Origin of the sequence: Pseudomonas sp. (assembly GCF_050739655.1) — a bacterium.
Lineage (GTDB): Bacteria > Pseudomonadota > Gammaproteobacteria > Pseudomonadales > Pseudomonadaceae > Aquipseudomonas.
On record NZ_JBOIBY010000547.1, the window covers coordinates 1 to 46,417 of the forward strand.

Consider the following 46,417-nt stretch of genomic DNA (forward strand, 5'->3'; position numbering starts at 1 on the left):
TGTGGGAGCGGGCTTGCTCGCGAATGCGGTGTGTCAGTCAGCGTAAATGTCGACTGATCTACCGCATTCGCGAGCAAGCCCGCTCCCACATTTTTTACTGCATTTCAAGCCTGGGACTTATCAGTCCACTTTCTCGAACTTCAAATCCCAAACCCCATGCCCGAGTCGCTCGCCGCGACGTTCGAACTTGGTGATCGGCCGCTCGGCCGGGCGCGGGACGCATTTGCCATCTTCCGCCAGGTTGCGGTAGCCAGGGGCGACGTTCATTACTTCCAGCATGTACTCGGCATACGGTTCCCAGTCGGTGGCCATGTGCAGGATGCCGCCCACTTTGAGCTTGCTGCGCACCAGTTCCGCGAAGGAAGCCTGGACGATGCGGCGCTTGTGGTGGCGGCTCTTGTGCCATGGGTCGGGGAAGAACAGCATCAGGCGGTCGAGGCTGTTGTCGGCGATGCAGCGGTTGAGCACTTCGATCGCGTCGCAGTCGTAGACCCGCAGGTTGGTCAGGCCCTGAGTCAGCACGCCGTTAAGCAGCGCGCCGACACCCGGACGGTGTACTTCAACCCCGATAAAATCCTGCTCCGGCGAAGCCGCGGCCATTTCCAGCAGGGAATGGCCCATGCCGAAGCCAATCTCCAGGGAGCGTGGTGCCGAGCGGCCAAACACCTGGTCGTAATCCACCGGCGCGTCTGCCAGCGGCAGGACGAACAGCGGCGTGCCCTGCTCCAGGCCCTTTTGCTGGCCCTCGGTCATGCGACCGGCGCGCATCACAAAACTCTTGATGCGGCGGTGCTTGGACTCGTCGCCTTCTTCCAGGGTGTTCGGCGTTTCGTTTGATTCAGTCATCAATGGCTCTTACTTGATCAGACCATCCAGCGGCGAGGAGGCGCTGGCGTAAAGTTTTTTCGGCATGCGCCCGGCGAGGTACGCCAGGCGGCCGGCGACGATTGCGTGTTGCATGGCTTCGGCCATCATGATCGGCTGCTGGGCATGGGCGATGGCCGAGTTCATCAGCACCGCATCGCAACCCAGTTCCATGGCGATGGTGGCGTCGGAGGCAGTGCCCACGCCCGCATCCACCAGCACCGGGATCTTGGCTTCTTCAAGGATGATCTGCAGGTTGTACGGATTGCAGATACCCAGGCCGGAACCGATCAGACCGGCCAGCGGCATCACCGCGATGCAGCCGATTTCGGCCAGTTGGCGGGCGATGATCGGGTCGTCGCTGGTGTAGACCATCACGTCGAAGCCTTCCTTGACCAGGGTCTCGGCGGCCTTGAGGGTTTCGATCACGTTGGGGAACAGGGTTTTCTGGTCGGCCAGCACTTCCAGCTTCACCAGGTTGTGGCCGTCGAGCAGCTCACGGGCCAGGCGGCAGGTGCGCACGGCTTCGATGGCGTCGTAGCAACCGGCGGTGTTCGGCAGGAAGGTGTAGCGATCCGGCGACAGCACTTCGAGCAGGTTCGGCTCGCCCTCGATCTGGCCGAGGTTGGTGCGGCGCACGGCGAAAGTAACGATCTCGGCGCCCGAGGCTTCGATGGCCAGGCGGGTTTCTTCCATGTCGCGGTACTTGCCGGTGCCGACCAGCAGACGCGACTGGAAGGTACGACCGGCCAGGACGAAAGGCTTGTCGCTACGAACGATGCTCATGGGAAATCCTCGAGTTGGGGTGAGGTTCTGCAGAATGCGGGTTGGCGCCCTGGAGCGCCGGACGGCTAGCCGCCGCCGATGGCGTGGACCACTTCGACCTGGTCACCCTCGGTGAGCGCGGTCTCGACGTGCTGGCTACGCGGGACGATATCCTGGTTGAGCTCCACTGCGACGCGGCGTCCGGTCAAGTCCAGACGGGTCAGCAGGGCCGCAACGGTTTCACCGTCGGGCAGTTCAAAGGGTTCGCCGTTCAACTGAATGCGCATGCCACGGGCCGCCATCGTTTTTAGGGGCCAGCATTCTAGCGTGATTGGCGTTGCTGGCCCAAGCCCCTTGGTCAGGCAGCCTGTAGACGCCACGCCGCCAAACCGAGGAAGAACCAGCCCAGCAGGAACGCCAGGCCACCAAACGGGGTGATGATGCCGAGCTTGCTGATGCCGGTCATGGTCAGCACATACAGGCTGCCGGAGAACAGCAGGATGCCCACGGCAAAGGACACCCCCGCCCACGTCACCAGCCTGCCCGGAATGTGCGCCGCCAACAGTGCCACGCCGAACAGCGCCAGGGTGTGCACCAACTGGTAGGTCACGCCGGTGTGGAAAATCGCCAGGTACTCGGCGCTCAGGCGGTTTTTCAGGCCGTGGGCGGCAAACGCGCCCAGGGCGACGCCGGTGAAACCGAAAAAGGCAGCCAGCATCAGAAAGCCACGCAACATGAGGAACTCCAGTCAGACTGAGGGGGCAGGGTCTGTATAATGGCCCGCTCAACGGGTTCGGCCAAGCCATCTCTATGCTGCGTCTCCTCTTCAAGCGTTTTCTCAAAGCCCTCAAGTGGTTTGCCACCGGCAGCGTGCTGCTGGTGCTGCTGTTCCGTTTCGTGCCACCACCGGGCACTGCGCTGATGGTTGAGCGCAAGGTCGAGTCCTGGGTCGACGGCGAGCCGATTGACGTACAGCGCACGTGGGTGCCGTGGGATCAGATCTCCGACGAACTGAAAGTGGCGGTGATGGCCGGCGAAGACCAGCGCTTCCCGCAACATTGGGGTTTTGATTTCGGCGCGATCCAGGCGGCATTGCAGCATAACGAGCGTGGCGGTTCGATTCGTGGCGCCAGCACCTTGAGCCAGCAGGTATCGAAGAACCTGTTTTTATGGACCGGCCGCAGCTATTTCCGCAAGGGCCTGGAAGCCTGGTTTACCGGGCTGATCGAGATTCTCTGGCCCAAGCAGCGAATTCTTGAGGTGTACCTCAACAGCGTGGAGTGGGATGAAGGCGTGTTCGGCGCCGAAGCGGCGGCGCGGCATCACTTTGGGGTGAGCGCCAAGGCGCTGACCCGCCAGCAGGCCAGCTACCTGGCGGCGGTGTTGCCTAACCCGCGGGTGTGGAGTGCCAGCCATCCAACGTCGTATGTCGCGCGACGGGCGGCGTGGATTCGGCAGCAGATGAGTCAGTTGGGTGGCGACAGCTATTTGAATGAGCTGAACAACTCGCGCAAGGCGCCTTGGGCTGACTGACACCCCACAAAACAAATGTGGGAGCGGGCTTGCTCGCGAAAGCGGTGTGCCAGTCAATACCTTAGGTGACTGATCCACCGCTTTCGCGAGCAAGCCCGCTCCCACATTTCGATCGCGCTGTCCTAGCTACCTGTGTCAGGCGGCGATCGACAGTTTCAGCTTGTTCATCGCACTCTTCTCGAGCTGACGAATCCGCTCGGCCGACACGTTGTACTTCTGCGCCAGGTCGTGCAGCGTGGCTTTTTCTTCTGCCAGCCAGCGCTGATAGAGGATGTCACGACTGCGATCGTCCAGCACTTCCAGCGCTTCGTGCAGGTTGTGGTTGGAGTTGTCGCTCCAGTCGGCATCTTCCAGTTGACGGGCTGGGTCGTACCGGTGGTCTTCCAGATAGTTGGCCGGCGATTGGAAAGCGCTGTCGTCGTCGGCTTCGGCAGCCGGGTCGAAAGCCATGTCATGGCCCGTCAGGCGACTTTCCATCTCGCGCACTTCCCGAGGCTCTACACCCAGGCTTTCCGCCACACGATGGACTTCCTCGTTGTTCAGCCAGGCCAGACGTTTTTTCTGGCTACGCAGGTTGAAGAACAGCTTGCGCTGGGCCTTGGTGGTCGCGACTTTCACAATGCGCCAGTTGCGCAGGATGAACTCGTGAATTTCAGCCTTGATCCAGTGCACGGCAAAGGACACCAGGCGCACGCCCATTTCAGGGTTGAAGCGTTTCACCGCCTTCATCAGGCCGACGTTACCTTCCTGGATCAGGTCAGCCTGAGCCAGACCGTAGCCGGAATAGCTACGGGCTATATGAACGACAAAACGCAGGTGGGCGAGCACCATCTGCCGAGCCGCCTCAAGATCCTGCTCATAATAGAGACTCTCGGCCAGTTCACGCTCCTGCTCCGGCGTCAGCAATGGAATGCTGTTCACCGTGTGCACATAGGCCTCCAGGTTCGCACCCGGGACCAGAGCATATGCAGGCTGCAAAGAATTGGTCATACGAAAAAACCTCCGACTTACATAACTCGTGCAGTTCAGCACTGCGAAAATTGACCGGAAACCGCAAAACAAGTTCCCATAAACACTGAAAGGTCAATACGAGCAAAATGATATTACTTGGGCGCCAGCTCCCTCAAATGGCGAGCGACTGCAATCCATGCACCGATATACCCCAACAGCACCGCGCCTAGCAAGAGAGACAGACCGTCGGCGACTGGCACTCCAGCCAGCGCAAAGTCGCTGCCGTACAAGCCGGCCAGCCCAACCACTGCGTCGTTCAACCAATCAAGGCCGAACGCCAGCACACCCCAGGATAGAATCCCCGCACCGAAGCCATAAAGCGCGCCCATATATAGAAAAGGCCTGCGTACATAGCTGTCAGTGCCGCCGACCAGTTTAATCACTTCTATCTCTGTGCGGCGGTTTTCAATATGAAGACGAATGGTATTACCTATCACCAAAAGTAATGCAGAAACCAGAAGCACAGTCAGACCGAAGACAAAACGGTCGCCCAGCTTGAGGATGGCTGCCAGACGCTCGACCCAGACTAGATCAAGCTGCGCCTGTTGTACCTTCGGAAGCTCGGATAGTTTTTGTCTTAATGCTTCAAGTGCGGGCTTATCGACTTCGTTCGGTGTCACCAGGACCACGCCGGGCAGCGGGTTTTCCGGCAACTCCTTCAGCGCCTCGCCCAGACCGGACTGCTGCTGGAATTCTTCGAGCGCCTGATCCCGCCCTACGAACTCGGCATCCGCCACACCTGGCATGCCCTTGATCTGTTCGCGCAGCGACTCACCTTCAGCCGGGGTGGATTCAAGTTGCAGGTACAGGGAAATCTGCGCCGCGCGCTGCCAGGAACCACCCAGACGCTCGACGTTACTTAGCAAAAGTGACAGCCCCATGGGCAGACTCAGCGCAACCGCCATCACCATGCAGGTGAAAAAGCTGCCGATGGGTTGTTTGCCCAGGCGTCGCAGGCTGTCCATCAGACTGGCGCGATGGCTTTCGATCCAGGCGCGCAGCAGCGTAGCGAAGTCCGGGCCGTCATCGTCGTCGTGTTTTTTCTTGGTAGGTTGCGGATCGGCGGCTTTTGGAGCCACGCGCTCGGAAACCTTCGGACTGCGTGTCGCACTCATTCGGCAGCCTCCCCGTCGCCGATCAATCGGCCGCGTTGCAAGGTCAACATGCGGTGGCGCATGCGAGCAATCAGAGCCAGGTCGTGACTGGCGATCAGCACGCTGGTGCCCAGACGATTGATGTCTTCAAATACACCCATGATTTCCGCCGCCAGACGCGGATCGAGGTTACCCGTCGGCTCATCCGCCAACAGCAAGGCCGGGCGGTGGACGATGGCGCGGGCGATGCCGACCCGCTGCTGCTGACCGGTGGACAGGTCGCCAGGGTACAAAGCGGACTTGTCCGAGAGCGCCACGCGCTCCAGCGCCGAATCTACACGCTTGGCGATTTCGGCTTTGGACAGACCCAGAATCTGCAACGGCAGTGCGATGTTGTTGAACACAGTGCGATCGAACAGCAACTGGTGGTTCTGGAACACCACGCCGATCTGACGGCGCAGGAATGGAATCTGTGCGTTGCTGATGGTGCTCAGGTCTTGTCCGGCCAGCAGCAGCTTGCCGCTTGTAGGGCGCTCCATGGCCAGCAGCAACCGCAACAAGGTGCTTTTACCGGCACCGGAATGGCCGGTAACAAACAAAAACTCGCCCCGACGGACTCGAAAGCTCAGCTCATGCAAGCCGACGTGACCGTTCGGATAGCGCTTACCGACCTGTTCGAAACGAATCATGAACGCTCCCGCTCGGCAAACAGTGCCTGGACAAAGGGTTCAGCTTCAAATGTGCGCAAATCGTCGATGCCCTCACCGACGCCGATGTAGCGAATCGGCAAGCCAAACTGCTTGGCCAGGGCAAAAATCACCCCGCCCTTGGCGGTGCCGTCCAGCTTGGTCAGCGCCAGGCCGGTCAGTTCGACGGTCTGGTTGAATTGCTTGGCCTGGTTGATGGCGTTCTGACCCGTGCCAGCGTCAAGCACCAGCAACACTTCGTGGGGGGCATCGGCGTCGAGCTTGCCGATCACCCGGCGAACCTTTTTCAGTTCTTCCATCAGATTGTCTTTGGTGTGCAGTCGACCGGCGGTGTCGGCGATCAGCACATCGATGCCACGGGCCTTGGCAGCCTGTACGGCGTCGAAGATCACCGAAGCCGAGTCAGCACCGGTGTGCTGGGCGATGACCGGGATTTTGTTGCGCTCACCCCAAACCTGCAATTGCTCGACCGCGGCAGCGCGGAAGGTGTCGCCGGCAGCGAGCATGACTTTCTTGCCCTCCAGTTGCAGCTTCTTCGCCAGCTTGCCGATGGTGGTGGTTTTGCCGGCGCCGTTGACGCCGACCACCAGAATCACGAACGGTTTGTTCTGCGAGGCGATCTTCAGCGGCTGTTCGACCGGCTTGAGCATCGCAGCCAGTTCGCCCTGCAAGGATTTGTAGAGTGCATCGGAATCGGCCAGTTCTTTGCGCGCGACCTTCTGGGTCAGGCGCTGGATGATCACCGAAGTGGCCTCTACACCAACGTCGGCGGTCAGCAGACGGGTTTCAAGATCATCGAACAGATCGTCATCAATGGCTTTCTTGCCCAGGAACAGGCTGGCCATGCCTTCGCCGATACTGGCGCTGGTCTTGGAGAGGCCTTGCTTGAGGCGAGCGAAGAAACCGGTTTTGGCTTCTTCGGTGCGTACCGGCTCGACCGGGGTTTCGACCGGTGCGGCGACAACGGGGGTGATTACAGGTGCAGGTGCAGGTGCAGGCTCGGGCATCTGAACTACCGGCGCTACCGGCGCAACGAATGCCGGAACCACTGACTCGGGAGCGGCCTGAACAACAGGCTCTACGACAGGTTCTATAACCGGAACCTGAACCGGCTCAGGCGCCAACGCAGTCGGAGCAGGAATCGGCGGCGTCACATGCGGCGCCAGCTCATCTTCGACCAGCGCCACCGGCTCTTCCGCCACCGGCAAGGTCAGCCAAGGCTCGGCGACCGGGGTCAGCGGCAGCTCGGCTGCGATTTCGGTTTGCGACTCGACAACCGGTTGCAGCACCGGCTCGGCGATTGGCAACACGACCGGTGCGAGCTCTGCATCTATAACCGGCGCAGGTGATGGCTCAGGAATTGGCTGTGGCTGTTCGACGACGGGTTCCTGCGGCTTTTGGCGCAGCCATCCGAACAGGCTTTTTTTCTCGCCAGCCGCAGCTGGGGTCTTCTTGTCGTCGTTGGAACCAAACATGGAGGACGGCTATCTCACGGTAGCGACGCGCCAACGGGCGCCCCGGTAAATAAAAATTCGATGCAGAACAGACTGCGTTTGACCCAGCTTGTTCACGCGCAACATTTTGTCGAGGTGCTCATCGGCGCCTCAAGGAATCGATTTCTCATTGGACTAAAGCAGCAAAATCGGCGAAAAAGCAGAAATCAGGTGATAAATATCCACCTTTCGTCGCAAACCCTTTCAACCTGATCAAGCATAAAGGCCTGATAGGCGTGGCCGCCGCTAAAACGGATCAGTATCCTAGCACCCTCTCGCCCGCCGACGCTAAGACCAAGCGGGCAGCCCAACAGGTTTAAACACGAATGAATGCTCTAGCCCGCCGTGCCGCAGGCCTGCTGCTCAGCACAGTTTGTCTGCCCCTTTCGGCCCTGGCTGCCGACCCGCAACCGACCCACGAATTCACCCTCGACAACGGCTTGAAGGTCGTCGTGCGCGAAGACCATCGTGCGCCGGTGGTGGTCTCGCAGGTCTGGTACAAGGTTGGTTCCAGCTACGAAACACCTGGCCAGACCGGCCTTTCCCACGCCCTGGAGCACATGATGTTCAAGGGCAGCGAGAAAGTCGGCCCTGGTGAAGCGTCGTTGATCCTGCGCGACCTTGGCGCCGAAGAAAACGCCTTCACCAGCGACGACTTCACTGCGTACTACCAGGTCCTGGCCCGCGACCGCCTGGGCGTGGCCTTCGAACTGGAAGCCGACCGCATGGCGAGCCTGCGCCTGCCGCCCGACGAGTTCGCCCGCGAGATCGAAGTCATCAAGGAAGAGCGACGTCTGCGCACCGACGACAAACCGATGTCCAAGGCCTACGAGCGCTTCAAGGCCATGGCCTACCCGGCCAGCGGCTATCACACGCCAACCATCGGCTGGATGGCTGACCTGGATCGCATGAAGGTCGAGGAGCTGCGTCACTGGTACGAATCCTGGTACGTGCCGAACAATGCCACGCTGGTGGTGGTCGGCGACGTGACGCCGGATGAAGTCAAAACCCTGGCCCAACGCTACTTCGGCCCGATCGCCAAGCGAGCTGTGCCATCGGCAAAGATCCCGCTTGAATTGGCCGAACCCGGCGAACGCCAGATCACCCTGCACGTGAAGACTCAGTTGCCCAGCCTGATGCTGGCGTTCAACGTGCCGAGCATCGCTACTGCCGAAGACAAACGTTCGGTGAATGCCTTGCGCCTGATTTCGGCCCTGCTCGACGGCGGGTACAGCGCACGTATTCCGACACAACTGGAGCGTGGTGAAGAACTGGTGTCCGGCGGCTCTTCAAGCTACGACGCTTATACCCGTGGTGACAGCCTGTTCACCCTGTCGGCAACGCCCAACAGCCAGAAGAAAAAAACCATGGCCCAGGCCGAAGCCGGCTTGTGGAAGCTGCTCGAACAGTTGAAAACCACCGCGCCGACCACTGAAGAACTGGAACGTGTGCGAGCGCAGGTCATCGCCGGCCTCGTTTATGAGCGCGACTCGATCACCAGCCAGGCCACCGCCATCGGCCAGCTGGAAACCGTCGGCCTGTCCTGGAAGCTGATGGACACCGAACTTACCGATCTGGAAAGCGTGACACCGCAAGACATCCAGAAAGCCGCCAAGCTGTATTTCACCCGCGAGCGTCTCAGCATCGCCCATGTACTGCCGGAGGAGACGACTCATGAGTGAGCGTAAAACACCGCGCCTGGCTCTGCTGGGCCTGATCGCTGTCGCCCTGATCGGGTCCGCTGCGTTCTATTTTTCGAAAACCGAAAACTCCAATGCCAGCGAAGCGCTCGACAAAGCCAAGGCCAGCCAGAAGTTGCAATCGCTGACCGAGCTTAACGGCAAGGCTCCAAGCCACCGCAAACTCGACGTGCAAACCTGGAACACCGCCGAAGGCGCCAAGGTGCTGTTCGTCGAGGCCCGCGAACTGCCCATGTTTGACATGCGCCTGATTTTTGCCGCGGGCAGCAGCCAGGACGGCGATGCGCCTGGCCTGGCACTGTTGACCAACGCGATGCTCAACGAAGGCGTGGCTGGCAAAGACGTCAGCGCCATTGCCCAGGGCTTCGAGGGACTGGGTGCCGACTTCGGCAACGGTGCCTATAAAGACATGGCGGTTGCATCGCTGCGCAGCCTCAGCGCCGCGGACAAGCGTGAGCCGGCATTGAAGCTGTTCTCTGAAGTCGTCGGTAAACCGACCTTCCCCGCCGATTCGTTTACCCGCATCAAAAACCAGATGCTCGCCGGCTTCGAGTACCAGAAACAGAACCCCGGCAAACTGGCCAGCCTTGAGCTGATGAACCGCTTGTATGGCGATCATCCGTACGCACACCCCAGTGATGGCACGGCGAAAACCGTTCCGGCTGTCACCTTGGCACAGCTGCGCGCATTCCACGAAAAAGCCTATGCGGCGGGCAACGTGGTGATTGCACTGGTGGGCGACTTGTCCCGCGCCGAAGCCGAGGCTATTGCGGCGCAGGTGTCCGCGGCCCTGCCCAAAGGCCCGGCGCTGCCGAAGATCAGCCAACCAGCTGAGCCCAAGGCCAGCATCGGCCACATCGAGTTCCCGTCCAAGCAGACCAACCTGATGCTCGCGCAACTGGGCATCGACCGCGATGATCCGGATTACGCCGCACTGTCCATGGGCAACCAGATCCTCGGCGGTGGCGGTTTCGGCACTCGACTGATGAGCGAAGTACGCGAGAAACGCGGCCTGGCTTATGGCGTTTATTCGGGCTTCACCCCGATGCAGGCGCGCGGCCCGTTCATGATCAACCTGCAAACCCGCGCCGAAATGAGCGAGGGCACGCTGAAACTGGTGCAGGACGTGCTGGCGGACTACCTTAAGACCGGCCCGACCGAAAAAGAACTCGACGACGCCAAGCGTGAACTGGCCGGCAGCTTCCCGCTGTCCACCGCCAGCAACGCCGATATCGTCGGTCAACTGGGCGCCATTGGTTTCTACGACCTGCCACTCAGTCATCTGGAAGACTTCATGCAACAGTCCCAGAATCTGACCGTCGAGCAGGTCAAAGCGGCCATGAACAAACATCTGAGCACGGACAAAATGGTCATCGTCAGCGCTGGCCCGACCGTGCCGCAAAAGCCGTTACCGGCCCCTACTGATAAACCTGCCGAGCAACCGCTCGGGGTTCCGGAGCATTAATGGCTACTTCACGCCCTAAAAAACCTGTCCACAACGTGCATAACGGTGTGAACCAACTGCGCATCATCGGCGGCGAATGGCGCAGCCGTAAGTTGAGCTTCCCTGACGCCCCGGGCCTGCGCCCGACACCGGACCGCGTGCGCGAAACACTGTTCAACTGGCTCGCCCCTTATGTTCCAGGCGCCAAGGTATTGGACCCCTTCGCAGGCAGCGGCGCGTTGTTCCTCGAAGCCTTGTCCCGTGGCGCCGCCATGGGCCAGGCACTGGACGCCAGCAGCCTCGCCGTCTCGAGCCTCAAGGAACACCTGGGCACGCTGCGCTGCACCACCGGCCACGTCCAGACTGCCGACGCCCTGCGCTATCTGGAAACCCAGACCGCAACGGCATACGACCTGGTGTTCCTCGACCCGCCGTTCAACCAGAACCTGTTGCCCGCCGTTTGCGCCTTGCTCGAAGAACGTCAATGGCTGGCCGAAGATGCCTGGGTGTACACCGAGAGCGAAAGCGCACCCTCGACACTCGGCTTGCCGGGCAACTGGCGCCTGCACCGGGAGCAAAAATCCGGGCGGGTCTATTATTCGTTATGGCAACGTATGGCAGAGATCGCCGGTTAATCGACCGGCCTGTACAAGGCGCGCGCCTGCGCAGGCGTGCGTCGTTGCATCGAGAACTATCGTGTCCCATCCGCCAGTACGCTTCACCCCTGCCTTAGGCCTCGGCAACCCGCACTTGCAAACCTTGTGGGGGCCGCTATGGCGCAAAACCACGCACATCGAACGCGAACGTGAGCGCCTGTGGCTCGAGGATGGTGACTTCCTCGACCTCGACTGGCACGGCCCGCACAGTGCCGACGCGCCTCTGGTGTTGGTGCTGCACGGCCTGACCGGTTCATCCAACTCGCCTTATGTAGCCGGAATGCAAAAAGCGCTGGGCGACCAGGGTTGGGCCAGCGTCGCGCTGAACTGGCGCGGCTGTTCGGGCGAACCCAATCTGCTGCCACGCAGCTACCATTCCGGCGCCAGTGAAGACCTGGCCGAAGCCATCAAGCACCTGCGGGCCAAGCGCCCACTCGCGCCGTTATATGCGGTGGGCTATTCGCTGGGCGGCAATGTCCTGCTTAAGCATTTGGGCGAAACCGGCATCGACAGCGGGGTACTTGGCGCCGTGGCGGTATCGGTGCCGTTTCGGTTGGATCAGTGCGCCGACCGTATCGGCCAGGGTTTTTCCAAGGTCTACCAGGCCCATTTCATGCGCGAGATGCTCGCCTACATCAAGAACAAGCAGCGCCAGTTCCAACAGGATGGTCGCGAGGAAGGGCTGGCCGCATTGGCGGCACTTGGCTCGCTGGAAAACATGCGCACGTTCTGGGATTTCGATGGGCGAGTGACCGCACCCTTGAATGGTTTCATTGATGCGCACGACTACTACCGCCGGGCATCGAGTCGCTACTTCCTCGGCGAGATCCGTACGCCAACCCTGATCATTCACGCAGCCGATGACCCCTTCGTGTTTCCCCACAGCCTGCCACTGGCGCAAGAGTTGTCGGGCTGCACGCAATTTGAATTGCAGACCAAGGGCGGACACGTCGGGTTCGTCGACGGCACATTCCGGCAACCGGGGTATTACCTGGAACGTCGCATCCCGCAGTGGCTGTCCACCGTGGGTCGCGAGTAGACCGTGGGCAACGATCAGGGCGAGTCCATCCACTTCTGGCAAACCGCGCCGCTGGCCGGGGTCGAGCTGTTGTCCGCGCGTTATATCAATCACCGCTTCGCCCCCCATGTGCATGACGGCTATGTGATCGGCATGATCATGGCGGGTGCCCAGCGCTATCGATATCGCGGCGCCGAACACCTGGCAGGCAGTGGCACGCTGGTGTTGATCAACCCTGACGAACTGCACACAGGCCACAAGGGGACGGAGGACGGCTGGCTGTACCGGGCGTTTTATCCGGACAGCGGGCAGATCCTGTCACTGCTGGCCGAACTTGAACTGCCCACCCACAACCCGCCGGCATTCGGTGCCACGCTGTATCGTGACCCTGATCTGGTGAGCGGTTTCTGCCAATTGCATCGTCTACTGGAAAGTCCGTCCACCGCCCTGCAACAGCAGACGGCCTGGCGGGAGCTGACGCTGTCGTTGCTGCAGCGTCATGCGGCGGTTGGCGAAGCCAGCAAACCAGGCAAGGAACACCGGGCAGTGACGCGTGCCAAGGAACTGTTGCACTCACAACTGGCGGCACCGCCCTCGCTGGAAGAACTGGCGGCGGCCGTCAACCTCTCACCCTTCCACTTCGCCCGCGTATTTCGCCGCGCCACCGGCATGCCGCCGCACACCTGGCTGATGCAACAGCGCATCGCCCGGGCGAGGACCTTGTTGCAAGGAGGGTGTTTACCGCTGGAAGTGGCGACACAGCTGGGGTTTGCCGACCAGAGTCATCTGAGTCGGCAGTTCAAGCAGGTGTATGGCGTTGGGCCGAGCGCCTATCGCAGCGCCCGCCTTTAGAAGCGAAAAGATCGCAGCCTGCGGCAGCTCCTACAGGGAAACGCATTCCCATGTGTAGGAGTTGCCGCAGGCTGCGATCTTTTGATCTTGAATCCTTATTCGCCCGTAGCAATCCCGCGCGCCGGATCGTTGATCCACTCACTCCAAGATCCCGCATACAACGAGGCCAACGGATAACCCGCCAGGCACAGTGCAAACAGGTTATGGCAAGCCGTCACGCCGGAACCGCAATAGGCCACGAGATCGTTCGGCGAGCGATTACCAAGCTTCGCGGCAAATCGCTGCTTGAGCTGATCGGCCGGAAGGAAACGCCCATCGCTGCCCAGATTGTCGGTAAATGCCGCACATTGCGCGCCGGGAATGTGCCCGGCAACCGGATCGATCGGCTCCACTTCGCCTTTGAAGCGCGGCAACGCTCGAGCATCGAGCAAGGTCAGCTCTGGTTGAGCGAGGCGCTTTTGCAGTTGTTCGGCACTGAGCAGCAACGCAGCATCAGGAGTGCCATTGAACGTGCCACGGACGATCGACGGCGCATCCAGACTCAACGGCAAACCCGCTGCATGCCAGGCCTTGAGCCCACCATCGAGAATGAACACACCATCACGCTTGCCCAGCCAGGCCAGCAACCACCATGCCCGCGCTGCATAGGCACCCGGGCCGTCGTCATACAAAACCACTTCGCTGTCGGCGTTGATGCCCCAGGCTTGCAGACGCTCGATCAACTCGGCCGGTTCAGGCAATGGATGACGGCCGGTCATACCCTTGACCACTTTCCCGCTCAGATCACGTTCGAGATCGGCAAAGCTCGATCCGGCGATATGCCCTTGGGCGTAGCTGCGCTGACCGTAATCCGGGTCTTCAAGGGCAAAACGACAATCCAGAATCACCAGCCCCGGCTGATCCTTTTTCAGGTCCAGTGCTTGTGGGCTAATCAGTTGCGCAATGGGCATAACGGGCTCCTGTGGTGGTAATGCCATTCACTCAAACCTGTAAACGCCGCGACCATTCAGGATGCTCGCGTCATCGTTAACGTTTTTCGCGAGCAAGCTCGCTCCTACATCAGACTTCTTCCAGCGCCTGGGCCAGCGGCACGTAAAACTCTTTGAACAACGCGCTCACAGCATCGCGGGACTGATCCGTGACGAATCCCGCCTCCAGCACCAGCACTTGATACACCCCGCGCTTTATCGCTTGCTCGCTGAGATGGCTGGAATTTTCCCGCGTGGTGCACAGAAAACGCACCCAGGACGTGAGAATGATCCAGGCGTTGAGCGTCAGGGATTCGATCTGCACCCCATCCATTTTGAGGATACCGGCAGCAACGAAGCCTTCGTAGATCGCCGCGCCCTGGATCAGGCAGCGCTGGGAAAAGCGTCGATAGCGGTCGGCCAGATCCTGGTCGCTGTCGAGCAAATGCTCGAGGTCGCGATGCAAGAACCGGTAGCGCCACATCGCCGAAAGCAGTTCCTTCAAATAGAAGCGCTTGTCTTCCACCGTGGCGGCGCGGCCTTGGGGCGGACGCAGGAAGCTGTCCACCAGGCTTTCGTACTCACTGAAGAGCACGGCGATAATCGCCTGCTTGTTGGGGAAGTGGTAGTACAGATTGCCCGGAGAAATCTCCATGTGAGCTGCGATGTGGTTGGTACTGATGCTGCGCTCGCCCTGTTGATTGAACAGCTCCAGGCTGTTCTGCACGATACGCTCGCTGGTTTTGATCCGTGGGGCCATGGCTTGAGCTTAAATTCAGAGTGCGTTGACGGGCATCTTACGACCTATCCGCAAGTGGATGGAACATCGCAGCGCCGAGGAAGGCATTTGACATTTTAGAGCATAGACTCTAGAAAGAGCCTAATTACAAAAAATCCGGAGCCGACCATGACTGCTGATATTTCCTACCTGCAAAACCTCCAGCAGCCTCTGGACGAGCTTAACGCCCTGTTCGAAGCCCAACGCGCGGCCTATGCGGCCAATCCGATGCCACCCGCGGCTCAGCGCCAGCAATGGCTCAAAGCTCTACGCGACCTGTTGAACAACGAACGCCAGGCCTTGATCGATGCGATCAGCCAGGATTTCAGCCATCGCAGCGCCGATGAAACCCTGCTCGCGGAACTGATGCCCAGCCTGCACGGCATCCACTACGCCAGCCAGCATCTGAAAAGCTGGATGCGCCCGTCGCGTCGCAAGGTCGGCGTCGCTTTCCAGCCGGCTTCGGCCAAGGTGGTTTATCAGCCGCTGGGCGTGGTCGGGGTGATCGTGCCGTGGAACTACCCGCTTTACCTGGCTATCGGGCCTTTGGTCGGCGCGTTGTCGGCGGGCAATCGGGTGATGCTCAAACTCAGTGAATCGACCCCCGCCACCGGTTTGCTGATGAAGGAACTGCTGGGTCGAATCTTTCCCGAAGACCTGGTTTGCGTCGTGCTGGGCGAAGCCGATATCGGCGTGGCGTTTTCGCGACTGCGTTTCGACCACTTGCTGTTCACCGGCGCCACCAGTATCGGCAAGCACGTGATGCGCGCAGCGGCGGAGAACCTGACTCCGGTAACCCTGGAGCTGGGCGGCAAATCCCCGGCCATCGTTTCCCGTGACGTGCCGCTCAAGGACGCCGCCGAGCGCATCGCTTTCGGCAAAACTCTCAATGCCGGGCAGACCTGTGTGGCCCCGGACTATGTACTGGTACCAGAGGATCGTGTCGGCGGCTTCGTCGAAGCGTATCGATCGGTCGTTCGCGGTTTTTATCCGACACTCGCTGACAACCCGGACTACACCGCCATCATCAACGACCGACAACTGGCGCGCCTTAACGGCTATGTCAGCGATGCCACCAGCAAGGGCGCGCTGTTGATTCCGCTGTTCGAGCAGGGCCAGGGACGACGCATGGGGCATAGCCTGCTGCTCAACGTCAGCGATGATATGACGGTGATGCAGGACGAAATCTTCGGCCCGTTGCTGCCGATCGTGCCGTACAAGGACCTCGATCAGGCGTTTGCCTACATCAACCAACGCCCTCGCCCACTGGCGCTGTATTACTTCGGCTACGACAAGCGCGAGCAGAACCGCGTATTGCACGAAACCCATTCGGGCGGCGTGTGCCTGAACGACACCCTGCTGCACGTTGCCCAGGACGATATGCCGTTCGGCGGCATCGGTGCTTCGGGCATGGGTCATTACCACGGCCATGAAGGCTTCCTTACTTTCAGCAAGGCCAAGGGTGTGCTGATCAAACAGCGCTTCAACGCAGCGAAGCTGATCTATCCGCCGTATGGAAAATCCATCCAGAAACTGATCCAGAAGCTGTTTATCCGCTAATGACTGCCACCTTCGGGTAATAACAATAATGACCCCAAGCCTGTCCGATACACCCGCGCTGTCACGGCGCGGCTTGCTGAAGTTCAGCCTCGGCGCCAGCGCCTTTCTCGCCACGGCCGGGTTGGGCGCCAGCCTCAGTGGTTGCTCATCAAGCATTGCCGCCAGCGGTTTCGCTGTCCTGCGCAGTGGCGATTTATTGTTTTTGCGGGCGCTGGTGCCGGTGCTGCTCGACGGGGCCGTGGCCGTGGAACGTATGCCCGAGGCCGTTGAAGGCACGCTCAAAAGCCTCGACTACAACCTCGATCACCTGTCGCCGGAGATGCTCAAGCTCACCCGGCAATTGTTCGATGTGCTGGGCATAGCCGTCACCCGAGGGCCGCTGACCGGCATCTGGGGCAGTTGGGAAAACGCCAGCGCCGACAATATCCGGCATTTCCTCGATCGCTGGGAAAACAGCTCGTTGAGCCTGCTGCGTATGGGCCACAGTTCATTGGTGCAATTGGTGATGATGGCCTGGTATGGGCGCAAGGAATCGTGGGCCCATTGCGGCTATCCCGGGCCGCCTACTGTTTGATACCGAGTCGCCCCATTCGCGGGCAAGTCGAATCGTCGCACCGCACGCTCCCACAGGATTTGAGTCGTCCATAAAGGGTGGGTGCCCCCCGAAACCTGTGGGAGCGTGGCTTGCCCGCGAAGGCGTCAGCCGCCTCACCACAAAATCCGACAACAAGAAGAGAACCCAACAATGCCCGTACCCGATCCGTTCCGCGAAGGCATGGCCCGTGGCTGGAAAACCTGGAACGGCTCGCAACTGAGCCAGGACCTGACCCTTGAAGCGGACGTGGCGATCATCGGCAGCGGCGCTGGCGGCGGGACCACCGCCGAAATCCTCAGCGCCTCTGGCTACAAAGTGCTGCTGATCGAAGAAGGCCCACTCAAGACCAGCAGCGACTTCAAACTGCTCGAAGATCAGGCCTATGCCAGTCTCTACCAGGAAGGCATCGGGCGCATGAGCAAGGACGGGGCGATCACCATCCTCCAGGGTCGCGCGGTGGGCGGCACCACGCTGATCAACTGGACCTCCAGTTTCCGCACCCCACAGCCAACGCTCGAACACTGGGCCAAAGAACACAACGTAAAAGGCCACTCACCAGCAGAAATGGCGCCTTGGTTCGAAAAAATGGAACAGCGCCTGGGCGTCGCGCCATGGATGGTCCCACCCAATGCCAACAACGATGTGATCCGCAAGGGTTGCGAAAAGCTTGGCTACAGCTGGCATGTCATCCCGCGCAATGTGCGCGGTTGCTGGAACCTTGGTTATTGCGGCATGGGCTGCCCGACCAACGCCAAGCAATCGATGATGGTCACGACCATTCCGGCAACCCTGGAAAAAGGCGGCGAACTGCTGTACCTGGCACGCGCCGAAAAACTCATGATCAGCGGCGACAAGGTCACGGGCCTGCAATGCGTTGCGATGGATGAGCGTTGCGTCGAGCCCAGCGGTCGCAAGATTACAGTCAAGGCACGGCATTACGTGCTCGCCGGCGGTGGCATCAATACGCCCGCGCTGCTGATGCGCTCAGAGGCACCCGATCCGCACCAGCGGTTGGGCAAGCGCACGTTCCTGCATCCAGTGAACATGTCCGCCGCGCTGTTCGACGAGGTGGTCAACCCGTTCTATGGCGCGCCGCAGTCAATCTACTCCGACCACTTCCAGTGGCAGGACGGCGCCACGGGCAAGATGTCCTTCAAGCTGGAGGTTCCACCGCTGCACCCGGCGCTGGCGACCACGCTGCTCGGCAGTTTCGGTCAGGAAAATGCGCAACACATGGCGAACCTGCCGCACACCCACGCGATGTTGGCGTTGCTGCGCGACGGTTTTCACCCGGACAGCCAGGGCGGCAGCGTCGAATTGCGTAGTGACGGCTCGCCTGTGCTCGATTATCAGGTTTCACCCTACGCCTGGGATGGATTGCGCCGGGCCTTCCACACCATGGCCGAGATCCAGTTTGCCGGCGGCGCCACGGCGGTGATGCCAATGCACGCCGACGCGCGCTACGTAAAAACCCTCGCCGAGGCACGCACGCTGATCGACAGCCTTAGCTTGGAGTTGTACCGCACACGGCTGGGCAGCGCCCATGTGATGGGCGGTTGTGCCATGGGTGAAGACCCGAAAAACGCTGTGGCCGACAGCCTTGGTCGGCATCATCAACTGGCCAATCTATCGATTCATGATGGCTCGCTGTTCCCCACCAGCATTGGCGCAAACCCGCAATTGTCGGTCTACGGCCTGACGGCACAACTGGCGACTTCACTGGGTGAACGTTTGAAAAATCCATGAAAAAGGCGAATATTCCCATCGTCTATAGTGCTTTCTTACCCAAAAGGCGACTTGGCCGACCGGGAAGGCTGCGATACCATCCGACTCCCCAACGCACTCCCGCCAGGACGACGCGATGAACCGAGTGTTGTACCCAGGTACCTTCGACCCTATTACCAAGGGCCATGGCGATCTGGTCGAGCGCGCCTCGCGCCTGTTCGATCACGTGATCATTGCTGTCGCCGCCAGCCCGAAGAAAAACCCGTTGTTTCCCCTGGAACAGCGTGTGGAGCTGGCACGCGAGGTCACCAAACATTTGCCGAACGTTGAAGTCGTCGGCTTCTCGAGTCTGTTGGCGCATTTCGCCAAAGAGCAGAACGCCAATGTGTTCCTGCGTGGTTTGCGCGCCGTGTCGGACTTCGAATACGAATTCCAGCTGGCCAACATGAACCGTCAGCTGGCTCCGGATGTGGAAAGCCTGTTTCTTACTCCGTCCGAGCGTTATTCGTTTATTTCCTCGACGCTGGTCCGTGAAATTGCTGCCCTGGGCGGCGATATCACCAAGTTCGTACACCCTGTGGTGGCGGACGCCCTGACCGAACGCTTCAAAAAGTAGGAGCAAGTTTGCTCGCGAAAGTCGCTAACAACGACGCGAAAGACCCGATGTACAGCGGTGTCAGATGGTTTTTCGCGAGCAAGCTCGCTCCTACAGCGCCAATGCGGCACAATTACGCGCATTGATTTATTGCGCCCGGGCCTGCCGCCCCGGCTGGAGTTAGCATGTCCCTGATCATCACCGACGATTGCATCAACTGCGACGTCTGCGAACCCGAGTGCCCAAACGCCGCCATTTCCCAAGGCGAAGAGATCTACGTGATCGACCCGAACCTGTGCACCCAGTGCGTCGGCCACTACGACGAACCGCAGTGCCAACAGGTCTGCCCGGTGGATTGCATTCCGCTGGACGAAGCCCATCCAGAGACTCCGGATGAGTTGATGGAGAAGTACCGCAAGATTACCGGTAAGGCTTGAAACCCCGAAAAGATCGCAGCCTTCGGCAGCTCCTACAGGATGTACGCATTCCAAGGTAGGAGCTGCCGAAGGCTGCGATCTTTTGAACTTGCCCTTCACTCAGTCTTCTCAAATCCCTCCCCGACACACCCCGGACACCTCACAAACGCCGCTCTCGCCGGTTCCACGACCAGTGCCTGCCCCGCATCGCCCTCTCCGCCACCCAATACGGTAAATGGCACGGTCCTTCGGCATGACAGCCAGAATACTGACTAAAGACCGTAGGCGTTTCAGCTCTGGCAGCGTGGGCAAAAGACGCTGGCGCGTTGCCCGAGTTTGACTTCCCGCAGTTGCGTGCCACAGACCTTGCAGTGTTCAGCGCCGCGGCCGTAAACGAACAATTCCTGTTGGAAATACCCCGGCTGACCGTCACCCCCGATAAAGTCCCGCAGCGTGGTACCGCCACGCTCGATGGCGGCGGCGAGGATGCGTTTGATCTCGATGGCCAGCTTCAGGTAACGCGCCCGGGAAATGCCTTTGGCTTCGCGACGCGGGTCGATGCCCGCGGCGAACAGCGCTTCGGTCGCGTAGATATTCCCCACGCCGACCACCACCGCGTTGTCCATGATGAACGGTTTGACCGCCATCGAACGGCCACGGGACAGCTGGAACAGACGCTCGCCGTCGAACAGGTCAGTCAACGGCTCCGGTCCCAGGCGAATCAGCAACTCGTGGTTGAGCGGGTCAAGGCTCCAGAGCATGGCGCCAAACCGCCGTGGATCGGTGTAACGCAGGGCCAGACCCGATTCCAGCTCGATATCGACGTGCTCATGCTTGGCTGCCGGCAGACCCACTTCCACCAGACGCAGATTCCCCGACATTCCCAAGTGGCTGATCAGCGTGCCGACCTCGGCATTGATCAACAGGTACTTGGCGCGCCGTTCCACCAGCACAATGCGCTGGCCGGACAAGCGCACGTCCAGATCCTCCGGGATCGGCCAGCGCAGACGCCGATCACGCACGATCACACGGCTGACGCGCTGACCTTCCAGGTGCGGCGCAATTCCACGGCGTGTGGTTTCGACTTCTGGCAGTTCAGGCATGGCAACTCTCTAAATCAGGGGGCTCTGTAGGAGCGAGCTCGCGAAAAACCTGCAGGTGCCGCGATCATTCTGGATGCTCGCGCCATCGTTAACGTTTTTCGCGAGCAAGCTCGCTCCTACACCTACAACAGTCTTCATTCGCTCAAGTAAGCAGCATTGCAGCAATCAGCGGTGAGTGCCAAGGTCGCGAATCGTCTGCTTCAGGGTTTCGAAGTCGTAGTCCGAGAGGCCGACGTAATCGAGCACCAGATGCCCGATGCTGTTCCATTCGTGATCCTCGGCCTGGTTGCCCAGCACCCGATAGGACGCACAAATGTGCTCGGCCATCTTCAGTATGGCCAACAGGTTCTTCAACGAACTGTTGCGCGACGAATCATCGCTGAAGATGGCCAGGGCATTGTGGTGATTGGCGATCGCGGCGCTCACGTGGTCCGGCAGGCGCCAGGACTTGGCCGTGTAGTAACCCACCACGGCGTGGTTGGTGTTGAACGCCTGGTTCTCGGTATCCACCACGCGGCAATCAGGGCCGGCGTTGGCGTAGGCCTGTTCCAGCACCGCCATGTAGTCGGGAAAACGCTGGAGCATCAGCGGTACACCACAGTCGTGGAACAGCCCCAGGGCATAGGCTTCATCGCAAGCCTGGGAGCCAATGCGCTTGGCCAGGGTCAGGCAGGTCATCGCCACGTCCTGGGCGGTGTCCCAGAAACGGTTCAGGGTGACGATGGTTTCGTCGTTCATTTCGCCCTTGATCGACTGCGCGTTGATCAGGTTGATGATCGAACGACTGCCCAGCAGATTCACCGCACGCTGGATCGAGGCGATCTTGTTGGTCAGGCCGTAATACGGTGAGTTGACGATTTTCAACAATGAGCCAGACAGGCCGGGGTCCTGGGAAATCAGCTTCGCGATCACATCCAGATCCGGGTCGGGCATGTACTGCTCCATCTGCAGATCCACCATGATCTGCGGCTGGGCCGGCACACTGATGCCTTGCAGGGACTGTTGGATCTGTTCGGAAGTCAGCTCTTGGGACATAAGTACACACTCTGGGCCAGCCGCAGATTCTAGCTTCTAAAGATTGGATCCGACACCATGGCCGGCCCATCGGCGCAAGTTTCATCCAATGACGGACCTGATCACCGCATGTCCATCCGTCACGCCGTGGCCTTGCGCAACACGTTATACTCCCGCTCTTTTTTCCGGAGCGACGTCATGTCCCTGCCTAGCCTGCGCCTCAAAGCCAACGCCGACCGTCGTCTGCGCAACGGTCATTTGTGGGTCTACAGCAACGAAATCGATGTAGCCGCTACTCCTTTGCACGGTTTCAAGGCCGGCGACCAGGCGATCCTCGAAGCCGCCGGCGGCAAGCCGTTGGGCATCGTTGCAATGAGCCCTAACAACCTGATTTGCGCCCGTGTACTGTCGCGCGACATCAAGTTGCCTCTCGATAAATCCCTGCTGGTGCATCGCCTGAACGTGGCCCTTTCGCTGCGTGATCGTCTGTTCGACAAGCCGTTCTATCGCCTGGTCTACGGCGATTCCGATCTGCTGCCTGGCCTGGTGGTGGATCGTTTCGGCGACATTCTGGTGGTACAGATCGCTTCGGCGACCATGGAAGCCCATAAAGACGACGTGATCGCGGCGTTGACCCAAGTGCTCAAGCCAAGCGGCATTCTGTTCAAGAACGATTCCGCTGCCCGTGACGCCGAAGGCCTCAACCGTTATGTCGAAACCGTGTTCGGCCTGGTACCGGAGTGGGTCGCGCTGGAAGAGAACGGCGTGAAATTCGAAGCACCGGTCATTCAAGGGCAGAAAACCGGTTGGTTCTACGACCACCGCATGAACCGCGCACGCCTGGCGCCTTATGCCAAGGGCAAGCGCGTGCTGGACCTGTACAGCTACATCGGTGGCTGGGGCGTGCAGGCTGCCGCTTTCGGCGCCAGTGAAGTGTTCTGTGTCGACGCTTCGGCCTTCGCCCTCGACGGTGTCGAGCGCAATGCCGCACTGAACGGTTTCGCCGAAAAAATGACCTGCATCGAAGGCGACGTATTCGAAGCCCTGAAAGAACTTAAAGCCAGCGAAGAACGTTTCGACGTGATCGTGGCCGACCCGCCTGCTTTCATCAAACGCAAGAAAGACATGAAGAACGGCGAAGGCGCCTACCGCCGCCTGAACGAGCAAGCCATGCGCCTGCTCACCAAGGACGGCATCCTGGTCAGCGCTTCGTGCTCGATGCACCTGCCGGAAGACGACTTGCAGAACATCCTGCTGACCAGCGCCCGTCACCTGGATCGCAACATCCAGATGCTCGAACGCGGCGGCCAAGGCCCGGATCACCCGGTACACCCGGCAATCGCCGAGACCCGCTACATCAAGAGCATTACCTGCCGGTTGCTGCCAAACAGCTAAAACCGCCCCCCCCCTGTAGGAGCGAGCTTGCTCGCGAAGAACGAACAGACACCGCGGAAATCCAGACACACCGCGTTATCGTTGACGTTTTTCGCGAGCAAGCTCGCTCCTACAGAGGTATTTACACATCCAGACCCACTGTCATCACGACGATCTTCCCCCCTGCGTCTAACGTTTTCTCTTCCCATCATCGAAGAGGACAACGGAATGTCCATCCCACCACACGCTGAAAATTTGCGAACTGGCCACTGCTCTGAATCCGGTCGCATCTATCTTCTGACCGCAGTCACCCAAAAACGTCGACCAATCTTCAAAGATTGGCGCATTGGTCGTTTGGTAGTGCACGAGTTTAGAAGAGCCCAGGAAGCAGGTGACGCCACCTCAATTGCTTGGGTGATCATGCCTGACCACTTTCACTGGCTCGTTGAACTGCATAACGGCGGTTTGCCTAAACTGATGCGAGTCACCAAATCCCGCTGCGCTCGACTCATCAATCAATCCCGAGGTGTTTCAGCCGCTGTATGGCAAAAGGGCTACTTCGACCGGGCTCTTCGCCGAGACGACGATCTGAAATCCATGGCTCGATACATCGTTGCCAACCCGCTGCGAGCCGGTCTCGTATCCAGAGCTGGGGACTACCCTCTGTGGGACGCCATATGGCTCTGATGCACAATCCCCTGTAGGAGCGAGCTTGCTCGCGAAGAACGCACAGACACCGCGGATATCCAGACACACCGAGTTATCGTTGACGTTTTTCGCGAGCAAGCTCGCTCCTACAACAATCTCAGAAGGGTCCCACGCCCGGCCACATTGACTTACACCCTCGTCAGTTCAATCCTCGTCCACCCCTCTCGGACCGAGCGCGTTGATTGATGTCCCACGCCAAAAACGCCAACGAAAAGCCGCTGATCGTCCTGTTGCTGCTGACCATGACGCTGCTGAGTGTTTTCCCACTGGATGTGGTTCTCCCTTCTTTTCCCGAGCTATCGATCCATTTTCGGACCTCGCCCACTGACGTTGCCCTGTCTGTCAGCCTGTTCGCCGTCAGCCTCGCACTCTCCATCATGCTGGTTGGGCCGCTGTCGGACATGTGGGGCCGCAAGAGGCTGTTGCTGGGAGGTATCGCCGTGGCGGCCATTGGCGCGGTTGGCTGCGCCGTGTCCCGCGAATACAGCTGGTTTCTTGTTTTTCGGGTGGTCCAGGCGATCGGTTGCGGTTCCTTTTCGCTATCGCAGGCGCTGATCCAGGACCTGTTCGTGGGCCATGAAAGGCAGCAACTCAGGATCTGGATGGTGACGGCCAGTGGCGTTTTCATTTCAATTTCGCCCCTGCTGGGGACCTGGCTGCAATTGCAGCTTGGCTGGCAGGGCAGCTTTTATGTGTTTGTCGCGCTGGCCGCTTTCGTCTGGTTGAGCGCCTGCTGGCTGCTGAAGGAGACTTCATCGGTCCGTGCGGCATCCCGTGGGGGATTTTTCCGTGCTTATTGGCATGTCTGCTCGGATGCACGCTTCATGGCTTACTGGCTGATTTCGGCCCTGGCCTTTGCCTGCCATTTTTCGTTCATCGTCACCTCACCCATTATTTTCATGGAGCATCTGGGTCTTTCGCCCTATGAATTTGCCTGGACGTTGTTGCTCTACGGCGTTGCCTATGTCGGCGGCGGCACGGTCGCCAACGTCTTGCATCGACGCCTGCAAGACCAAACCCAGATCGTTCTAGGCCTGACGCTGATCGCTGTTTCGGGTGTGGTCATGCTGTGGCTGACTCGCCACTTCGGCGTCTCTGCCGCTTCGGTGCTGATATCGATGCTGATCTGCACGATCGGGACCACCATTACCCGGCCGGTCGTCAACTCCAGGGCCATGGGTATCCACCCGGCCTATGCCGGAACCTCGACCTCGGTCGGCGGTGTGCTGATGTTCCTCAGTGGTGGCGTGATCAGCACGGTGATCAATCGTGTGCCCGGGGACCTGACCACAACCCTGGCCTTTTGCTTTTTGATATTGAGCTTCGCGGGCCTTGGCCTGAATGCATTGATCATCCAGCGCAATAAACAGGCGGTCGATATCGGCTGATACCTGCCAGTCGTCATCCCACAGATACCGTCAACGCTGGATCAACGCTTCCCGGCATTCCCTCCAGCCGCCAGCCGTGTAGAATCGCGACATTCATCGCCAGTCATCCCCGGCGGGTTTATGAGCTCAAGCTGAAGCGCGCGGCGATCCCGCAAAGTTATCGGCAACTTCCGGACACACGGCCATTTCCGAGTACTCCAGACGTCACTAGAAGCTCACTTCCCTTTTGATACCTGATTAGCCGCCCGGAGTGCTTCATGCCTGATTACCGCTCGAAAACATCCACCCACGGCCGCAATATGGCCGGTGCCCGCGCTCTGTGGCGCGCCACGGGGATGAAAGATGACGACTTCAAAAAGCCGATCATCGCCATTGCCAACTCCTTCACCCAGTTCGTACCGGGCCACGTCCACCTCAAGGACCTGGGCCAACTGGTCGCTCGCGAAATCGAACGTAATGGCGGTGTGGCAAAAGAATTCAACACCATCGCTGTCGATGACGGCATCGCCATGGGCCACGACGGCATGCTCTATTCGCTGCCGAGCCGCGAGATCATCGCCGACTCCGTCGAGTACATGGTTAACGCCCACTGCGCCGACGCCATCGTCTGCATCTCCAACTGCGACAAGATCACCCCTGGCATGCTGATGGCGTCCCTGCGCCTGAACATCCCGGTGATCTTCGTCTCCGGCGGCCCGATGGAAGCCGGCAAGACCAAACTCGCCTCCCACGGCCTCGACCTGGTCGACGCCATGGTGATCGCCGCCGACTCCAGCGCTTCTGACGAGAAGGTTGCTGAGTACGAGCGCAGCGCGTGCCCAACCTGCGGGTCGTGCTCTGGCATGTTCACCGCCAACTCGATGAACTGCCTGGTCGAAGCGCTGGGTCTGGCATTGCCGGGCAACGGTTCGACCCTGGCCACCCACAGCGACCGCGAGCAGTTGTTCCTGCAGGCCGGCCGCACCATCGTCGAGCTGTGCAAGCGCTACTACGGCGAGAACGACGAGTCTGTGCTGCCGCGCAACATCGCTAACTTCCAGGCGTTCGAAAACGCCATGATGCTCGACATCGCCATGGGCGGTTCGACCAACACCATCTTGCACCTGTTGGCCGCCGCCCAGGAAGCCGAGATCGATTTCGACCTGCGCGACATCGATCGTCTGTCGCGCACCGTGCCGCAACTGTGCAAGGTCGCGCCGAACATCCAGAAGTACCACATGGAAGACGTGCACCGTGCAGGCGGGATCTTCAGCATCCTTGGCTCACTGGCTCGTGGCGGTCTGCTGCACACCCAGCTGCCGACCGTGCACAGCCGCAGCATGGAAGAAGCCATTGCCAAGTGGGACATCACCCAGACCAACGACGAAGCGGTTCACCACTTCTTCAAGGCAGGCCCGGCAGGCATCCCGACGCAAACCGCGTTCAGCCAGTCGACCCGTTGGGAAACCCTGGACGACGACCGTGAAAACGGCTGCATCCGCAGCTTCGAGCACGCCTACTCGAAAGAAGGCGGCCTGGCCGTGCTGTACGGCAACATCGCCCTGGACGGCTGCGTGGTGAAAACCGCTGGTGTCGACGAGTCGATCCACGTGTTCGAAGGCAACGCCAAGATTTTCGAAAGCCAGGACAGCGCCGTGCGCGGCATCCTCGCCGACGAAGTGAAGGAAGGCGATATCGTCATCATTCGCTACGAAGGCCCGAAAGGCGGCCCAGGCATGCAGGAAATGCTGTACCCGACGTCCTACCTGAAATCCAAAGGCCTGGGCAAAGCCTGTGCCCTGCTCACCGACGGCCGTTTCTCCGGCGGTACTTCGGGCCTGTCCATCGGTCACGCTTCGCCTGAAGCCGCTGCCGGCGGTGCAATCGGTCTGGTGCAGGACGGCGACAAGGTGCTGATCGACATTCCGAACCGCTCGATCAACCTGTTGATCAGCGACGAAGAACTGGCCGCACGCCGGGTCGAGCAGGACAAGAAAGGATGGAAGCCGGTTGAAGTGCGTCCACGCAAAGTGACCACTGCGCTGAAGGCTTACGCCCTGCTGGCGACCAGCGCCGACAAGGGTGCTGTGCGTAACAAGGCGATGCTTGACGGGCTGTAAGCGTCAGCTGCGCCAATGAAAATGCCCCGCCACGTGCGGGGTATTTTTTTGCGCCAAATGTGCGAATGTTGCCGTGTCATTTGAGATTGATGCTGGATGTAATGGCCTATTCGCGGGCAAGCCCGCTCCCACAGGGATCCAAGTGTTCATACAATTTGTGTGACTTGCCAAGAACTCTGTAGGAGCGAGCTTGCTCGCGAAGAAGGACCAGACACCGCGGGGTATCAGGTAGCCAGCGTTATCGTTGACGACCATCGCGAGCAGGCTCGCTCCCACAGGGGACGGGGGCGTTCACAGAATCTGAATGTGCGCACACCCTGTGTGGGAGCGAGCCTGCTCGCGATCGCAGCGACGCGGTCTTACTGAATCTCTTCAGGCTTGACGATCACCCAATTCTTGTCCGCCGTCACAGTCAGCCCTTCCTTGGCTTGGGCCGCAGCATTCTTGGCCATCATGCCGTTGATCTGGGTCATGTACTTGTCCTTGCGGTTGACCCACAAATGGACGCCGCCCTTGGCCACATCGACACCGTGGAACAGCATGTAGCCGTCGCTGCTTGGGGTATCGCCGCCGACCAGTACAGGTTTCTTCCATTCATCGATATAGGTCAGGATCGCCGCGTGCTTGCCGGCCATCCAGGTCGCCGGGGTCCACAGGTAGGGGGTCAGTTCGAGACCGAGGTTGGCCTTCTCGTCATACTTGCCGGCGGTGATCTGCTTGCGTGCGGTGGTCAGCTCGCCAGTCTTCGGATCCTTGAGTAGCATCGACACACCGATCACATTCTGCGGTTTGACGTTGTAGCCGTACTTCGGATCAGCCGCGACCATGCGCACTAGTTCTTCGGAGGCAGCGGTCATCACGTAAACCTCGATGCCGTTCTCCATCAGCTTGTTGTAGAGCTCCTGCTGACCGGTGAAGATTTTCGGCGGGTTGACGTCGAGTTTCTTGACCACATCACCTTCGTAGTAAGTCGCCGGCACCGGTTTGCCGGAGGCCATCAGCTCGTCGACATAGCCCTTGAGCTCCTTGAGCGTGAAGCCGGAAAACACCTGGGCGACCCATGGATAGCAAACCATGTCGTCGACTTCACAGAGGCGATAGTAGTAGCTGAACAGGCTTTCCTTGTGGTCGGCGGTGTCCTTGAACGGCATCAGTTTCAGGGAGGGATCGAGCTTGTCGCGGGTGATCAGGCCCTTGTTCTCCATGAATGGCAGCAACGACTCTTCGAGGTCATATCGGTAACTGGTGTTGTCCATGTCGAACACCGCGTAGTTACCTTTGTTGGCGTTGGCCGCGATCATCGCGTCCAGCGCCTTGGCCTGATCAACCGGCCAATGTTTCAGGTCCGTGGCGAACACCTGGCTGGCGAGCCCCAGGCAAATGGCTGCAGCCAAAAATTTCGGTGCGAATCTCATTGGCGTTTCTCCCTGAGTTAAAGAGATCGACGCTAACAAATATGTATGACAGTCCTCGTCTGTCAGCGACCACCAGCGCATCTTTCACGCCAGATGCATTCCCGAGAGCGACGCAGGCTTATTCCAAAAGCGACAGTTCCAAGATGTTTTTGGTATTAATTCATTATTTTTCAAGCTGTTAGGCTTGCCGGTTCGCAGCTGCCCCGGAAGGCAGTTGGCACATGTCTAATGGGAGTTCCAATGAATCTGCCGCTGATTCTCAATCTGCTGGTGTTCCTCGCCCTGCTTCTGGGCCTGGCACAAACCCGCCACACCAACTGGAGCCTGGCGAAAAAGGTCCTGCTCGCGTTGGTGTTGGGCGTGGCGTTCGGTGTGGCGCTGCACACTGTCTACGGAGCCGGCAACCCGGTCCTGAAAGCTTCGATCGGGTGGTTCGATCTGGTGGGCAACGGTTACGTGCAGTTGCTGCAAATGATCGTCATCCCGCTGGTGTTCGCCTCGATCCTCAGTGCCGTGGCCCGTCTGCATAATGCGTCGTCACTGGGCAAAATCAGCTTCCTGACCATCGGCACCCTGCTGTTCACCACCGCCATCGCGGCGTTGATCGGCATTGGCCTGACCAACCTGTTCGGCCTGACCGCCGAAGGCCTGGTGGCCGGCACCCAGGAAATGGCCCGCCTGCAAACCATCCAGACCGACTATGCGGGCAAGGTCGCCGACCTGAATGTGCCGCAACTGCTGCTGTCGTTCATCCCGCAAAACCCGTTCGCCGACTTGGCGCGGGCCAAGCCGACGTCGATCATCAGCGTGGTGATCTTCGCCGCTTTCCTCGGCGTCGCGGCACTGCAATTGCTCAAGGATGACGTGGAAAAAGGTCAGAAAGTGATCAATGCCATCGACACCCTGCAAGCCTGGGTGATGCGTCTGGTGCGCCTGGTGATGAAGTTGACCCCTTACGGTGTACTGGCGCTGATGACCAAAGTGGTTGCCGGCTCCAACCTGCAAGACATCATCAAGCTCGGCAGTTTCGTGGTGGTGTCCTACATCGGCCTGGGCTTGATGTTTGTGGTGCATGGCGTACTGGTATCGGCTGCCGGGATCAACCCGCTGCGCTTCTTCCGCAAGATCTGGCCGGTGCTGACGTTCGCCTTCACCAGCCGTTCGAGCGCCGCGACCATTCCGTTGAGCATCGAAGCGCAGACCAGCCGCCTCGGCATTCCGCAATCCATCGCCAGTTTCGCCGCATCGTTCGGCGCGACCATTGGCCAGAACGGTTGTGCCGGCCTGTACCCGGCGATGTTGGCGGTGATGGTGGCGCCGACCGTGGGCATCAACCCGCTCGATCCGCTGTGGATCGCGACGCTGGTGGCGATTGTGACCATGAGCTCGGCGGGCGTGGCCGGCGTCGGGGGCGGTGCAACCTTTGCCGCGCTGATCGTGTTGCCGGCGATGGGGTTGCCGGTGTCACTGGTGGCGTTGTTGATTTCGGTTGAGCCGCTGATTGATATGGGCCGTACGGCGTTGAACGTGAGTGGCTCGATGACGGCGGGGGCGGTTGCCAGCCAGGTGATGCAGCAGACGGATAAAGCGTTGCTGGAGGCGGATGAGCATTCGGCGTTGGCTCATGCTTAAGTAGCGTCAGCAAGACCGCTATCGCTGGCAAGCCAGCTCCCACAGGGTTCTTAGGTGTTCACACAATTTGTGTTCCAACCGAAGACTTGTGGGAGCTGGCTTGCCAGCGATGCTTTTAGGCCTTTTCCCAGACTTCGAAGTTGTACGCCGGCTTGTCATCCAGCGCCGGGTTTTCCACATTGGAAACCAGCTTCCATTCCTTCGCATCAAACTCCGGAAACCACGCATCCCCTTCCGGGCTCAGCGCCACGCGGGTCAGGTACAAGCGATCAGCCTGCGCCATCCCCTGCGCATACAACTGCGCCCCGCCAATCAGCATCAGCTCATCGACGCCCTGCTCCTTCGCCCATTCTTCGGCACGAGCCACGGCGGCTTCCAGCGACGGGTAAACCTCGGCACCTTCCAGCACCAGATCTGCCTGACGGCTGACCACGATGTTCAAGCGCCCTGGCAGCGGGCGACCGAGGGAATCCCAGGTCTTGCGACCCATGATGATCGGCTTGCCCAGGGTGGTGGCCTTGAAGTATTTGAAGTCCCCCGGCAGGTGCCAGGGCATGCTGTTGTCGACGCCGATCACACGGTTTTCACCGAGGGCTGCGATCAGGCTGAGGGGGAGTTTTTTAGTCATGCCGGCGAGGATACCAGAGCCTCGCTTTCCCCGATAAGCGCCACAGCGGTTATGCTCACAGCTCAATTAAGCGACGGGATGCCGCGTGACTGAACTGAATAACCTCTGGCTGACAGAAACCATCCGCCTGCGTGAAGACCACGCCGGTCCTCTGGAGGATCTGGAAGCCAATCGACTGGCCCGCAGCGCCGGCGGCGATCTGCCGACACGCATTCAACGCCGCGCCCTTTGGCTGGCCGAGCGCGATGGGTTGAGCGATGCCCTCAAGCACTGGCTGCAAGGTGCGCGGCTGGCGCTGATCGTATTGGCGGTGCTGGCGGTGGTCAGCGGCGCCGGGCTAGCCTTTGCCGCGATGGGCGACGGTTTGCAGCCAGTGAATGTGTTCTGGGCGCTGGGCAGTCTGCTCGGGCTTAATCTGATTTTGCTGCTGAGCTGGGCCTTGGGCCTGGTGTTTGCCGGCGAACACGGTGCCAGCCTCGGGCGCTTGTGGTTGTGGCTGAGCGAAAAATTCGCCCGCGATGCCAAAGCCGCGCAACTGGCACCCGCCCTGCTGTTGCTGCTGCAACGTCGCAAACTCAATCGTTGGGCCATCGGCGTATTGGTCAACAGCCTGTGGTTGCTGGCGATGCTCAGCGCGCTGGTGATTCTGCTGACCCTGATGGCCACCCGACGTTATGGCTTCGTCTGGGAAACCACGATCCTCGGCGCCGATACCTTTATTGCCGTGACCCAAGCCCTCGGCGCGCTGCCGGCCTTGCTCGGCTTCAGCGTGCCCACCGAGGCGATGATCCGCGCCAGCGGCGATGGCGCATTGAACATCGAAAGCGCCCGCCAAGCCTGGGCTGCCTGGCTGGTGGGGGTACTGCTGGTCTACGGCGTGGTCCCGCGATTGTTGCTGGCGCTGTTTTGTCTGTGGCGCTGGAAAACCGGTAAAGCGGCCTTGCAGCTGGATCTGAACCTGCCGGGGTACGCGCAACTGCGCGAGCGGTTGATGCCCACCAGTGAACGCCTGGGCGTCAGCGATGCCGCACCGGCTCAACTGCATCGCGTCGAAAGTGGTGTCAGTGAACAGCTCAGCGAAGGCGCGCTACTGGTGGCCATCGAGCTGGATGACCAGCGCCCATGGCCGCCACAACTGCCGAAAAATGTGAGCAACGCCGGCATCCTCGACAGCCGCGAATCGCGACACAAACTCCTCGAACAACTGAGCCGCTTCCCCCCGGCACGCCTCGCTATTGCCTGCGACCCTCAGCGCTCGCCGGATCGCGGTAGCCTGGCATTGATCGCAGAACTCGCCCGCAGCGCCAGCGCCACCCGCGTGTGGTTGCTGCAAGCACCGCCCGGTGAAGCACTGGACGCCGAGCGCCTCGGTGACTGGCATGGGGCATTGCAACAACTCGAACTGCCATTCGCCGATTGTGCACCGATGAACTGGTTGGAGACGGGTCATGACTGACAGCCGCAAGCCGCCGCTGAAACTCGCCGTGGTCGGCCATACCAACGTTGGCAAGACTTCGTTGCTGCGCACCCTGACCCGCGACGTCGGCTTCGGCGAAGTGTCCCATCGGCCCAGCACTACGCGGCATGTCGAAGGCGCGCGTCTGTCGGTGGACGGCGAGCCGCTGCTCGATCTCTATGACACCCCAGGCCTTGAAGACGCCATCGCCCTGCTCGATTACCTCGAACGCCTGGAGCGTCCCGGTGAACGACTGGACGGCCCCGCTCGACTGGCGCGTTTTCTCGATGGCAGCGAAGCGCGGCAACGTTTCGAACAGGAAGCCAAGGTCCTACGCCAATTGCTGGCATCCGACGCTGGGCTCTATGTGATCGACGCTCGGGAGCCGGTGCTCGCCAAGTATCGCGATGAGCTGGAAGTGTTGGCCAGTTGCGGCAAGCCGCTGCTGCCGGTGCTGAATTTTGTCAGCAGCGCCAACCATCGTGAACCGGCGTGGCGTGAAGCGCTGGCTCGTCTTGGCCTGCATGCCCTGGTGCGTTTCGACAGTGTCGCGCCACCGGAGGATGGCGAACGCCGACTCTATGAAAGCCTCGCTTTGCTGTTGGAAAACGCACGACCACAATTGGAACGCCTGATCGCCGACCTGCAGGCCCAACGCATGGCCCGTGAACAAAGTGCTACTCGGTTGATTGCCGAACTTTTGATCGATTGCGCTGCGTGCCGTCGCAGCGTGGTCAGCGACGCCGAGCAGGAACAGCAAGCCATCAGCGAACTGCGTAAAGCCGTACGCCAGCGTGAACAACGCTGTGTCGAAGCGCTGCTCAAGCTGTATGCCTTCCGTCCTCAGGACGCCGCCGCCAGCGATCTGCCATTGCTTGACGGTCGTTGGGGCGACGACCTGTTCAATCCGGAAACCCTCAAGCAACTGGGCGTGCGGGTTGGCGGCGGGATCGCCGCGGGCGCCGCTGCCGGGGCCGGTGTCGATTTGCTGGTCGGCGGCATTACCCTCGGCGCTGCGGCGTTGGCCGGTGCCATCGCAGGTGGCGCACTGCAAACCGCTCGAAGTTATGGCAGTCGCTTGCTGGGCAAACTCAAGGGCCAGCGTGAGTTGACCGTCGATGACAACGTGCTGCGGCTGTTGGCGCTGCGTCAGCGGCAATTGCTGCAAGCGCTGAACGCCCGTGGTCATGCGGCGATAGATAGCATTCAGGTGGCCACGCCCACGGACAAGACGTGGCGTGAAGGCAAGTTGCCCGAAGCGCTGAACAAGGCGCGGGCGTATCCGCAGTGGTCTTCGCTTAATCCGCATCCGAAGTTGAATCAGGCGGAGCGGCAGGAGCAGATTGAAGCTCTGGCCGGGCAGCTTTAACTCTGGCAATTGAGTTGAGGCCACCGGCCTCATCGCGAGCAGGCTCGCTCCCACAGGGGATTTGCGTCGATCACAGATCCAATGTGGGAGCGAGCCTGCTCGCGATGGAGGCGACTCGGTCCCGATGCATTACGCAGTCAACAGTCGCAACGCCTTGTCCTTCAACACCGCCAAATCAATCACCGGCACATGCATCTCCTTGGCCAGTTCATCCCACTGGCGCATGCGCAAACTCACGGCACACAACGGGTCTTGCTCGAAAGCCTGGGCCTCTTGCTCGGTCATCATCCCGCCCTGATATTCCAGGGTCCGGCGACTGGCCTCACTCAGGCGCTCGTAATATCCCGGCTCCTTGAGCGTCAGGTAGCGCTTGGCTTGAACGTGGCACTCAACCAACCGCGCCATGCGTTCGCTGAAGCCAATACCGCGCAGATAATCGGCGCCCAGCCGTTCATGGCTGACCACACCAAAGCCGCCCATGTTCTCGGCACCCTCGGCGCAGATGTGGCCGATGTCGTGGAAGAACGCCGCGAGCACCACTTCATCATCGAAGCCTTCCGCCATCGCGCATTGCGCGGCCTGGGACATATGCTCGATCTGCGACACAGGCTCGCCGATGTAATCGCTGCCGCCGAAGCGTTCGTACAGGGCGAATACCTTGGCGACTGCTTGTTCGTTGGGGTTCATCAGAATTCTCTTGATGACGTTAGATGTGTGCTGAATGGTAGACCGTCTTCGCGGGCAAGCCCGCTCCCACAGGTTTTCGGGTGGATCACAGATTGTGTGAACACTCACGATCTCTGTGGGAGCGGCGGTGCGACGATTCGACTTGCCCGCGATGAGGCCCTGTCAGACTGCGAGAATCTTACTTGGCCGCCACTTTCTCAGACTTACCGTCATACCGTTTGCGCCACTCGGTCAGGATCTCATCACGATTCTTCGAGGCCCAGGCAAAGTCGTTCTTGATCAAACGCTGCTCATAATCAGCCGGCAGTTCGGTCTGTGGCTTGGCAATACCTGGCTGCGCGAGCACAGCGAAGTTTTCCTTGTAGAGCTCCATCGCCTCAGGGCTGGCCGAGAAATCAGCGAGTTTCTTCGCTGCATCTTCATGTGGCGTGCCCTTGATCACGGCAGTCGCTTCGATCTCCCAGCCCAAACCTTCCTTCGGCAGGATGATGTCCAGCGGTGCGCCCTGACGCTTGAGTTGCACAGCCGGGTATTCGAAGGAAATACCGATCGGGAATTCACCGGAAGCCGCCAGTTTGCAAGGCTTGGAACCCGAGTGAACGTACTGGCCGATGTTCTGGTGCAGGCCGTCCATGTACGCCCAGCCCTGTTTCTCGCCGAAGGTCTGCAACCAGGCGCTGACATCGAGGAAACCGGTGCCGGACGACGCCGGGTTCGGCATGACGATCTTGCCTTTGTATTCAGGCTTGGTCAGGTCTTGCCAGCTCACGGGTTTGGTCAGGCCCTGCTTTTCGGCTTCGACGGTGTTGAAGCAAATGGTCGCGGCCCAGACGTCCATGCCGACCCAGGCTGGCGGGTTGGCGGCATCGCGGTAGTTGCCGCCGATCTTGCCCAGATCCGCAGGTGCGTAGCTTTGCAGCATGCCTTGCTGGTCGAGGATCGCCAGGCTCGAAGCCGCCAGGCCCCAGACCGCATCAGCCTGCGGACGGGCTTTTTCAGCCAGCAGCTTGGCGGTGATGATGCCGGTGGAGTCGCGCACCCATTTGATCTCGACGTCCGGGTTGGCTTTTTCGAATGCTTCCTTGTACGTCTTCAGTTGCTCGGCTTCGAGGGCGGTGTACACCGTCAACTCGGTTTTCGCCGCAAAGGCGTTCAGGCTGAAAGCGGTGAGGACAGCAGCGGCCAGGGCCATAGGCTTGAACATGATCTTTTCCTGTTTTTTGAGTTGAAGGGTTATGCAGATTCAAAGACCGGGCGCGGTCTGCCGCCAGGCTTGGGAGCGGCGCAGCAAGCCCCGCGAAGCCCAGGCCAGCAGCAGGGACACGCCCGCCGAGGTGAACAGAATCAGGGTCGACATCGCCGCCGCGCCGCCGACGTTGCCGGCGTCATCCATGTTCAGCACCGCCACCGCCGCGAGGATGGTGTCGGGGCTGTAGAGGAAGATCGCCGCCGAGACGGTGGTCATGGCCGAGACGAACAGGTAGCGCACGATGTCCAGCAGCGCCGGCAGGCAGATCGGCACGGTGACGCGCAGGTAGTGCCGATACAGCGGCGCCTTGAGCGACAGCGCGGCGGCTTCGAACTCGGCATCGAGCTGACGCAGGGCCGTGGTGGCGGTCATTTGCGCGGTGGTCAAATAATGCGCAATGGTGCAAACCACCAGCAGGGTCATGGTCCCGTAGAGTACGTGCAGCGGATTGCCGGTGAGGTTGAAGAAGAAGACATAACCCAGACCCAGCACCAATCCCGGTACCGCCATCGGTACGAAACTGAGCATGCGCAGTGTCAGATTGAGGCCGCGCTGGCCCTTGGTTTTTTCCATCAGGTAGGCGCCGGTGAAAATCAGCACACTGCCGATCAACGCCGAGCACAACGCCATCTTCACGCTGTTGCCGTAGGCCAGCCAGCCACCACCCGCGGTGTCGTTGAACTGGTAATGGTTGAGCGACAGCGACAGGTTGTACGGCCAGAACTTAACCAGGGAAGAAAACACCGCCATGCCGAACACCAGCAGCAACGTCGCGCAGATCAGCAGCACGATGGCCAGGTAGCATCCGTCGCGCAGCTTCGATGGTGCAGGCTTGAACACCTGGGCGCGACCGCTCATGGAGTCGCCATGGCGCCGACGCAACCAGGCATCGACCCCGAAGCTGAACAGCGCCGGCAGCAACAACACCATGCCGATCAACGCGCCGCGACCGAACTGTTGCTGGCCGACCACCGCCTTGTAGGCTTCCAGCGCCAGCACTTGATAGTCGCCGCCGACCACCACGGGCACACCGAAGTCAGTAATGGTCAGAGTGAAGACGAGGCAGAACGCAGCAAACACAGCCTGACGCGTCGCAGGCCAGGTGATGCTGCGGAAAGCTTTTGCAGGACTGGCGCCCATGCTGGAAGCAGCATCGAACAATCGCGCATCCGCCAGGGACAACGCCGACAGCAGAATCATCAAGGCGTGTGGGAAGGTGTAGATCACCTCACCCAGAACAATGCCCCAGAAACCGTAGATGTTGTCCGAGAGCAAACCGCGCAGCATGCCTTGGTTGCCGAACAGATAAACCAGCGCGATCCCAGGCAGCATGGACGGTGCCATCAAGGGCAGCAGCGAGATGCCGCGCCAGATGCCTTTGCCGGGAATCAATGTGCGTTGCAGTGCGTAGGCAAACAGGTAGGCCAACGGTACGACGATGGCCGCGACGCTGAGGGAAACCTTCAGGCTGTTGCCCAGCAACCAGTGAAAATTCGCGCTGGTCACCAGTTCCCGCGCCGCCAACCAGCCTCCCCCCTGTCCGGCTTCAGAGCTGAAACCGCGCCAGAAGATCGCCAACAATGGCATCAACACGGCAACGCCGAGTAATACCAGCAAGAGGACTTTGCCGCCGACCACGAAGATCCGGTCGCCGATCTCGGCACGGGAAACCTGCCGAACCTGCTTATGCGGTATCGGCAGTGCGATGTTCGCGCTCATCAGGCGAACACCTGAAGGCTACGCGGTGGCAAGGCGACCATAATCTGCTGCGCGCCCAGACGCGGCATGGCTTCCGGTGCCAGTTCGGCAAGCAGGGCGTGGCCCGGCAGATGGTCAAGTTCGAAGCTCATGCGGCAACGGTTGCCGAGGAAGGTGATCTCACGAACCTTGGCCGGGAACAGGTTTTCTTCGTGTACCACCGGATTGACGTTGATCGCTTCGGGGCGGCAGAACAGACGGCCCGAGGCATTCTTTGCGCTGCCATCGGCCAAGCGCAGGCTCATCCCGCCGACCTGGGCATGGCTGTCGCTGTTACGACTGAAGGGCAGCCAGTTACCCTGGCCGACGAACTCCGCCACGAATGGCGTCGCCGGGCGGTTGTAGATTTCCTGCGGCGTGGCGTACTGCTCGACCTTGCCGTTGTTCATCACGGCAATGCGGTCGGCCATCAACATGGCCTCGTCCTGGTTGTGGGTCACCATCAGGGTGGTGATGCCGAGGCTGCGTTGCAGTTGGCGCAGTTCGGTGCACAGATGCTCGCGGACGCGGGCATCAAGGGCCGACATCGGTTCATCCAGCAGCAACAGCGATGGCGCTGGAGCCAGCGCCCGAGCCAATGCCACCCGCTGCTGCTGGCCACCAGACAATTGGCCGGGATACTTTTTCTCACTGCCGCTCAGGCCCACCAGCTCCAGCATCTGCCCGACACGCTGGCGCACCTGATCGCGCCCACTGCCGGCCAGACCGTAGGCGATGTTCGCTTCGACGGTGAGATTGGGAAACAACGCGTAGGACTGAAACAGAATGCCGTAGTCCCGGGCCTGGGGCGCCAGGTGGGAAACGTTGCGATCGCCCAGGTACAACTCGCCGCTGTCCTGTTTTTCCAGACCGGCAATGCAGCGCAGCAAGGTGGTTTTGCCGCAACCCGATGGCCCAAGCAGACACACCAGCTCACCGGCCGCCACGTCCAGGGAGACATTATCCAGGGCGGTAAAGGCACCAAAGCGCTTTTGCACGCCGCGCACTTTCATTGGTGCGCCGGGGTTGGTCAGGTTCGAGTTGTTCATGGACGGACCTCATCTAACAGATGCAGGCCATCCTAGAGTTGTAATGCGTCCGTCATATGGCAGTGAGGCAAAAACGGCCGATAGTGGCATTCAAGGATTTTGGTTGGCCTCGACCACTGATCGTTCCCACGCTCCGCGTGGGAACGCCTCCTCGGACGCTCCGCGTTCGGCCTTTGGGACGCAGAGCGTCCCGGGCTGCATTCCCACGCAGAGCGTGGGAACGATCAAGGCTGCGATCTTTTGATCTTCTAGGCCGGGGACATTTCCTGCGCCAACCCAAGAAACGCCGCCGGCAACCGCGCGTTTTTCCGCTCTTTGAGGCAGTACAGGTATTCCGGCAGCAACGGCGCATTCTCGATGGTCAGCACCCGCAGCTGCGGATCATGGGGCACTTCCTGGCGGGCGATGAGGCTGATGCCGATATTGCGCAGCACCGCCTCCCGGATCGACTCGCGGCTGCCGATCTCCAGCAACGGCCCCAGACTCACCCCGGCGCCAGCCAACAACTCTTCGGTCATGCGCCGGGTGGTCGAGCCCGTCTCGCGCATCAATAACGTATGCCCGGCCAGTGCGCTTAGGGGCACATGGTCGTGGACTGCTAGCGGATGATTGCGATGTACGGCCAACACCAGCGGATCACTGCCGAGCACCCGGCGTATCAACCGCGCATCCTCCAGTAACTGTGAGGAAGCCGCGACATCGACCCGGTATTCTTCCAGCGCTTCGAGCACCTGCTGGGAGTTGCCGATTTCCACCGACACTTCGACCTGCGGCAAACGCTCGCGAAAGGTCTTTACCAGATCGAGGATGTAATAGGGCGCCGTGGCGGCAATGCGTAACGTGCCCTGGAACTGACCGCTGTTGCGCAGGAAAAACTCGATGTCGGCTTCCTGTTGCAACAGCGCCTTGACCATTGGCAACAGCCGAGCCCCCTCATCGCTGACACTGAGACGGCGACCGCCACGGTAGAACAATTCCACCGAGTACTGGCTTTCCAGATTGCGAACCTGCGTCGTCACCGTAGGTTGGCTCAAGCCGAGCTTCTTGGCAGCCAGGGTAATGCTGCCCAGGCGGGCAACCATGTAAAACGCCTTCAGCTCGGCACTCAGCACAACCGTCCCTCATCCTTCATTTGCGCAGCAGGCGCAAACCGTTGAACACCACCAACAGGCTCACGCCCATGTCGGCGAACACCGCCATCCACATGGTAGCGAGCCCGGCGAAGGTTACCCCAAGAAAGATCGCCTTGATGACCAATGCCAGCGCGATGTTCTGTTTGAGGATGCTGGATGTTTGTCGCGACAGCCGAATGAATGTCGGGATTTTGCGCAGATCGTCGCCCATCAGGGCGACATCGGCGGTTTCGATGGCTGTATCGGTACCGGCGGCGGCCATGGCGAAACCGATCTCCGAACGGGCCAGCGCCGGTGCGTCGTTGATACCGTCACCGACCATGCCGACACGGTGGCCCTGCGCATACAGCTCTTCGATGGCTTGCAGTTTGTCGGTCGGCAGCAAATCGCCCCGGGCCTGATCGATGCCGACTTGCGCAGCAATCGCCTGCGCCGTGTGGACGTTGTCACCGGTGAGCATCAGGGTTTTCACCCCGAGCTCATGCAACTGGCCAATCGCTTCGCGGCTGGATTCCTTGACCGTATCAGCCACGGCGAACAGCGCCAGCGGGCCGGATTGGTCGAGCAGCAGCACCACGGATTTGCCCTGTTTCTCCAGTGCGAACAGCTTTTCTTCCAGTGCCGGCGAGCACAGGCCCAACTCTTCAACCAGACGATGGTTGCCCAAGTGGTAGGTCTGGCCGTTGATGTCACCGCGTACACCTCGGCCGCCCAGCGCTTCGAAGTTATCCACAGTCAGCGCCGCAAGTTGCTTATCCACAGCCGCATTGGCAATAGCCAGCGAGACCGGGTGATCGGAACGCCCGGCCAGCGCCGCCGCTATCGCCGGAGCCGTGGCATCGGCGGTCGGGTCGAGGGACAGATAATCGGTCTGCACCGGTTTGCCGTGGGTGATCGTGCCGGTCTTGTCCAACGCCAGATAGTTGAGCTTGTGACCGCCCTCCAGATACACGCCGCCCTTGATCAGAATGCCTTTGCGCGCTGCCGCGGCGAGGCCGCTGACGATGGTCACCGGAGTCGAAATCACCAGTGCGCAAGGGCAGGCAACCACCAGCAGCACCAGTGCGCGGTAGATCCAGTCAAACCACGCTCCACCCATGAACAACGGAGCAATCACCGCTACGCCCAAGGCAAATACGAACACCGCCGGCGTGTAGATTTTCGAGAATTGGTCGACGAAGCGTTGGGTCGGCGCCCTCGCGCCCTGGGCCTGTTCCACGGCGTGGATGATCCGCGCCAGTGTCGAGTTGTTCGCCGCAGCGGTTACCGCGTATTCAAGCGAACCGGCCTGATTGATGGTCCCAGCGAACACCTTGTCACCAACGGCCTTCTCCACGGGCAGGCTTTCACCGGTGATCGGTGCCTGATCGATAGTCGAGTTGCCGCTGAGCACGTCGCCATCCAGCGCGATGCGCTCTCCCGGCCTAACCCGCACACGGGCGCCGAGATCGACGCTTTTCACGTCCTGTTCAAGCCAACTTCCATCAACCTGCAACACCGTGGCCTGTTCAGGGGTCATTTGCATCAGGCCACTGATGGCATTGCGTGCGCGGTCCAACGAGCGAGCCTCAATCAACTCCGCCACGGTAAACAGGAACATCACCATGGCCGCTTCAGGCCACTGGCCAATCAGGATCGCGCCCGTCACCGCGATGCTCATCAGCGCGTTGATGTTCAGGTTCAGGTTTTTCAGGGCAATCCAGCCCTTTTTATAGGTGCCCAAGCCGCCACTGAGGATCGAGACCAGCGCAATGACCGCCACCACCCAGTTCGGCGCAGCGCTGGTGAAGTGGATGACTTCGGCCAGCAAAGCGCCCACACCGGACAGCGCCAATGGCCACCAGGGTTTCTTCTCAGGTACCGGCGCCGGTGCTTCGACGCCCTGCTCCAGCGGCTCGGCCTGCATGCCGAGGGACTCGATGGCGCTGATGATCGGTGCGGTGCTGACCAGGTTATGGGTGACGCCCAAAACCCGGGTAATCAAATTGAACTCCAGCTGCTGTACGCCTGTCAGTTTTCCTAACTTGTTCTGAATCAGCGTTTGCTCGGTCGGGCAATCCATGGCTTCAATACGGAAACTGCTTAGTCGCGCATCGGCACTTGGCGCTTCGCTCAACTTAATCAGTGCGGGCGCTGCAACTTTTGACGAGCAGCAGGCATCACCGCCGTGGGTATGTTTATGCACAGGCTGCAATTTGTGACTGTGATCGTGCCCGTCGCCGGGCTTGTGGGTGTGCTGTGAATCGCTCATTGGTCGCGTCCATGAAGGTGCCTGTTGCCAAGTAAAGACCCTGTAGCGACTATAGGGTCAAGCACCCTTTGGGAGATTGTCGTCATGAAGATTGGCGAACTGGCCAAACTCACTGATTGCGCCGTGGAAACCATCCGTTACTACGAGCGCGAAAGCCTGCTGCCGGAACCGGCCCGGAGCGATGGCAACTACCGCGTCTACACCCAGGCCCACGCCGAGCGCCTGACCTTCATTCGCAACTGCCGCACCCTCGACATGACCCTGGAAGAGATCCGCAGCCTGCTGGCGTTTCGCGACAGCCCGCAGGATCAGTGCGAGAGCGTCAACGCACTGATCGACGAACACATTCATCACGTGAAAGCGCGGATTGATGGGTTATTGGCCTTGCAGACGCAACTGCTCGACCTGCGCCAACGCTGTGGCGAAGGGCCGGAGGTGGATCAATGCGGGATTTTGCAGCGATTGGAGGTAAGTGGCGGGGTTGTTGCGACGGAGGTTGAGCATTCGCATGTAGGCCGAAGCCACGGCCATTGAACCCACCGCAGAACCCAATGTGGGAGCTAGCCTGCTAGCGATAGCGGTTCTTCAGTCACATCATTGTTGGATGTGCCGTCGCTATCGCTAGCAGGCTAGCTCCCACAGGGGTATTGCGTGCAGATTGTCAGACCGCCATTGGCGCCGTCATTGGTGCATGGTGCTCGTAGCCTTCCAGCGAGAAGTCGCTCGGCTCGACCAGTTCCAGCCATTCGGGCTGGTACACACCCGTCTTGGCAAACTCCGGCACTCGGTCGGAAATCACCAGTTTCGGCATCGGGAACGGCTCGCGTTTGAGCTGTTCGTTGAGCATGTCCAGGTGGTTTTCGTAGACGTGGGCATCGCCGATGAAATAGGTGAACCAACGCGGCGTGTAGCCGGTCAGGCGCCCGATCAGGCTCAGCAGCGCAGCACCTTCGGTGAGGTTGAATGGCGTGCCGAGGCCCAGGTCGTTGGAGCGGATGTAGAGGGTCAAAGAAATCTCTTTGGTCTCGACATTCGGGTGGAACTGGTACAGCAAATGGCACGGCGGCAAGGCCATTTCATCCAGTTGCGCGACGTTCCAGCCGTGGAACAGGATGCGGCGGCTGCCCGGGTCCTTGATGATGGTATCGACGCATTGGCGAACCTGATCGATGGCCTTGTACAACACCACATAGGCCTGGCCGTCTTCTTCGCCTTCAGCGATCTGGCGGTAGCCTTGCTTCAGGGTTTGCTCGATGGCGGCTGGATTGCTGACCGGGATCTGCTTGTACGCCGGCCATTTGCGCCATTGCACGCCATAGATTTCGCCGAGATCGTCTTCACCCTGACGGAAAGGGTTGGCCAGCCACTGGGCATTTTCGTTGGCATTCTGGTCCCAGACCTTGCAGCCCAGGGCGCGAAATTCGGCGGCGTTGTTCACGCCACGCAGAAAACCGCACATCTCGCCGATGGCCGACTTGAAGGCCATTTTGCGTGTAGTGATCGCCGGAAAACCTTCCTGCAGGTCATAACGCAGCATCGCGCCGGGAAAGCTGATGGTGTTCACGCCAGTGCGGTTGGCCTGCTTGGTGCCGTTCTTGATGACGTGGGCGACCAGTTCGAGATATTGCTTCATGAGTTACCTGTGTCCTTGAACCCGGGGCCGAAGCCCCGGCATTCGAATTTAAACCGCTGCCGCTGGAGTCGCCGGGGCGCGGTGATACGCCAGCCAGATCAACAACAGACCGCCGAGAATCATCGGCACGCACAACACCTGGCCCATGGTCAGCCAGTTCCAGGCCAGGTAGCCCAGTTGCGCATCCGGTACGCGGACGAATTCCACAATGAAGCGGAAAATCCCGTAAAACAGCGCGAACATCCCCGAAACCGCCATGGTTGGCCGCGGCTTGCGCGAGAACAGCCACAGGATCAGGAACAGCGCCACGCCTTCCAGCGCAAATTGGTAAAGCTGCGACGGATGGCGTGGCAACTGCGCCGGGTCGCTAAACGGAGGGAAGATCATTGCCCATGGCACGTCGGTCGCCTTGCCCCACAACTCGGCGTTGATGAAGTTGCCGATACGCCCGGCACCCAGGCCAATCGGCACCATTGGCGCTACAAAGTCCATCAGCTGGAAGAACGACTTGTTGTTCTTCTTGCCGAACCACAACGCCGCCAGCATCACCCCGATGAAGCCGCCGTGGAACGACATACCCCCCTTCCACACTTCGAAAATCAGCGTCGGGTTGGCCAGGTAGGCGCTCAGATCGTAGAACAGCACATAACCCAGGCGACCGCCGACGATGACCCCCATCGACATCCAGAACACCATGTCGGAGAGTTTCTCCTTGGTCCAGGTCGGGTCGAAGCGGTTCAAGCGGCGGGACGCCAGCAGCCAGGCGCCGCCGATACCGATCAGGTACATCAGACCGTACCAGTGGATTTTCAGCGGACCGATGGCCAGGGCCACCGGGTCGATCTGCGGGTAAGGCAGCATTGCGACTCCTCGTTAGAGTTCAAATCTAAAAAATTCCCGGGCGACGCTGCCACCTCAGGATTAAGCCAGGATTGCGCTGCGCGTCAGAATAGATGCTTCAGACTAGAAAGTTCAGGCCAACGCAGAACAGCAAAGCGGCAAACAGCCTTTTGAGCAACTTCGGCGACAGCTTGTGGGCCAGCCGCGCACCGAAACGAGCGAAGACCATGCTGGTCAAGGCAATGCCCAGCAACGCCGGTAAATAAATGAAACCGAGACTATGGGCCGGCAGTAATGGATCGTGCCAGCCCAAAATCATGAAACTTAATGCACTTGCCAAAGCGATCGGCAGGCCGCAGGCCGACGATGTCGCAACGGCTTGCTGCATCGGTACGCTACGCCAGGTCAGGAACGGCACGGTCAGCGAACCGCCACCAATGCCGAAAATCGCCGAAGCCCATCCGATGACACTGCCGGCCACGGTCAGACCGACTTTACCCGGCACGGTTCGGCTGGCCTTGGGTTTGACGTCCAGTGCCAACTGCGCAGCGATCACCAGGGCGAACACACCGATGATTTTCTGCAGGTTCGGTCCCGAAATCGCTTCAGCGGTCAGGGCGCCGAAACCGGCACCGATCAGGATGCCAACGGTCATCCACATGAAGATTGGCCAGCGTACGGCACCACGGCGGTGATGCTCGCGCACCGCGTTGACCGAGGTAAAGATGATGGTCGCCAGTGACGTACCGACTGCCAAGTGGGTCAGGATCGACGCATCGAAACCCTGCAGGGTAAAACTGAACACCAGCACCGGAACGATGATGATTCCGCCGCCCACCCCAAACAGCCCCGCCAGCACCCCGGCACAGGCGCCGAGCGCCAGATAGAGCAGAAATTCCATGGTGCTTCCCCACCCAACCCCAAATCCGGAGCGGCATGGTAACGGATGCATGGCGTTCGGCTCCACTGGATGGCGATGGATACCCGCACGTTGACTGCGTAGAGTGGGCAAAAAACACACAAGGATCACCTTATGTGCCTGATTGTTTTTGCCTGGCGGCCGGGCCATGCCCAACCGCTGATCGTGGCGGCCAACCGCGACGAATTTTACGCGCGCCCCAGCCTGCCATTGGCGCAGTGGCCTGAAACGCCCCATGTTTACGCCGGGCGCGATCTGGAGGCCGGGGGTACGTGGCTTGGTGTCGGTGCCAAGGGGCGCTTCGCCGCCTTGACCAATATTCGCGATCCTCAGCGACCTACCGGGCTCAAGTCCCGAGGCGAACTGGTGGCTCGCTTTCTCACCGCAGAGCTGCCAATTGACGACTACTTGAGCGAAGTTGTCGCACGTTCGCAGGAATATGGCGGTTTTAACCTGCTGGTTGGCAATGCCAATGAACTCTGGCACTTCAACGCACGGGAATCGGAAGCGGTCATGCTGGCGCCGGGCGTCTACGGGCTATCCAACGCCGGGCTGGATACGCCATGGCCGAAATTGCTCAAGGCCAGGGCAGCATTGAGCGAGGTACTGGATGACCCACAGCCTCAGGCGTTGCTGGCCTTGCTTGGCGATGCGCAGCAAGCGCCGTTTGCCGAGCTGCCGGATACAGGTGTGGGGCAGGCCACCGAGACGCTGTTGTCGAGTGTGTTTATTGCCAGTCAGAGTTACGGGACTCGGGCGAGTACGGCGTTGATTGTGCAGGCGGATGGGGCGCGGCATCTGGTCGAAAGGAGTTTCGGGCCGTATGGCGGGCATCTTGGGGAGGTTGAGATCAGGCTTTAGTTTTTGTGTCGCCTGGGCTGACGCCTTCGCGGGCAAGCCCGCTCCCACAGGGCTCTCTGGTGTTCACACCATCTGTGTTTCACTCGAGAACCTGTGGG

At 60.2% G+C, this 46,417-nt stretch carries 43 protein-coding genes and 1 pseudogene; 20 read left to right on the forward strand and 24 right to left on the reverse strand.

Going from position 1 to position 46,417, the window contains the following annotated elements:
* Window positions 1-120: 120 nt before the first annotated feature.
* The 4 genes from trmB to ACRESJ_RS26160 form a co-directional block, all read right to left on the reverse strand.
* Window positions 121-846, reverse strand: coding sequence for a tRNA (guanosine(46)-N7)-methyltransferase TrmB (trmB, locus tag ACRESJ_RS26145; protein WP_003213778.1), 726 nt, complete (start codon window positions 844-846; stop codon window positions 121-123).
* 9 nt (window positions 847-855) lie between these two features.
* Window positions 856-1,650, reverse strand: a complete 795-nt coding sequence (locus ACRESJ_RS26150; protein ID WP_093204048.1) for a thiazole synthase — start codon at window positions 1,648-1,650, stop codon at window positions 856-858.
* A gap of 65 nt (window positions 1,651-1,715) precedes the next feature.
* Window positions 1,716-1,916, reverse strand: coding sequence for a sulfur carrier protein ThiS (gene thiS, locus ACRESJ_RS26155; protein WP_008434168.1), 201 nt, complete (start codon window positions 1,914-1,916; stop codon window positions 1,716-1,718).
* A gap of 71 nt (window positions 1,917-1,987) precedes the next feature.
* On the reverse strand, window positions 1,988-2,365 hold the full coding sequence (locus ACRESJ_RS26160) for a DUF423 domain-containing protein (protein WP_003213781.1): 378 nt from the start codon (window positions 2,363-2,365) through the stop codon (window positions 1,988-1,990).
* Window positions 2,366-2,439: 74 nt separating this feature from the next.
* Between ACRESJ_RS26160 and mtgA the strand changes: the two genes are divergently transcribed.
* The gene (gene mtgA / locus ACRESJ_RS26165) at window positions 2,440-3,162 is read left to right on the forward strand and encodes a monofunctional biosynthetic peptidoglycan transglycosylase (protein ID WP_301051573.1); all 723 of its coding nucleotides are present in this window, start codon (window positions 2,440-2,442) and stop codon (window positions 3,160-3,162) included.
* Between the two features lie 135 nt (window positions 3,163-3,297).
* On the opposite strand, the gene rpoH is transcribed toward mtgA, so the two are convergent.
* The 4 genes from rpoH to ftsY form a co-directional block, all read right to left on the reverse strand.
* Window positions 3,298-4,152, reverse strand: coding sequence for an RNA polymerase sigma factor RpoH (rpoH, locus tag ACRESJ_RS26170; protein WP_047534555.1), 855 nt, complete (start codon window positions 4,150-4,152; stop codon window positions 3,298-3,300).
* Between the two features lie 113 nt (window positions 4,153-4,265).
* Window positions 4,266-5,288 carry a permease-like cell division protein FtsX gene (ftsX, locus tag ACRESJ_RS26175; RefSeq protein ID WP_431760451.1) on the reverse strand — a complete coding sequence of 341 codons (1,023 nt, stop codon included), beginning with the start codon at window positions 5,286-5,288 and terminating at the stop codon, window positions 4,266-4,268.
* Entirely contained in the window at window positions 5,285-5,956 is a 672-nt protein-coding gene (ftsE, locus tag ACRESJ_RS26180; protein ID WP_431760452.1) for a cell division ATP-binding protein FtsE, read from the reverse strand. The genes ftsX and ftsE overlap by 4 nt, the downstream gene beginning before the upstream one ends.
* Complete coding sequence (gene ftsY, locus ACRESJ_RS26185; RefSeq protein WP_431760453.1) at window positions 5,953-7,449, reverse strand: signal recognition particle-docking protein FtsY; 1,497 nt, start codon at window positions 7,447-7,449, stop codon at window positions 5,953-5,955. The genes ftsE and ftsY overlap by 4 nt, the downstream gene beginning before the upstream one ends.
* Window positions 7,450-7,793: 344 nt before the next feature.
* On the opposite strand from ftsY, the gene ACRESJ_RS26190 reads away from it, so the two are divergent.
* The 5 genes from ACRESJ_RS26190 (at window position 7,794) to ACRESJ_RS26210 (ending at window position 13,137) form a co-directional block, all read left to right on the forward strand.
* Window positions 7,794-9,149 carry a M16 family metallopeptidase gene (locus ACRESJ_RS26190; RefSeq protein WP_431760454.1) on the forward strand — a complete coding sequence of 452 codons (1,356 nt, stop codon included), beginning with the start codon at window positions 7,794-7,796 and terminating at the stop codon, window positions 9,147-9,149.
* Window positions 9,142-10,632, forward strand: coding sequence for a M16 family metallopeptidase (locus ACRESJ_RS26195; protein WP_431760455.1), 1,491 nt, complete (start codon window positions 9,142-9,144; stop codon window positions 10,630-10,632). Before ACRESJ_RS26190 ends, ACRESJ_RS26195 begins: the two co-directional genes overlap by 8 nt.
* Window positions 10,632-11,246 (forward strand): 16S rRNA (guanine(966)-N(2))-methyltransferase RsmD, encoded by a 615-nt coding sequence (gene rsmD, locus ACRESJ_RS26200; RefSeq protein WP_431760456.1) that lies wholly within the window; start codon window positions 10,632-10,634, stop codon window positions 11,244-11,246. The genes ACRESJ_RS26195 and rsmD overlap by 1 nt, the downstream gene beginning before the upstream one ends.
* A 61-nt stretch (window positions 11,247-11,307) precedes the next feature.
* On the forward strand, window positions 11,308-12,306 hold the full coding sequence (locus ACRESJ_RS26205; RefSeq protein ID WP_431760457.1) for a hydrolase: 999 nt from the start codon (window positions 11,308-11,310) through the stop codon (window positions 12,304-12,306).
* A gap of 3 nt (window positions 12,307-12,309) precedes the next feature.
* On the forward strand, window positions 12,310-13,137 hold the full coding sequence (locus tag ACRESJ_RS26210) for an AraC family ligand binding domain-containing protein (RefSeq protein WP_431760458.1): 828 nt from the start codon (window positions 12,310-12,312) through the stop codon (window positions 13,135-13,137).
* A gap of 95 nt (window positions 13,138-13,232) precedes the next feature.
* Here ACRESJ_RS26210 and ACRESJ_RS26215 read toward each other — a convergent pair whose 3' ends face one another.
* Together ACRESJ_RS26215 and ACRESJ_RS26220 are read right to left on the reverse strand one after the other, a co-directional pair.
* Window positions 13,233-14,087: a sulfurtransferase gene (locus ACRESJ_RS26215; RefSeq protein WP_431760459.1), complete on the reverse strand. Its 855-nt coding sequence runs from the start codon at window positions 14,085-14,087 to the stop codon at window positions 13,233-13,235.
* A 109-nt stretch (window positions 14,088-14,196) separates the two neighbouring features.
* Window positions 14,197-14,865, reverse strand: coding sequence for a TetR/AcrR family transcriptional regulator (locus tag ACRESJ_RS26220; RefSeq protein WP_431760460.1), 669 nt, complete (start codon window positions 14,863-14,865; stop codon window positions 14,197-14,199).
* Window positions 14,866-15,012: 147 nt separating this feature from the next.
* Here ACRESJ_RS26220 and ACRESJ_RS26225 point away from each other — a divergent pair, with 147 nt between their 5' ends.
* The 5 genes from ACRESJ_RS26225 to ACRESJ_RS26245 all read left to right on the forward strand — a co-directional run bounded on the left by ACRESJ_RS26225 (window position 15,013) and on the right by ACRESJ_RS26245 (window position 19,795).
* On the forward strand, window positions 15,013-16,443 hold the full coding sequence (locus ACRESJ_RS26225; RefSeq protein ID WP_431760461.1) for a coniferyl aldehyde dehydrogenase: 1,431 nt from the start codon (window positions 15,013-15,015) through the stop codon (window positions 16,441-16,443).
* Window positions 16,444-16,471: 28 nt separating this feature from the next.
* The gene (locus ACRESJ_RS26230) at window positions 16,472-17,017 is read left to right on the forward strand and encodes a twin-arginine translocation pathway signal protein (protein ID WP_431760462.1); all 546 of its coding nucleotides are present in this window, start codon (window positions 16,472-16,474) and stop codon (window positions 17,015-17,017) included.
* 171 nt (window positions 17,018-17,188) lie between these two features.
* Entirely contained in the window at window positions 17,189-18,784 is a 1,596-nt protein-coding gene (locus ACRESJ_RS26235; RefSeq protein ID WP_431760463.1) for a GMC family oxidoreductase N-terminal domain-containing protein, read from the forward strand.
* Window positions 18,785-18,899: 115 nt separating this feature from the next.
* Window positions 18,900-19,379: a pantetheine-phosphate adenylyltransferase gene (gene coaD / locus ACRESJ_RS26240; protein ID WP_431760464.1), complete on the forward strand. Its 480-nt coding sequence runs from the start codon at window positions 18,900-18,902 to the stop codon at window positions 19,377-19,379.
* Between the two features lie 164 nt (window positions 19,380-19,543).
* Window positions 19,544-19,795: a YfhL family 4Fe-4S dicluster ferredoxin gene (locus ACRESJ_RS26245; protein ID WP_431760465.1), complete on the forward strand. Its 252-nt coding sequence runs from the start codon at window positions 19,544-19,546 to the stop codon at window positions 19,793-19,795.
* Between the two features lie 95 nt (window positions 19,796-19,890).
* On the opposite strand, the pseudogene ACRESJ_RS26250 reads toward ACRESJ_RS26245, so the two are convergent.
* From ACRESJ_RS26250 to ACRESJ_RS26260, 3 genes and pseudogenes are all read right to left on the reverse strand, one after another.
* A pseudogene (locus ACRESJ_RS26250) lies at window positions 19,891-20,019 on the reverse strand (multidrug transporter); the annotation flags it as partial.
* A 45-nt stretch (window positions 20,020-20,064) separates the two neighbouring features.
* Window positions 20,065-20,877, reverse strand: a complete 813-nt coding sequence (gene mutM / locus ACRESJ_RS26255; RefSeq protein WP_431760466.1) for a bifunctional DNA-formamidopyrimidine glycosylase/DNA-(apurinic or apyrimidinic site) lyase — start codon at window positions 20,875-20,877, stop codon at window positions 20,065-20,067.
* Between the two features lie 165 nt (window positions 20,878-21,042).
* Window positions 21,043-21,858 carry an HDOD domain-containing protein gene (locus ACRESJ_RS26260; protein WP_431760485.1) on the reverse strand — a complete coding sequence of 272 codons (816 nt, stop codon included), beginning with the start codon at window positions 21,856-21,858 and terminating at the stop codon, window positions 21,043-21,045.
* Window positions 21,859-22,089: 231 nt separating this feature from the next.
* On the opposite strand from ACRESJ_RS26260, the gene ACRESJ_RS26265 reads away from it, so the two are divergent.
* The 4 genes from ACRESJ_RS26265 (at window position 22,090) to ilvD (ending at window position 27,460) form a co-directional block, all read left to right on the forward strand.
* Window positions 22,090-23,286, forward strand: coding sequence for a class I SAM-dependent rRNA methyltransferase (locus ACRESJ_RS26265; protein ID WP_007995488.1), 1,197 nt, complete (start codon window positions 22,090-22,092; stop codon window positions 23,284-23,286).
* Between the two features lie 207 nt (window positions 23,287-23,493).
* On the forward strand, window positions 23,494-23,952 hold the full coding sequence (locus ACRESJ_RS26270) for an REP-associated tyrosine transposase (protein WP_431760467.1): 459 nt from the start codon (window positions 23,494-23,496) through the stop codon (window positions 23,950-23,952).
* A 206-nt stretch (window positions 23,953-24,158) separates the two neighbouring features.
* Complete coding sequence (locus tag ACRESJ_RS26275) at window positions 24,159-25,361, forward strand: MFS transporter (RefSeq protein WP_431760468.1); 1,203 nt, start codon at window positions 24,159-24,161, stop codon at window positions 25,359-25,361.
* Between the two features lie 257 nt (window positions 25,362-25,618).
* Window positions 25,619-27,460 carry a dihydroxy-acid dehydratase gene (gene ilvD, locus ACRESJ_RS26280; RefSeq protein ID WP_431760469.1) on the forward strand — a complete coding sequence of 614 codons (1,842 nt, stop codon included), beginning with the start codon at window positions 25,619-25,621 and terminating at the stop codon, window positions 27,458-27,460.
* Window positions 27,461-27,819: 359 nt separating this feature from the next.
* Here ilvD and ACRESJ_RS26285 read toward each other — a convergent pair whose 3' ends face one another.
* Complete coding sequence (locus ACRESJ_RS26285) at window positions 27,820-28,875, reverse strand: haloacid dehalogenase-like hydrolase (protein WP_431760470.1); 1,056 nt, start codon at window positions 28,873-28,875, stop codon at window positions 27,820-27,822.
* Between the two features lie 240 nt (window positions 28,876-29,115).
* Here ACRESJ_RS26285 and ACRESJ_RS26290 point away from each other — a divergent pair, with 240 nt between their 5' ends.
* Window positions 29,116-30,507: an L-cystine transporter gene (locus tag ACRESJ_RS26290; RefSeq protein WP_431760471.1), complete on the forward strand. Its 1,392-nt coding sequence runs from the start codon at window positions 29,116-29,118 to the stop codon at window positions 30,505-30,507.
* Window positions 30,508-30,622: 115 nt separating this feature from the next.
* Here ACRESJ_RS26290 and ACRESJ_RS26295 read toward each other — a convergent pair whose 3' ends face one another.
* Entirely contained in the window at window positions 30,623-31,135 is a 513-nt protein-coding gene (locus ACRESJ_RS26295; protein WP_431760472.1) for a dihydrofolate reductase, read from the reverse strand.
* Between the two features lie 85 nt (window positions 31,136-31,220).
* On the opposite strand from ACRESJ_RS26295, the gene ACRESJ_RS26300 reads away from it, so the two are divergent.
* Entirely contained in the window at window positions 31,221-32,591 is a 1,371-nt protein-coding gene (locus tag ACRESJ_RS26300; protein ID WP_431760473.1) for a DUF2868 domain-containing protein, read from the forward strand.
* Entirely contained in the window at window positions 32,584-33,960 is a 1,377-nt protein-coding gene (locus ACRESJ_RS26305; protein WP_431760474.1) for a GTPase/DUF3482 domain-containing protein, read from the forward strand. Before ACRESJ_RS26300 ends, ACRESJ_RS26305 begins: the two co-directional genes overlap by 8 nt.
* 129 nt (window positions 33,961-34,089) lie before the next feature.
* Here ACRESJ_RS26305 and ACRESJ_RS26310 read toward each other — a convergent pair whose 3' ends face one another.
* The 6 genes from ACRESJ_RS26310 to ACRESJ_RS26335 form a co-directional block, all read right to left on the reverse strand.
* Complete coding sequence (locus ACRESJ_RS26310; RefSeq protein ID WP_431760475.1) at window positions 34,090-34,647, reverse strand: phosphonate degradation HD-domain oxygenase; 558 nt, start codon at window positions 34,645-34,647, stop codon at window positions 34,090-34,092.
* 178 nt (window positions 34,648-34,825) lie between these two features.
* Window positions 34,826-35,851 carry a putative 2-aminoethylphosphonate ABC transporter substrate-binding protein gene (locus ACRESJ_RS26315; RefSeq protein ID WP_431760476.1) on the reverse strand — a complete coding sequence of 342 codons (1,026 nt, stop codon included), beginning with the start codon at window positions 35,849-35,851 and terminating at the stop codon, window positions 34,826-34,828.
* A 39-nt stretch (window positions 35,852-35,890) separates the two neighbouring features.
* A complete protein-coding gene (locus ACRESJ_RS26320; protein WP_431760477.1) occupies window positions 35,891-37,615 on the reverse strand; it encodes a putative 2-aminoethylphosphonate ABC transporter permease subunit in 1,725 nt (574 codons plus the stop codon).
* Window positions 37,615-38,682, reverse strand: a complete 1,068-nt coding sequence (locus ACRESJ_RS26325; RefSeq protein ID WP_431760478.1) for a putative 2-aminoethylphosphonate ABC transporter ATP-binding protein — start codon at window positions 38,680-38,682, stop codon at window positions 37,615-37,617. Before ACRESJ_RS26325 ends, ACRESJ_RS26320 begins: the two co-directional genes overlap by 1 nt.
* Window positions 38,683-38,930: 248 nt before the next feature.
* Window positions 38,931-39,794 carry a LysR family transcriptional regulator gene (locus ACRESJ_RS26330; RefSeq protein ID WP_431760479.1) on the reverse strand — a complete coding sequence of 288 codons (864 nt, stop codon included), beginning with the start codon at window positions 39,792-39,794 and terminating at the stop codon, window positions 38,931-38,933.
* A gap of 16 nt (window positions 39,795-39,810) precedes the next feature.
* Entirely contained in the window at window positions 39,811-42,066 is a 2,256-nt protein-coding gene (locus ACRESJ_RS26335; protein ID WP_431760480.1) for a heavy metal translocating P-type ATPase, read from the reverse strand.
* 84 nt (window positions 42,067-42,150) lie between these two features.
* Between ACRESJ_RS26335 and cadR the strand changes: the two genes are divergently transcribed.
* The gene (gene cadR, locus ACRESJ_RS26340; RefSeq protein WP_431760481.1) at window positions 42,151-42,600 is read left to right on the forward strand and encodes a Cd(II)/Pb(II)-responsive transcriptional regulator; all 450 of its coding nucleotides are present in this window, start codon (window positions 42,151-42,153) and stop codon (window positions 42,598-42,600) included.
* Between the two features lie 127 nt (window positions 42,601-42,727).
* Here cadR and ACRESJ_RS26345 read toward each other — a convergent pair whose 3' ends face one another.
* The 3 genes from ACRESJ_RS26345 to ACRESJ_RS26355 all read right to left on the reverse strand — a co-directional run bounded on the left by ACRESJ_RS26345 (window position 42,728) and on the right by ACRESJ_RS26355 (window position 45,440).
* Window positions 42,728-43,699, reverse strand: coding sequence for a thymidylate synthase (locus ACRESJ_RS26345; RefSeq protein ID WP_034147592.1), 972 nt, complete (start codon window positions 43,697-43,699; stop codon window positions 42,728-42,730).
* Window positions 43,700-43,747: 48 nt separating this feature from the next.
* A complete protein-coding gene (lgt, locus tag ACRESJ_RS26350; protein ID WP_431760482.1) occupies window positions 43,748-44,560 on the reverse strand; it encodes a prolipoprotein diacylglyceryl transferase in 813 nt (270 codons plus the stop codon).
* Window positions 44,561-44,657: 97 nt separating this feature from the next.
* Entirely contained in the window at window positions 44,658-45,440 is a 783-nt protein-coding gene (locus tag ACRESJ_RS26355) for a sulfite exporter TauE/SafE family protein (protein WP_431760483.1), read from the reverse strand.
* A 132-nt stretch (window positions 45,441-45,572) separates the two neighbouring features.
* Here ACRESJ_RS26355 and ACRESJ_RS26360 point away from each other — a divergent pair, with 132 nt between their 5' ends.
* On the forward strand, window positions 45,573-46,319 hold the full coding sequence (locus ACRESJ_RS26360; RefSeq protein ID WP_431760484.1) for an NRDE family protein: 747 nt from the start codon (window positions 45,573-45,575) through the stop codon (window positions 46,317-46,319).
* Window positions 46,320-46,417 lie beyond the last annotated feature (98 nt).

Bases quoted from the DNA above. Each gene is read 5' to 3' on its own strand.
- trmB (WP_003213778.1), bottom strand. From the start codon at position 846: ATGACTGAATCAAACGAAACGCCGAACACCCTGGAAGAAGGCGACGAG.
- ACRESJ_RS26150 (WP_093204048.1), bottom strand. From the start codon at position 1,650: ATGAGCATCGTTCGTAGCGACAAGCCTTTCGTCCTGGCCGGTCGTACC.
- thiS (WP_008434168.1), bottom strand. From the start codon at position 1,916: ATGCGCATTCAGTTGAACGGCGAACCCTTTGAACTGCCCGACGGTGAA.
- ACRESJ_RS26160 (WP_003213781.1), bottom strand. From the start codon at position 2,365: ATGTTGCGTGGCTTTCTGATGCTGGCTGCCTTTTTCGGTTTCACCGGC.
- mtgA (WP_301051573.1), top strand. From the start codon at position 2,440: ATGCTGCGTCTCCTCTTCAAGCGTTTTCTCAAAGCCCTCAAGTGGTTT.
- rpoH (WP_047534555.1), bottom strand. From the start codon at position 4,152: ATGACCAATTCTTTGCAGCCTGCATATGCTCTGGTCCCGGGTGCGAAC.
- ftsX (WP_431760451.1), bottom strand. From the start codon at position 5,288: ATGAGTGCGACACGCAGTCCGAAGGTTTCCGAGCGCGTGGCTCCAAAA.
- ftsE (WP_431760452.1), bottom strand. From the start codon at position 5,956: ATGATTCGTTTCGAACAGGTCGGTAAGCGCTATCCGAACGGTCACGTC.
- ftsY (WP_431760453.1), bottom strand. From the start codon at position 7,449: ATGTTTGGTTCCAACGACGACAAGAAGACCCCAGCTGCGGCTGGCGAG.
- ACRESJ_RS26190 (WP_431760454.1), top strand. From the start codon at position 7,794: ATGAATGCTCTAGCCCGCCGTGCCGCAGGCCTGCTGCTCAGCACAGTT.
- ACRESJ_RS26195 (WP_431760455.1), top strand. From the start codon at position 9,142: ATGAGTGAGCGTAAAACACCGCGCCTGGCTCTGCTGGGCCTGATCGCT.
- rsmD (WP_431760456.1), top strand. From the start codon at position 10,632: ATGGCTACTTCACGCCCTAAAAAACCTGTCCACAACGTGCATAACGGT.
- ACRESJ_RS26215 (WP_431760459.1), bottom strand. From the start codon at position 14,087: ATGCCCATTGCGCAACTGATTAGCCCACAAGCACTGGACCTGAAAAAG.
- ACRESJ_RS26220 (WP_431760460.1), bottom strand. From the start codon at position 14,865: ATGGCCCCACGGATCAAAACCAGCGAGCGTATCGTGCAGAACAGCCTG.
- ACRESJ_RS26225 (WP_431760461.1), top strand. From the start codon at position 15,013: ATGACTGCTGATATTTCCTACCTGCAAAACCTCCAGCAGCCTCTGGAC.
- ACRESJ_RS26230 (WP_431760462.1), top strand. From the start codon at position 16,472: ATGACCCCAAGCCTGTCCGATACACCCGCGCTGTCACGGCGCGGCTTG.
- ACRESJ_RS26235 (WP_431760463.1), top strand. From the start codon at position 17,189: ATGCCCGTACCCGATCCGTTCCGCGAAGGCATGGCCCGTGGCTGGAAA.
- coaD (WP_431760464.1), top strand. From the start codon at position 18,900: ATGAACCGAGTGTTGTACCCAGGTACCTTCGACCCTATTACCAAGGGC.
- ACRESJ_RS26245 (WP_431760465.1), top strand. From the start codon at position 19,544: ATGTCCCTGATCATCACCGACGATTGCATCAACTGCGACGTCTGCGAA.
- mutM (WP_431760466.1), bottom strand. From the start codon at position 20,877: ATGCCTGAACTGCCAGAAGTCGAAACCACACGCCGTGGAATTGCGCCG.
- ACRESJ_RS26265 (WP_007995488.1), top strand. From the start codon at position 22,090: ATGTCCCTGCCTAGCCTGCGCCTCAAAGCCAACGCCGACCGTCGTCTG.
- ACRESJ_RS26270 (WP_431760467.1), top strand. From the start codon at position 23,494: ATGTCCATCCCACCACACGCTGAAAATTTGCGAACTGGCCACTGCTCT.
- ACRESJ_RS26275 (WP_431760468.1), top strand. From the start codon at position 24,159: ATGTCCCACGCCAAAAACGCCAACGAAAAGCCGCTGATCGTCCTGTTG.
- ilvD (WP_431760469.1), top strand. From the start codon at position 25,619: ATGCCTGATTACCGCTCGAAAACATCCACCCACGGCCGCAATATGGCC.
- ACRESJ_RS26285 (WP_431760470.1), bottom strand. From the start codon at position 28,875: ATGAGATTCGCACCGAAATTTTTGGCTGCAGCCATTTGCCTGGGGCTC.
- ACRESJ_RS26290 (WP_431760471.1), top strand. From the start codon at position 29,116: ATGAATCTGCCGCTGATTCTCAATCTGCTGGTGTTCCTCGCCCTGCTT.
- ACRESJ_RS26295 (WP_431760472.1), bottom strand. From the start codon at position 31,135: ATGACTAAAAAACTCCCCCTCAGCCTGATCGCAGCCCTCGGTGAAAAC.
- ACRESJ_RS26305 (WP_431760474.1), top strand. From the start codon at position 32,584: ATGACTGACAGCCGCAAGCCGCCGCTGAAACTCGCCGTGGTCGGCCAT.
- ACRESJ_RS26310 (WP_431760475.1), bottom strand. From the start codon at position 34,647: ATGAACCCCAACGAACAAGCAGTCGCCAAGGTATTCGCCCTGTACGAA.
- ACRESJ_RS26315 (WP_431760476.1), bottom strand. From the start codon at position 35,851: ATGTTCAAGCCTATGGCCCTGGCCGCTGCTGTCCTCACCGCTTTCAGC.
- ACRESJ_RS26320 (WP_431760477.1), bottom strand. From the start codon at position 37,615: ATGAGCGCGAACATCGCACTGCCGATACCGCATAAGCAGGTTCGGCAG.
- ACRESJ_RS26325 (WP_431760478.1), bottom strand. From the start codon at position 38,682: ATGAACAACTCGAACCTGACCAACCCCGGCGCACCAATGAAAGTGCGC.
- ACRESJ_RS26335 (WP_431760480.1), bottom strand. From the start codon at position 42,066: ATGAGCGATTCACAGCACACCCACAAGCCCGGCGACGGGCACGATCAC.
- cadR (WP_431760481.1), top strand. From the start codon at position 42,151: ATGAAGATTGGCGAACTGGCCAAACTCACTGATTGCGCCGTGGAAACC.
- ACRESJ_RS26345 (WP_034147592.1), bottom strand. From the start codon at position 43,699: ATGAAGCAATATCTCGAACTGGTCGCCCACGTCATCAAGAACGGCACC.
- lgt (WP_431760482.1), bottom strand. From the start codon at position 44,560: ATGCTGCCTTACCCGCAGATCGACCCGGTGGCCCTGGCCATCGGTCCG.
- ACRESJ_RS26355 (WP_431760483.1), bottom strand. From the start codon at position 45,440: ATGGAATTTCTGCTCTATCTGGCGCTCGGCGCCTGTGCCGGGGTGCTG.
- ACRESJ_RS26360 (WP_431760484.1), top strand. From the start codon at position 45,573: ATGTGCCTGATTGTTTTTGCCTGGCGGCCGGGCCATGCCCAACCGCTG.